Here is a 56987-nt window from a genome sequence, read left to right on the forward strand (position 1 = left end):
TTCATCCATAACTTGGTGTCCACCTCTTTTAAGTGGACACCTCATGCCAAAGCTCACTCAATTGCAGAAGGTGCGGAGAAATTCGCGCTTACGGTGTACTGATCGTTAGCGGCTATTTTCTCCGTGACCTCGCTTCGGACCAAAGTCGATCGGCCTTTCGAGGTATCTAGGTCCTGTTGACGAAGTCACCGACCTAGTTCGAGCTTGACCCTGTGATTATGCTTGCGCTCGCTCTTGCTGGGAAAAGGAAAGCGAAGTCCAAAAAACGGTATGTGGGGTTCCCGCGCTGCGGTCAAAGCGATTGACTGATGCTTGCTGCATCGACAACGTAACGGACCTCTTCTTTGAGAACCTCATCAAGTTGAGCAAACCTTCGGATTTGATTGTGGCAGCGGCGGGATCAGCGCCGTTATCGCCTGCATAGAGCAAGGCATCTTTTAGAGTAGGCCAAACGGAGGTTTTTGAACTTTCCGCATGCCTCAGAGCCTGGCCTCTGGCCCCAACGCAATTTTGACAGTAGTCTCTTTTCCGGCCGGCTTCTGCAAAGGTACTTCGAGAAATTGGTGATCCATTTATGTCCAAGATTGCGGTGCGCGCTGCGGCGTTGAGCATCCAATCGCATGCAATCCTCCTCCAATCGAATTATGATTAAACGTAGCCCTTTAGGAGGCGACTTTGGCGCTGAGCGATTTGGACGACGAAGACTGGCATATCGTCGGGCGGCTCCTGTTGACAGAGCGTAGTCGCAAGTCACAAGCATCACACGACAATCGGCACTTTATTCCGACCTAAGCAAACCGCAGGAACTCTGCCTGCCCGCTGCTTCAAGTTTTATAAAGACCGAAACCGAATCGAGCGAATGTTCAATCAGCTAAAGCAGTTACGCAGGATTGCGACCCGCTATGAAACGACGCGAAAATCAATCTGGGCTTTTCAGTCATTGGCCAGCGCGAGATTTTGGTTGCCGCCCTTTGTCAACAGGGTCTAGCTCGGGCGCTTCCACGTGTAAAAAGGCCAGGAACGGTCGTCCTCGCACTTGGTGCATCCGACCGCATTCCCATTGCGCTTGAGATCAAGCGGTGGCCAACCGCCCTTGTTCCCTATTCATGACGGAAACGACACGCTTGACGAAGGCGTCGCCATCAAATCGCCGAGGGTGCCCCTCTGTCAGATAGTCAGCGCGATCGAATATAAAGGTTTCGATGTTGACAATAGGAGCCTTCAGTCGACTGCGCACCTCGCCGATCATGGCTGTGTGCGTAACTACAAGCTGACAGCCGTTTGGCAAAATCAGCTCCTGAAGTTCGACTGTGGATTTTATCAACACTGTCAATCCGAGTTGCGACAGAGCCGAACCGATTCTCAAAGCGACCTGCACATTGTCCAAACAGATCAGCACATCGGGTTGTGAGGGGGGCGTCGACTCGTCCGTCGGTGTCTGCGGCCTCACGTTCAAGCGCTCGTTCAATTCATTGTTTCCTGCTTGTAGGCATTGGTATAATTTCCTACCAGTCGATGACCGCTTCGAGAATCATTGATGCGCGAAATCTAAGTGAGCGGCCGCCTCGGCCTGTATATTTCACCCGGAGCAATTCCGCCCACTTCCCGAGGCGGCGACCGCGGCCATCGCTCATCAAGTGTACGATGCTGTCCCGGGCACTCCAGAGATTCAATCGATGACGGCATCCTCTTTTCAGCTCAACATCGAAGAGAAAGATCATGACGCGCAAGAATGGTAGACCCTAAGCACCACGTATGATGCGAACATGGTGAACCGAACTTACCGGACGCTTACAGAATACTGGCGAAATGAAGGAAACGGGCGCCTTCTGGCTGTTCTGGTAGTATTCGGCTTTGGTGCAGGGATCGTTAAGTGCAGTGCCGTAGGTGTTGATCCAGTGCGATAACTGGTCTGCACCACGATGCCGTTCAAGCACAATTCCTCCCGCCGCCATCGTATCGGCAAGATGAAGTTCAAGGTCACGAGCTGGGCAGAATACGAGGCAGACCCTCGCCGGCGCGGCAGTCTGACGCTCTGGATAACGCCGGAGGCACTCTCGTCCTGGCAGGCGCCGAAGCGCACGACCCGCGGAGGCCAACCGCGTTACTCCGATCTGGCGATCGAGACTGTCCTGACGCTAGGGCTGGTGTTCGGCCTGCGACTGCGTCAGACGAAGAGCTTCATAACCCCTGTGCTGAAGCTGATTGGACTGAATCTCGAAGTGCTTCCTTTAATGAGCCGTCTTCCGCGTTACCCATTGTCATGTCGAGAACGATCCGCCCATCTATGCGGCCCTCCTTCAGATCGGACAAAGCCCTATTGATGTCCTTCAAAGGAACGCGTTGAATGGCTGCTTTGACTTTGTGATCCGCAGCAAAAGCTATCGCCTCCTCGAGATCACGGCGCGTTCCAACGATTGAGCCACGAACGGTGATGCGCTTCAGCACGACATCGAAGATCGGTGTCGCGAACTGTCCCGGTGGAAGGCCAACCAGGCTGATCGTGCCCCTCTTGCGGACCAGCGACAGGGCCTGTGAAAAAGCCGCGGGCGACACCGCGGTGACAAGAACACCATGGGCGCCGCCCTGAGTTAATTCCCTTACCTCCGAGACCGTGTCCGAAGCTGCGGCGTTGAGGGCGAAATCAGCTCCGGCCATGCGTGCGAGATTGAGTTTTGCCGGTGCGATATCGAGGGCGATCACCTTCAATCCCATTGCCTTGGCATATTGAATGGCGACGTGCCCGAGTCCTCCGATGCCCGAAATCACAACCCATTCGCCGGGACGAGCCTCGGTCTCCTTGAGCCCCTTATACGTTGTCACGCCAGCGCACAGGATAGGTGCAATTTCGGCAAAGCCGATGTGTTCAGGCAGGCGAGCAGCAAAGGAAGCATCGGCGATGACATAGTCGGCGAAGCCTCCATCACAGCTATAGCCGGTATTGTGCTGATGGTCGCACAGGGTTTCCCATCCCGTCTCGCAATATTCGCATTTGAGGCACGCGTCGTGAAGCCAGGCGATACCAACACGATCCCCTTCATTGACATTGGTCACGCCACCGCCGACGGCAGCGACTATGCCCGCGACTTCATGTCCGGGCGTAAACGGAAGCGAGGGGCGGACGGGCCAATCGCCCTCGGCTGCATGCAGATCGGTGTGGCAAACGCCACAAGCCTTCACTCTGACCAGGATTTCGCCTGGCGCAGGGCGCGGGATCGGCCTGTATTCGATCGATAATGGCTTGCCGAATTCCCGGACGACGGCAGCCCGCATCATCTTGTCCATGTGGACCTCCTATTGATATGAACACTCGTGGGGTGCATGAGCTGATCTATGCGCAGGGACGAATGATCAGCCGACGCATCATCGCCACCGCCTCCTTACGCGAGCAGTGACTTCGATAGCAGCAAAAGCCTTGGATCATCGGGATAGGTTTCGACGCTGAAGCCCATGTTCTGTTCGAGCTCGACAGCGTCATAATTGCTTCGGTCTTCGATGGATTCGATCGTTTCCAGACCACGGTTCTTGGCTTCTTGCACCATCAGGCTCAGAAGTCCCCAGCCGAGCCCGTGACCCTTGAAGTCACTCCGCACGGAAATGGCGACTTCGGCGCGCCTCTTGTCCCGATCGCAGGCGAGCACTGCGGTCGCAATCGGGGTTGCGGTATCCCCTGCGAAGGCAATGTAGCTCTCGACGGCGCTGTGATCGACGCCGATCAGATCCGCGATCTGTTTGCGTGAGACATGCTTGATCGCCGAGAAGAAGCGAAAACGAAGATCTTCCGGGCTGACGTGATCGAAAAGTTCGACCAAGAGCCCCTCGTCATCTTTGCCGGCCGGTCGGATCGAGACCTGCAAACCATCGCGCGTCGCTATATTCCATTGCTGTTCCGGCATGACCGCCTCCTCTGTTCGAGCGAGATTCCGTTTACTTGGATTGGTTGGTAGCTAACCTTAGTCTTGGGCCCCGCGGAACAAACACGCATTGATTGGGATCAAATCGAAGGACCTGTGTGAGGGGGTCAGAAGGGCACACCGTCAGGCGCTGCCATGCCGGGACCGCCGTTTCAGGGACCGCAAACATAGATTGCATTGAGATCGCGTTGAGGATCATCCGGTTGAGGTGGGTCTATGTGAAGTTGAGTCCAGGGGTTGTGCCCGAGTGGCCAAGCAGGCAAGCCGTGATATCCTCAACGTCCGGCGGTTCGCGCAGCGGTGGATTGTCGAGCGGTTAGATCTGGCCGACCGAGAGGCGATTTGCTGCGCGCCAATAATGGTTGATGAGACCAGATCCGGCGGCTTCGAGCGGGTGTGTGAAAACTGCGCTTGGCTCCTTTTCCATGCGGTTGCTGCAATTCGACATCGTCTTCCGCCGGTTTTGCGGACAACGCGGCGGATTGTTGAGCTGGATCATCTGCCGGCCAGCACCGACAGGGCTTCATTGGCGATGATCTGCTCCTCGTCGGTTGCAATGACGAAAGCTGTGATAGAGCTTGCAGATGTGCTGATGATGGCAGCATTGGCCAGGTTTGCCTTGTTGTCGAGAGCAAGGCCCAGCCAGCGCAGGCGGGCGCCGATCGCGGCACGGATCTCCGGCTGATGCTCGCCGACCCCGGCGGTGAAAACGATGCCGTCCAGGCCACCAAGCGTTGCCGCCATGCGGCCAACTTCCCCCGCAATGCGCAAGGTCAAAAGATCGATCGCTTCGCGCGCCTCAATGCGCTCGTCCTTCAGCAGGTCGCGCGTGTCGCCGCTAATACCCGAAACGCCGAGCAGGCCGGAGCGATGATAGAGCATCTCCTCAAGGTTGCGCAGCGTCCGGCCTTTCGGCCCGAGAAGATGCAATAGCACGCCGGGATCGAGAGCGCCGCAGCGCGTTGCCATCGGAATGCCGTCGAGCGTTGAAAACCCCATGCTGCAGTCACGGCTTTCGCCGCCATCGAGGGCGCACAGGCTGGAGCCACTGCCGAGATGCGCGACAATCACTTTACCTGCGGCAAGATGTGGTGAGCGCGCCCGCAGCTCCGCGGCTATGAAAGCATAGGAGAGACCATGAAAGCCGTAGCGCTTGATCCCCTGATCGTGCAGGGCGCGGGGCAGGGCAAACCGGCGGACGAGACCGGTTTGGGTCGCATGGAAGGCTGTATCGAAGGAGGCCGTCTGCGCGAGCGTCGGTCGTAGATGTTTGACTGCACGGATCAGGCGGAGCGCCTGAGGCTGATGCAATGGCGCGAGCGCGGTCAGCTGGTCTATATCGCTGATGCTGGCCTCGTCGAGGCGAATGGGATCGACGAACCGATCCCCACCATGTACGACACGATGTCCGACGGCTTGCACGGCATCCATGTCGAAATGCCTGCCGAGTGCTTCGAATGTTTCGGCGATGACATTGCGCAGATCCTCTCCACCCTCGGCGTGTAGGGAGGCGTCGAAGGCTGCAGGTCCTTCTGTCAGATGAAGCGACAACGGGCGCCTGCTGAAGTCGACCAAACCCTTGCCGATGCGACGCGCACCGTTCACATCACACTGGAATAAACCGATCTTGAGCGTTGACGAGCCCGCATTGAATGTGAGCAGCAACTTGGCATCCGTCATGATGGTTCCTTCGGTTTGGAAATCAGCTTCCCAACGATAAGCCGAGACACTCGGCTGCGTTGAAACGTTGCGCCTGGTTTCCACCCACCCCACATAGCTGCAACAGTGCCATCGTTTCTAAGGCTGGCCTGCGCCTTTTGCATTGACCCATATCAAGCTGCGTAACACTTGCGATCGATCTTCGATCCGTCGTCTTGACTAAGATCAAGGCGCAGTGCCCCCTGATGCCTAAACTCAGCTCCATCGAACAACGAGTTCAAACAGGAGGTGTGACCATGCAAGCAAAAACTGTCTTGAGTATCATCGGCGTCAATCAAAACGATGACGATCTGCACTCTGCAATCGAATTGTGTCGGGCGCCGAAGGCCCACCTGTCGGTGCTGGTGACGGCACTTGCTGCTCCACCGATCGGTGGATATGGCGAAGTGACCTCCACCGTGTGGCTCGATGAGCGCGAGCGCCAGACCGAAGCCCTAAGCCGAAAAGTCGCGGCCACCAAGACCATACTGCAGGCGGACGATATTTCATTCGAGGTGGGCAGCCTCTTCACCGAATACGGATGGGCTGAGAACGAAATCGGACAACGGGCACGCTATGTCGACTTGACGCTGATCGGCGGCGGCTTTCTGACCCAGGACGACATGCGGCAGGAAATATTGAACGGGGCACTGTTTCAGTCGCCGGCACCGATCCTGCTCGTGCCCAAAGGGTATCCGGCCTCTCTCAGCCCAAAAACAGTGCTGATCGCCTGGGACTCCCGCAACGAAGCAAGTTTGGCCGTTCGTGCTGCGATGGAGCAATTGACCGCGGCCGACAACGTGTGCGTTGCCATGGTCGATCCATCCGCCACGATCGGCAGCAACGGTGAAGAACCCGGAGCCGATGTTGCAGGCTTCCTCGCTCGACATGGGATCCGCGTCTCGGTGGATGTCCTGCCCAGCGGCGGCCGCGCTGTCGCAGACGTACTGCGTCAGCATGCGATCGATATCGGTGCCGAACTGATTGTCATGGGTGCTTACGGGCACTCGCGGGTGCGTGAGTGGATCTTCGGAGGGACGACGCGCTCGATGCTCGAGCAGACGCCTGTTCCCCTGATGATGACACGCTGACACCAATTGGCGCTTGGCTGCGCCGACCGGCGTGGCCGATTGCGTTTATCCTGGAGAGGAAGAAGCATGGCTGGCACTTACGTTATTGCCGCATTGCGGCCGGATCAGATCGTGCAAGCCTATCCTCTCGTCCAGGCAGCGGTTCCAAACCTTGATATGGTAGCATGGCGCCGGATGGCATCCGACGCCAACCGCCACGACGAAATTCTCGCCGCGGTCAACCCTCGCGGTTACATTCAGGGTTTAAGCATCTACAGGCTCTGCAATCATCCCGCCGTCGGGCGTTTGCTTGACGTCACCTTTCTGATTGTCGCAAGTGCGGCTGATGAACGTGGCATTGCGCAGACCCTGTTTGCGAGCATTCGATCGCGGGCGAGGGAGCTCAAGTGCAACCAAATCAGGTTCTGGAACCAAAATCCCGGCAATTGGGAGCAGATGCACAACGATGCGCGAGTCTATCGATCTGATCACGGGCTTATGATGTTCTGCGACGAAAGCGACCCTTGAGGACTCGTTCGCAGCAAAGCCGCCTTTATCTTGCTGCGGTGAAGACGTAGCCTACACCGCGTACGGATTTGATCAGCCGTGGATGCGCTGGGTCAGCCTCGATCTTTTTGCGTAATCGTGCAATCTGAGCATCAATCGTTCGATCGTAGACCTCCAGATTCCTGCCGCGCGTCGACTCCATCAGGAACTCGCGGCTGAGGACCCGTCCTGCGTGGCGTGAAAACACAACCAGCATGTCAAATTCGCCCGCGGTCAATTCGACTTCGTTGTTGTCGGCTGACAAAAGCTGTCGTTTGCCGATGTCGAGCTGCCAGCCCTCGAAACGAATGACATCACTAGGCTCGTTTTCGCGACCTCTCGGCGCCTGCTGGCGGCGGCGAAGGATCGACTTCAGTCGCGCATGCACTTCGCGCAGATGAAAGGGCTTGGCGATATAGTCGTCGGCGCCGACCTCAATCCCGACGATTCTGTCGACCACATCATCGCGTCCAGTCAGCATTATGATCGGAATGTCCGACTGTGCCCGGATTTCGCGGGCAAGATCCAATCCGTCCTCCCCGCCGGGCAGAACCCAGTCCAAAAGAATGATATCAATGTTCTCCTGCCGCAAGGACGCCCGCATCTCGGGGCCGTTCGATGCCGCACGGACAACATATCCTTCGTCCTCGAAGTAGCGTGTCAACATTTGACGGATTCTGGGATCGTCGTCCACGACCAGAAGATGCTCACGCCGTTGCTGATCCGAGGCCATTGCAAATGGTTCCAGTAGGGATGGGCTTCGACCCTGTGACAATTCGTTACAAAATTGCACGATCTCTAACACGGGTGGCATCCGGCTGTCACTGGAAGCCATCAATCTAACCGGCATCGAAACACAATTTGAGAGGGATTGTCATGTTGTCGGCGAATAGCTTTGAGCAGGCTCAGACCTATAATGACGTTGTTATGGCCTTCGAAGCCGAGCCGACCTGTCTTCAGTCACTATTCTCGAAGCAACCATTGGAACATTTGGACGCCGGCAGAACGTTGTTCTTCGAAGGTGACCACGCAAAGCATCTCTTTGAGCTAATGGAAGGGGTCTTGCGCATTTTCAAGATCATGGCGGACGGTCGACGTGTCATCACAGGCTTTCTTTATCCGGGCGATCTTGTCGGTGTATCCCTCAGAAGTCATTATCTCTATAGCGCCGAAGCCGTAACCCCTGTAAGGTTGCGCCGTTTCTCCCGGAGAGCCTTCGAGGATATGGTTGACAGTTCGCCGGAACTTCGGCCGCAGCTTCTTGCCCGCCTCTGCGACGAAATGGCGGCTGCTCAGGATCAAATGGTGTTGCTGTCCTGCAAAAGCGCGGAGGAGCGGCTTTGCAGCTTCTTGCTTCATCAGCTCCAACGGAAACGAGACCAGGAGCGGTCGTGCAGCCTTGTCGATCTTCCGATGACCCGCCTCGATATCGCCGACTATCTGGGCCTCACGATCGAAACGGTGTCCCGAACCATGACGAGGCTGACAAACAAGGGTATCGTCAGCCCCGCGGGTCGCCATTCCATCCGCATTTTGAAAGCCAGGACGCTTGCACATCTGGCGGGAGAGAGCGATGAGTGCGACGATAGCTGTTCGCGTGTCATTTCCTTGAACGATGCCCGGCGGCGTCACTAACCGAATGCAAATGGAAGCTCCATGAACGATCAGTCGCAAGATCAGCAAACCGCAGAAACCCGGTTGGACGAACTCGCCCAGATCCTCGATAGCGCGAATATTGTCGTCCATAACTTCGACGGAATCATCAGGAGATGGACGAAGGGATGCGAGCGGCTGTATGGCTGGAGCGAGCAGGAAGCTGTCGGGCGCGTGGTTCACGAGCTGCTTTCGACCATTTTTCCGGAGCCTCTCGAAGAGATCCGCAACAAGGTCGCTCGGCAGATTGCCTGGCAGGGGGAGCTTGTTCATCGACACAAGGATGGCAAGCGCATCATCGTGGCGAGCCGTTGGGTCGCGGCATTTTCGGTCGATCCGGACAAGCAGGTTATCGTTCAAACCAATAATGACATCAGTCACTTAAAGCAGATGCAGGCCGATCTGGCCGCGCGTGAGGCACATCTGCGATCAATCCTCGCGACTGTTCCGGAGGCGATGATTGTCATCGACGAATCTGGGGTGATCGCATCGTTCAGTACTGCTGCGGAAAAAATGTTTGGATACCCGGCCGAGGATGTGCAAGGAAGAAACGTTTCGATGCTGATGCCTTCGCCGGATCGCGAAGCACACGACGGATATCTCTCGCATTATCTAACGACTGGTGAGCGTCGCATCATCGGTTATGGTCGTGTCGTTAGCGGACAGCGTAAAGACGGCACGGTCTTCCCGATGGAATTGTCGGTCGGAGAGGCAATCGCCAACGGCAAACGGATATTTACCGGCTTCGTGCGTGACCTCACGAGCCGCCACAAGATCGAAGAGGAACTTAGGCAGTCACAAAAGATGGAAGCGATAGGTCAACTGACCGGGGGACTGGCCCATGACTTCAACAATCTGCTCACAGTCATCAGCGGTAACCTGGAAATGATCGAAGCTCGGCTGCAGGATGCCAAGCTGCTCTCGCTGACGTCGGAAGCGCAGGCGGCAGCTGAGGACGGAGCCAAGCTGACTGCGCAACTGCTTGCCTTTGGCCGGCGCCAGCCTCTCAATCCCAAGCTTATGGACATCGGGAGGTTCGTCTCCGGTTTTTCAGATCTTTTGCGTCGCACATTGGGCGAGGCGATCGAATTGCGAACCATTATTTCCGGCGCCGCTAATGAAGCGCTTGTCGACGGCTCACAGTTGCAGAACGCTCTCCTCAATCTCGCGATCAACGCACGCGATGCTATGCCTCGCGGCGGGCGTTTGTCGATCGAGATTTCGCGTCTGCGGCTCGATGCCGACTACGCACGCATGTATCCGGAGATCCGCACCGGCGAATACGTGCTGATCGCGGTGACCGACACCGGTGTCGGCATGTCGAGCGAGACAAAGGAGCGGGCCTTCGAGCCGTTCTTCACAACCAAAGGCATGGGCGCCGGTACTGGCCTTGGTCTCAGCATGGTCTATGGCTTTGCCAAACAATCCGGCGGTCTTGTCCAACTCTACAGCGAGATCGGTCAGGGGACGAGCATTCGAATCTTCCTGCCAGCCCAAAAGACGCGTTCGGCAATCGACCCAGAGCCTGCAGACGAGGGCAGGAAGCCTGACGTTCCAAGAGGGTTCGAACGTATCCTTGTCGTCGAAGACGACGCGCGCGTTCGTCGCGTCACCGTCTCACGGCTTCTCGATGCGGGATACAGCGTCCTAGAGGCAAGCAATGGCATGGAGGCCCTGGCCCTCTGTGATGAGAACCATGACATCGCATTGCTGTTTACCGATGTCGTGATGCCGGGCGGGATGGCAGGGGATGAACTCGCACATAAAATCCGGGCCATGCGTCCCGAAATCAAGGTTCTATTCACATCCGGCTATGCCGAGCCGACGATCGCCGGTCGCGAATTGGCAGAGGCCGGCAGTTGGCTGAAGAAACCCTATACCGCCCGGCAGCTCGCCGTCCGTCTGCGCGAACTCCTTGATTGATTGTCCGCCTCAAACGGCAGCGCTTTGTCGCATATCAGGTCGCGATCGAAGTGGAAGGTGATTGCGCGAGCAAAACTCCTTCCTTGCAGCTTCACCGAATGGCAATCAAAGGAAACCTTAGCGCTTTACGACGCAGCAATTCCCGGCGCCTCGACGGACAGCGGGTCGACGTTGGCTCCGAATGCTTGATTCAGATTGGAAATGGAGAAGTTGCATGCGATACTCTCAATCAACTTATCATTGATGCCGCTTTCTACCAGGAGGGCTACATTCCACCGGGTGAGATTGCAAAGCGGCCAGCGATCATTTGGCGCGCATTGTTCTCGGCAGCCGGTCGTTATGGGGAAGACTGTTGGATTGAGCTGTCGGCGACGTCGGTCTCCGCCTCGCGTCTGACTTCCGATCCCGTATCGAAGAATGCGGCGGTCATAGTGCCTTCCTCTTGTCGCCAGGGTTGGGCGCTCATGCGCTTGCGGTCGAGCAGACAGCGCGCGCTTTCACTGCCCTGACGGACGACAAGCCAGTGAGATTGATGGAGGACTGGACGAGAAGCACAGGACCCGCCGTGACCTCCGTCGCCTCAGTATCTTTAGAAAAATCTCATTGCACCCCACTCGGTGCAAGATTCTTGGATTGGTCCGGACTGTTTGCACTGCGAACTCGACATTTCGTAATCTGCCGGAGACTCTTCAACTTTGTCCCAGGTCAACGTCGAGAAACGATGACAGATAGGTTCTGCTTGGCACGGTGGTCGCCGTGCGGAAGAACGCGGTCGTCACCGACAGCTCGTTTTCGGCTGCCAGAGGAATCCTGACGGCGGCTAAAACGGGGTGTCGAGTCACTTCGCCGCCGCCAATATCGTCTTTTCTTGCGCCTAAAGGCATTGCGTCGTTCAGACCGTATCACTCGACGTCGGCATGACAATACCGAGATAGGGATCGATCCATGTGATCTGATCGGTAACGGACTTGACGCCTGGCACGTTCTCCGCTGCCACCTTGGCAGCCAGTCGCTCTCTTTCATCGAAGATGGTCCCGGACAATTCGACCACTCCGTTCTGAACGCTGACTTTTATGAAGCCATTGTGGCTCCAGCTCTGATGGGACAACTCGGCAATGACCGCCTCGGTGATTTGATTGTCGGTGGCTTGCACCTTCTCCTTGGGCAACATGTTCGCCAGCGCCCGCAACAGGTCTGATCGACAGACTATGCCGATCACTTCGCCCTCTACGACGACGGGCAGGCGCTTAATCCCATACTTCTCCATCAGGTCGACGGCGACTGTGAGCGTGGCATTGGGAGCAATAGTGACAACCTTCGACGTCATCACTTCTTCAACGCTGCGTCCATGCGAAAGAACATATTCATCAGCAAGCTTGCCGGGGCTGGTCAAAAACTCGAGCAGCCAGGATCGCTTGCGCTCCGTCTGCAATTCCCCGCGGCGAAGGAAATCGCCTTCGCTGACAATTCCGACAATGTCTCCGCCGCCATCAACGACTGGAAGACCGCTGACGTGGCGGTCGAGCATAATCCGCGCCGCGTCGACAACAGATGTTTCGGGACTTACGGTGATGGCTGGTGCGTTCATGATTTCTCGAATGAGCATGGTCGTCTCCCGGCGTTGAATTTCGTTTATGATTACCGATTGCGGATATGTTGCATGCCGAGAAACTTACACCGCGCGCGATAGTTATGCTTTGATCGACATCAAATGACGGTGGTAAGCTGTGGCGCGCTTCTGGGACGAGGGTGGTGCCATCGAGGGAGCGGCGTAAATACAAGGCTCGTCAGGCTACATGCCGCTTCAGCATCTCTCCCGATCAAAGGCAGCACAACTGTCGGACGGCTTCCTGTGCGACGCAGATTGAGACCGAACGGCATCATCGACGATGCCGCCCAAGGTCAAGCCGACGCAGCTGGCCTAACCGCAAGATCTTCCGTTCGGCGATGGCGCAGGTCTTTGACGAGAAACATCGATTGGTCAAACTGGAAGGTCTCCGCCGCTAGGTCATTATGGAACGAACATCATCACGGCTGCGACCGCCATCAACGCGACCGTGGCCCAGCCGACGCATGCTGCCAATGTCCCAATCGTGTATGGACCCATGATCTTGCGGCTCGCTGCCAACACCAGGATGACGGCAATCAGGGGGACCGCGAGTATCCCATTGATAACGGCGCTCCAGAACAGTGCGTTCATCGGCGTGATCGGCGAATACTGAATGATCAGCGCCAGCAGCACACTTATGGCGATCACACCGTAAAAGCCCCGGGCGTCATTCGGACTGCGTTCCAGACCGAATTTCCATCCCATGGCCTCGGCAAGCGCATAGCCGGCGGAGCCCGCGAGAACGGGCACGCCGATGAGACCGACGCCTAAAATTCCGAGCGCGAAGATAAGTGCGGCAAAGGGGCCGGCCAGCGGCCGCAGCGCGCTTGCGGCTTGCGCGGCCGTATCGATCTGCGTGATGCCCGCGACATTCAGCGTCACGGCGGTCGCCAATATGATGAAGAAGGCCGTGAGATTGGAGTAGAGCATGCCACTCCATGTATCCCAGCCAATGCGACGAAGCTCCTTGGGAGCTGTTGCATTGTCTCTGGACAGGGGCATCGAATCGGGAGCGGCATTCATATCCTCAACCTCTTCCGATGCTTGCCAGAAGAAGAGGTAAGGACTGATCGTCGTACCGAAGACGCCGACCACGACAGCAGCATAGGTCGACGTCGGCGTGATCCTCGGCCAGATCGTCCTCAAGGCGACTTGCTGCCAGTCGATATGGACGGTGAAGAGGACCGCGGCATAAGCCAAGAGCGAAATTGTCAGCCACTTCAGGAACGCGACATAGCGGTGATATGGGATGAAGACCTGAAGCCCGAGCGTCCCGAAAACGAAGAACATGGTCATCAGGTGCCGGTTGAAGCCAGTCACCATCTCCGCGACCTCGCCCATGGCGGCAACATCGGCGGCGATATTCAGAATATTGGCGATCAGGAGCGAGAAGACGACGGCATAGAGGACCACCGGTGGAAATGCGGCCTTAATATTCGCCGCCAAGCCCTGACCGGTCACACGTCCGATCCGTGCGCACGTCGCCTGGACGACCGCCATCATTGGAAAAGATACCGGCATGGTCCAAAGCATGTTCAGGCCGAATTGCGCTCCCGCCTGGGAGTAAGTGGCGATGCCGCTCGGATCATCGTCAGCGACGCCGGTGATAAGCCCCGGACCCACGCTGGCGAGTGGATGCTCTCGCAGGCGAGCAAGACGACCCGACAATCGCGATCGCCACGAGGTTTGTCCAACGGTGACGAGGTCCTGTGTCATTGACCACCGCCTGCGGTTATTGAGGCACTGACGACCCGCGAAGGCAGGAGCGTTGTCCGGTCGAGATATCCGCTGATTCCTCGAATTCCCTTCACAAGCGTTCGGATCGCCTTTTGTTGGATATTGGACTCCAGGATTCCCTGTACTTGTAACCGGCTGTCTTTGACGACGAGATCGACCTTGTCGCTGCCAATCCCAAAATCTGCGGTCAGCCGGATCCTGGTGGTGCGCCGCGCGGCATCACTACCTTTAGCAGCGTGTCGACCAAGCGCGGCGATGACCAGATTGATCAAGTCGCATGGACTGACAATACCGACTGGATGACGGTTGCTAATGACTGGAGCTCGCTTGGTTTTGTGGGCCGGCATTGGGTTACCGATCCGCCCGACATCCGTTTCGGGGGGTACGCTGATAACCTCATGGCCCACCGCCTCGCCGACGGACCACCCGCGGATTTGAATGTAAGTGTTCAAACCGTGCCGATCATGTTGCTCGATCATGTCTTTGGCTTGCACGGCGGCTCTCCATCTTCACTTGTTTTAAGCATTTCAGTCATAGCGGCGCCCACGCAACCGCGGGGCACACTCAACGCTGCTCGACGCGATCCTCAGACATGGTTTCGGATTACTCCCTGAACAATCGCCTGTTCCTGGGCTGAAGCCAGCAATTCTTCCGCATATTTCTCCGCGGACTGCGTGTCGGTTCCACACAGTCTGGCGTCATGGCATTTGCGATTGATGGCATGCCGCATTGCTTTGACGAGATCCGCTCTCTCGCCGACGTCGTGAAGACGCATCAGTCGGGTGAGCGCCGCCAGCGCAATGAGTTCCAGGATCATCATGCGCCCCTCGACTTCACCGAGGGAAGGAATGGCTTTGGAGGCTGCACCGCCGAGGCTGTCGCGTTTGGCTCTGAGCATTGGCTTGTTCCTTGATGGATTATCCGCACGAAGCAGTCTGCCGACAATCGATGCAGCGACATTGATCCGTATCAATGGAGGTAGAAAACTCTCCAGCCTCGCGCTATGCGCAGGCCCGGTTCGGCGATCCGCGTCAGGAGAACCGACAATTGGAGGCAGGTCCTGCCGCAGCATTGGCGTGGTGTTCCACCGAACTATCCTGCAATTCGGACGGCAATCCCAAGACGCGTAACGCATTTAAGATGACTGCGACGTCGATGACTTCCTGGAGCAAAGCCCCGTGCAGCGGTGGCAGATACCCAAACGCTGCGGCAATCATGCCGACGACGGAGAGGCCAAGCCCCGCGATGACGCTTTCGCGCGCGATTGCAACGGTCCGGCGTGCAACGACCAGCGCGTTCACCAGAGGGTCGAGCCGATCAACCAGCAGGACGACGGATGCCGCCTCCGATGAGGCTGCGGCTCCACGTGCGCCCAGAGCAACACCCACATCCGCCGCCGCCAATGCCGGCGCATCATTGATGCCATCGCCCATCATCATGACCGGGCCGAAGCTTCTCGCGGCAATGACAGCCTCAACCTTTGAAGCCGGTGTCTGTTCGCCGAGTACTTGTTCGATGCCGAGCATGCTGCCGACTTGCGTGGCAACATCCATACGGTCACCGGAGGCAAGGACGATTTTTTTGATTCCCGCGCTGCGTAATCGCTGCAAAACGCCGATTGCTTCCGCACGCACCCGATCGGCGAGGACGATCGTGCCCGCGACAGCGCCGTCGATCGCAACCGATACTGCAGTTTCGCCGGTTCGGTGCTGAATGGCTTGGGGCATAGTCCCCGAGCTCCGACCTTTCACGAAGCGATCGCCACCGATTATGACACGGTGCCCATCGACGGTTCCTTCAAGTCCAGTTCCAGCTACCTCCGCAACGTCAGTTGGCGGCGAAAGCGCCAGATTTCGCTCCTGCGCTCCTTCGATCAGAGCGGCCGCCATGACGTGGCTAGAGGCTTGATCCAACGAGGCGGCAAGACGCAGCAATTCGTTTTCATCGATGCCATTGTTACAGTGAATCGCCACGATTTGCGCCTTGCCGTGCGTTAGGGTGCCGGTCTTGTCGAGCACGGCAACCCGCACTCTGCTGAGAGACTCAAGAGCACCACCGTCTTTCACCAGGCAGCCTATCGAGGCGCAGCGCGAGATGCCCGACATGAGCGCGACCGGGACTGCCAGGATAAGCGGACATGGCGTCGCGATGACCAGGACCGCCAGGGCGCGCCGCGGATCGTCGGAAAGCAGCCATGCCGAGGTCGCTATCGTCACCGTCATGAGCAGAAATACTAGGCCATAGCGGTCGGCGAGGCGTGTCATGGGCGCTTTGCTGTTCCGCGCCGTTTCGACGAGGCGAACGACCGCGGCGTAGGTACTCTCAGACGCGGGGCGCAATGCCTTGATTGTAACGACGGGGCCCATCGATGCACTGCCGCTTAGCACCTCTTCGCCTACCTCACGGTCCACAAGCTGTGCCTCGCCCGTCAATGCTGACTCATCGAGAACAGCTCGGGGAGACAGAAGAATGCCATCAACTGGCAGCACCTCGCCTTGGCGGACCATAATGTGATCGCCTGCGGCAATGGTCTCGATCGGGATTAGTTCCAACCGATCGCCAGAATAACGAAATGCGGTGCGTGCAACTCGCCCCATCAGGGCTTCCATCTCACGCGCGGCGCGCCCCGACGCGTATCCTTCCAACATCTGTCCACCCGAATACATCAGGGCAATGACGTTGGCGGCCAGATACTCACCAAATAAGAGCGCGAACGCCATTGAAAGAGCGGCCAGGATATCCAATCCAAAATCACCGCGACGCAAGGAGCGACAGGCCTGCAGCAGCAATTCGGCCAGGACCGGCAAGGTAGCGAAAGTCCAGATCAGAGAGGCCGGACCGGCGGCACCGACCGACAGGAAGGCAAGTCCTGCGAGAAGCCCGGATGATGCGACCAGCAGCAATAATCCCCCTTCGGCCTTCAGCGAGGATAGGAGAATGCTGATCACTCCGTTCGACGACATTTGAGGGCTCCGGTTGTTGCGCCATGACGATGTGCGGCTCATCTGCTATCGGGTCATTAGATCGAACTTCGGGGATCGGACATTGATCCGTCTCAATGTGCTCCATTCCCGCGACATCACAATTCGAGCCAAGGCAGCGGTGGTTCGCTTGCCGCCGGCCTGGTGCCGATCATCGAAATTGTGGCTTGATGGCCTTCACCTGCCGCAGATCATTGACCTTGATCAATGATCTGCGGCTTGCACGGCCCTACCGTTCCTCAGTCAATGGAGTTTTAAGGAGACGGTCATGGACGACATTACTCTCAGACAGAATATTCTGGATGAACTGGAATTTGAGCCGAAAGTGGATGCGGCCGAGATTGGTGTCACCGTGCGCGACGGCATCGTCACTCTGACCGGACATGTTGGCACATATGCGGAGAAGGACGCGGCAGAGAAAGCCGCGAGACGCGTCAAAGGCGTCCGCGCCATAGCCCAGGAAATGGACGTCCGCATCCTGGGTCCGCGGCGGACGGACGACGACGACATTGCCCGACGGGCAGTCAAGATAGTGGACTGGAATGTCTCCATTCCAAAGCAAACGGTGCAGATCCGCGTGTGCAGGGGCGTCGTTACGCTTACCGGCAAGGTCGAATGGCAATACCAAAAGAACGCTGCCGCTTCCGCCGTCAGGGATCTCGCCGGTGTCGTCGGCGTCTCCAATCTCATAGAGGTCGTTCCTGGCATCAGCGCCGACGATGTTAAAAAGCGCATCGAAAATGCACTGGAACGCCATGCGGAATTGGAGGCGCAAGCGATTGAGGTCGACGTTTCCGGCGGCAAGGTCACCTTGAGAGGCAAGGTCAGAACATGGTCCGAGCGGCGTGCGGCGGAAACTGCCGCGTGGTCGGCACCCGGCGTCTACGCGCTCGACGATCAACTGACCGTAACCTGATCTGCCATCTCTGCAAGCGACATAGGAGAGGATGTAAAACCATGACTATGAATTGCACACGAACAGGGGAAGCGCTGCTTGCGGGCGCCGGATACCCCCTCCCGGAGCGCGAGGACAGCGATTTTCGCCTCGACCGAACAGACAGCGACGAATGGGAAATTACAGTTGTGTCATCCCGCGCTCGGGCGTGGGTTCATGAAGAATTGTGCAATCCTCTCTGCCAATGTCTGCCCGATAGCTTCAAGGTTGACGTTTTGGGTGCGGATCGATTTCTGAAGCAGGTACATGCCCTTGGGTTTCGAACCGAATTCGTCGGCACCGGTGGGAAGGATCTGTTCTGAGGTGGGGCTATGTATAAGTCGATTGTCTGTGCGGTTGGCCTCGGATCGAAGGAGAAGGCCGAGCATCTGGTACACACGGCCCGCATGCTCCTTGACACAGATGGAACCCTTCATCTCGCCCACACGGTCGAGCGCTTTCCATCTCTTGTCAGGCAAGGGCCGGATGAGTGGGCGATCTCCGTGATCGGCGAGGCGGAAGAAAAGCTGTCGTTGCTTTGCAGACAGCTTTCAGTGCCCGCGCTTGTTCATGTGCGCACCGGTCGTGCCGCCGACACCGTGCTCGCCATTGCCATCGAAACCAAGGCCGATCTGATCGTAGTTGCGGCTCACACAATTGATGTTTTCGATAAGGTCTTCGGATCCACGGTCGATCACATAGTCCATCATGCAAAGTGTTCCGTTCACATCGATCGGATTTCGTCGGCGTCGAAGCGGTAAATCCAACCGATCCAACTCTGAACCGAGCCCGGTCGCATGTGCCGCCCCATTGTGCAAGCATGGATCTGAGAGTGCGTATAGCGGCAACTCACAGCGCCCGATGTCAAGCCGTACAGTTTGACGTCAGGTCTTCCAATCATTGAAGCTGCGATCGGCGAACCTGTCAAAAGCCTGTCATGAGACGAGGAAAGAGGCCTGCAATACGGGCGCAATCGTGGATTTCGCCGCAATTGCTCCCATAGATATCAGGCTCTTGACCGCTGCAGTATGGTCGTTGCCGTCAGTCACCCCGTTGCAGCCAAGAGTGGTCCCTTTTGTAAATCAACGAAAAACGAGCGCCATGACAGAACCGCGAAAATCATCCTCCAAGCTTAATCGCTACATCGGAGCCGGTCTTGTTCTCGCCGCGCTGGCGGGGCCGGCCGTCGCTGCCTCGCTCAAGAGTGTCATGGGCAGCATGGGTGATAATACGACCTCGGCCAAAGCCGTGCTCGCCAACTTCGACGGCAAAGCCGCCGAGCAGGTCTTGCGGCGCTACGCGGCGGATGCAGAGGCCGCTGACGCGATGTTTGCCGGCCAAGGCAGCGCCAAGGAGAGGGATCTCCACGCCCGCTTCAGCAGGATGGCCGTGATTGCCGGCACCGCGAGCCAGCAGACGCAAGACAAAGCCTCGTTTCGCAAGGCATTCGTGGCCGTGGCAGCCGAGTGCAAGTCCTGCCACACGGCCTACAAGTAGTCGCCGCGAAACTCCCCGAACAGGAAACTTCACATGAGCGAACAACGATCCGCCTATGACCCCTATTGCGAACTGCCCACCGGAAAAGAAAGCAAGATTTCACCTGCCAAGAGCGATGTCGTGCGTGCCTGGGACCTTCCCACGCGTCTATTCAAATGGTCGCTCGTCGCATTGATCCTGACGGCCTGGGTCTCGAGTGGTTTCAACGATCCGGATATGACGGTTCACAAAGCCGCCGGTTACGGCGTTCTCATCCTGGTGGTGTATCGCATCCTGTGGGGTGTTTTCGGGAGCTCAACGGCGCGGTTTTCCGGTTTCGTGCGTCCGCCTGCCGCTGCATGGGCCTATCTTAAGGCATTATGGCGCAAGAGGGCGGAGCATTATCTCGGCCACAATCCCGCCGGCGGCCTGATGGTCATCGGTCTCCTCGTCGCCTGCTGTGTGCAGGTTTTACTCGGATTCTTCTCGAGCGACGGAGTGACCGCCGCGGGGCCTTTTGCTGGACTGGTAGGGGATACCGGTTCGAGGTGGGCCGCCTCCATACATGCCGCGTGGTTCTACTTCGCCATCCTCGTCCTCGCAGGGCTGCATATCGTTGCGAACCTCTACTACCAGTTCGTCAAGCGCGAAGATCTGATCGGCGCCATGGTCACTGGCCGCAAAAGGCGCGAAGCCTATGTTGACCACGATGAGGCGACGGGTGGGTCGCTGCCTCTCGCCGCTGTCTGTCTTCTGGCAGCCTTTGGCCTCGTTTATGGCACTGTCACGCTGCTTGGCGGCAGCTTCTTCGGCTCAATCTAGGATTTTTGCGGATCAAACAGGAGCGCAATGGCTGTGCGACGGCCAGGATCCGCCGCGATCTCCATCCGCCCGCCATGCAGAGCCATGATCCGGCGTACGATCTCAAGGCCGACCCCCATACGGTCGGCCTTGAGATCACCAAACGAGCGCTCCGCTCGTGCGTCGAAGACGCCGGCATCATCTATGACCGTCAGACGCGAGCCGGGACCTGCAATGACTTCGATGGCGGTGCCATCAGGGGTATGTTTGACGGCGTTTTCGATAAGATTGCGCAGCGCGTCGGCGAGCAGCGGCGCATGACCTTCGATTGAGCCCGCGCCTAAATTGCGATAGGCGATGGCGTGATCGCGGTCGTAGACCAGGGGCGCGATATCGGTGACCACCCAATCGGCTAGCCTTGCCAGGTCGACCTGCTGGAACACCGCACGGTCGGCACTTTCGAGCCGTCCTAACGCCGTGATCTGACCGACAAAATCCGCCAGCGCGTCCAGATCGACCTCGATTTTTCGCGCCCGCGGATGTTCGATATTGCCAAGTTCCAGCTTCATCATCGCCAACGGCGTACGGACTTCATGCGCAACAGCCGTGGCGAACAGACGCTGCGACTTCATGAGTGTACCGATACGCGCCAGGCTCCGGTTCACTGCGGCGGCAAGATCTGCGATCTCGCGTGGCATACCGGTCTGGTTGATCAGATGGCTGGGGTCGAGTGGATCCAGATGACCGGCCTCTTGCGCTGCTTTTGCAACGGGGCGCAAGGCCTGACGGATCGACAATAACGTGCCACCGAGGACGAAAAGCAGCATGATCGCCATCGGGGTGGCAAGATGATCCGTAAACTCGCGCCCGATCACTGCCCACATGATGCCGTCGCTGTCCTCTAGGATCGCGATTTCGATAAAAATCCTGTCCCCATGGATTTCATAGGTCTTGCCGCCGGCGACGGCGAGCGGTTTACCGTCGCTCAGCATGCGAGACCAGAGGTCGGGAGGGCTGACCTCCTGCGGCAGAAGATGATTGTCGCATCGCGCGTCGCAGTTTGTATAAAGAAGCTGGCCGGAGGGTGTGCGAATGCGGGTGACATAAAAGCCATGCTGGACGCCGTAACGGTGGAGGTCGTGCGGCAACCTGTAGGGCGCCTCGTCATGGCGGCGTTCGAAACCCTTCGACAGCTCTGCAGTTTCACGCTCGATCATCAACGTCGCCAACTGCTCGTTGTCAAAATAATAATCGGCAAAGACGAGTGCGGCCTGTACCGCCATGGCCAGCGCCGCAAAGAGCGCGATGCGCAGCGTGATGATGCGGATCAGCGTCGGCGGCCGGGCAGGTCGATCAACCATCACGCCGTTTTTCCCGCAGCAAATAGCCGATGCCGCGTATGGTTTCGATGCGGATGGGCAAATCGAATGGGGCAAGGCGGCGGCGCAGGCGCGAAATCGCCAATTCCACGGCGTTGGTCGAGATATCGTCACCAAATTCGGAAAGCTTGCTTTCGATCAATTGCTTTGGAGTGACCCGGCCCGCGTTGCGAATGAGCAGTTCCAGGACGGAGCGCTCGCGCGGTGCGACCGCGAGCGGTTCACCGCCTGCGGCCACGACACCGTTTGTGGGATCGAAAGACAGGCCGCCAACGACAATGGCTTCAATGTAGTCCGGCGCTCTGCGGCGCAGAAGGGCGCGGCAGCGAGCGAGCAATTCGATGTGGTTGAACGGCTTGACGAGATAGTCATCGGCACCGCCATCGAGGGCCGCCACGCGATCTTCGATCGAGCTCCTCGCAGTGACGACGAGGATGGGCGGGATAAAGCCGCCGCGCCTCAGTTCTCGAATGAGATCCAAACCGTCGCCATCGGGTAAGCCTAGGTCCACCAGGATCAGGTCATAGCTGACAGCATGTATTGCCTGCAGCGCGGCGCCTGCCGTCGCCGCATTATCAAGGCGCCAACCCGCCCGATGGATACTTTCGGCCAGCAACTCGCGTAGACGCGCGCTATCCTCAACCAGCAACAAGCGCATGTGCACCTCGATCTGCCATCATGGTGGTCAAGCATCCCAACAATGTATTACCAACAATCCTTCCTTCATGCCGGCGCTCAGTCTAGGTGAATGAACGACGCGATTCGAACGGAATTTCGCAGGAACATCGAAATCGGGATCTCATTGCACCGCGGAATGTCTAGATCAGGGGCCCCGAAACGTCCGCGCACCAACTGTGGACACTGCTTAACGGATAGCGAACGCGTTTATTGGCTTTGCCAACGTGAAATCGACTGCGGAGCGGTTAGCGGCCCATCGTTCCCGATACAGGTGCCTAGTCCATTGGAGTCATCACGGAAGAGGGTTCATGGAACGCCTCTCAAGCAGGACCCATGCCGCCAGGACAATGAGCAGCAGGCCGCAGATAAGGGCATTCCACGTAAAGAGCGGGCTTTCCCTATATTTCAGCGCCCAGGGAGAGGCGACAAGCCAGCCGCCAAGGAAAATATCGGCGCGATCCTCCCATAAATGGTAAAATGCGTAGGCGGCGCCTCCAAGAACGGCAACGATAAGCCCGCAAAAGAAGAAATTCCAGGCGGGTGCGCCCGCAGGCAGAGAATCGGAGCCATAGCTACCAAGCGCCCAAGGGGTGGCGATCAGCCACATGCCGATAATGAATACAATATGGTCTTGCCAGCGACGGCGTTTCATAGCTCTCTCCTTCATGTAACAAGGAAAAGATAACCCCTTCCAGCGGCCCAATCATTGCGTTTGATCAAAGCAGATTGGTGGTCAGCGACGCTCAAGACGGGTTCACTCGTATCTGAGCGCATCAATGGGGTCGAGGCTGGCTGCTTTGTGGGCCGGGTAGTAGCCAAAGAAAACCCCGACCATCGCCGCGAAGAGGAATCCGCCTGCCATCGCCGCCACTGATAGTGGAGCCGGCCAGTTGAAAACATGCGATATGATCAGTGAAACGCCGATCCCCATCACAATTCCTGCGATGCCACCACTGACGCTAAGAAAGATCGCCTCGGCCAGGAATTGCAGGAGAACATGCAGGCGGCGGGCACCAATGGCCATCCGCAAACCGATCTCCCGGGTGCGCTCCGTGACCGAGACCAGCAAAATGTTCATGATGCCTATTCCTCCCACGAGAAGGGAGATTGATGCGACAACCGCCAACAGAAGCGCCATGATGCGGCTGCTGCTCCGGGCGGTCTCGGCAAACTGGCTAAGATTTCGAACATCGAAATCCCTGTTTTCGAGCGATTTGATATTGTGTCGCCGTGTCAAAATCTCGTTGATATCCTTGATCGCTTTGGGGACCTCATCGGCGCTTTTTGCCTGAACGAACAGCATGTTGGCAAATCCCGTCAGGCGAGGCTGGAGATTATATGGATTGGGTGCCGGCAAATAGGTCCAGTTGTTCGGCGTCTGTGCCTGGCTGGGTGCGGCAACGCCAAGGACGCGCCGCTCAGCGGTCGTAAACGGGATCAGGACGACGTCGTCCTGATCCTGCCCCATCGCCGACTGACCTTTGGCGCCCAGCACGCCGACGACACGCATCGGCACATCCTTTATTCTGATTGTCGCTCCGATCGGATCTTCGGCCGTGCCAAACAATTGATGCATGACGGTCTGGCCGATAGCGGCAACGAGATCACCTTTGCGTTCGTTCTCTTGGGTTATCGGCTCACCGGACACGACTTTCCAATTGGTGATTGCCGGGTAGAATTGGCTGACCCCTTGAATATTCGTGGTCCAGTTATTGCTTCCATACTCAGCCTGGCCTTGCTGGCGGATGAGGTAGCCAATGTTCGCCACGGCGGCATCCTCTCCGATCGCTCCGGCATCCGCGACGGTGAGTGTGCTTGCGCTGCCAAATCCGCCTCGTGCGCCACCGCTGGTGAGAGCACCCGGCAGGACAACCACCACATTCGTTCCGAGGCTTTCAATCTGCTTCGCGACCGCGATATTTGCGCCCTGCCCGACTGCCACCATCACGATGAGCGCGGCGACGCCGATGAACACGCCTAGCATCGTCAGTGCCGACCGCATCATATTGCGACGAATAGCCTGTGCGGCCGCTCCCAGCGCCATCAGGCCAAAGGCAAAGCTGCTGCGTGACCTCAATCGCGTTCCGGCGAGGTTGGCAGCTGTTGATGGCGTCGAAGCCATGTCTGCGTCTTTGGGGCGCGTTTTTCGTTCGTCCTTGACGATCTGGCCATCGCGCATCGTCACGATACGATCTGCGTAGGCCGCGATATCTGCCTCATGGGTCACGAGAACGATGGTGACGCCTTCATGGCGATTGAGTGCCACCAGGACGTCCATGATTTCATGCGACGTCTTCGTGTCCAGATTTCCCGTCGGTTCGTCCGCCAACAGCAGGCGAGGGGAGTTGATCAGGGCTCGCGCTATGGCTACGCGCTGTTGCTGGCCGCCGGAGAGCTGGCCAGGTGTATTGCGCGCGCGGTCTCCAAGTCCCAGGCGTATAAGCGAAGCGCGTGCACGCTCGGTTGTATCCGCGCGGCTGATTGCGCCATCTTCGGCGTAGTAGAGCGGCAAGCGTACGTTTTCGAGCGCGCTTGTTCGCGGCAGAAGGTTGAAACTCTGAAAGACGAAACCAAGCCTTTCGCTTCGAATGGCCGCGAGATCCGGCTCGGCGAGCTTTGCGACATCAATACCTTCAAAAAAATAGCCGCCGCTGCTTGGACTGTCGAGACATCCAAGGATCGACATCAGCGTTGATTTTCCGGAACCGGACGACCCAATGATCGCAACGAACTCACCAGAGCGGATTTTGAGATCAACTCCGCACACCGCAGTCACGTCGGTATCACCGACCATAAATGTCTTCGTGGCGGCTTTCAATTCGATCAGGGGCCGAGTTTCCTGAAACGTCATGGCTGCATCACCGTCACAATGTCGGGGCGCGGAATGACGCTTCCGCATTTGACGACGCATTTTCTCCAACGACGACCTCGTCGCCGGCCTTCAGGTCTCCGGTTTCTATGGCGGTATAGGATTGGTCGCTAATACCGACCCTTACCGGCTTCAGGACCAACGCACCGTTCCGCAGCAGCCAGACGTGCGTCGCTTTCGCGTCCTTCGGGCGCTCTACGGCGGTCGTGGCTGCGCTGCCTCTTGGTTCAAAACGCAGCGCCTGATTAGGTACCCGAATTACATCCGTCTCGCGCGCTGTGACAATGTTCAGCGAGGCCGTCATTCCTGGTTTCAGGTCGAGATCCTTGTTGTCGACACCGACAACGGCATCGTAGGTCACGACATTCTGGATGGTCTGCGGCGATTGCCGTACTTGCGTGATTTTACCTTCAAATGTGCGGTCGGGAAAGGCATCGACACTGAAGGCCGCCGACTGGCCCGTGCTGATCGCTCCAATATCGCTTTCGCTGACATTGGTGTCCACCTGCATCCTGGTAAGATCGCTTGCAATCAGGAACAGGGTGGGGGTCTGAAAGCTTGCTGCCACAGTCTGGCCCTGGGTGACGTTGCGGGAAACGACGACACCGTCGACGGGCGAGCGAATGCTCGTGTAGTCGAGATTGATCTGTGCGGCCGACAGTTCGGCTTCGCGCTGGTCGATCGTCGCTTGGTCAAGGGCAACCTGCGCGGCAGCCTGATCGGCAAGATTTTTAGCGATCTCGACCGAATCTTGGGACACCGCCTGCGTCCCGATCAGCCGCTGGTTTCTTTGGTAGTTCAACTGGGCATAATTCAGATTGGCCCCATCTTTCGTAAGTTGGGCTTCGGCGACGGAAAGATTGGCAGAATCCTGATTGACGACGGTCTGATAGGGGCGCGGATCAATCGTGGCGCAGACCTCGCCGGCTTTGACGACCGTATTGTAGTCGCACCGGATATCGGTGATCGGACCGGAAACATAGCTGCCGACGATGATCGTCAGTTCCGGATTGACAGTGCCGGTCGCTGTCACCTGACGCATCACGTCACCCCTCGAAACGGCCACGGTTTCAAAGGATGGCGACGACGGCCTGTCGATACGCTGCCAGACAATTGCAACTGCTGATGTCGACAGGATTGCTGCAGTTGTCAACAGCCAAGGCCAACGCCGCAGCCGCTTGTTGACACTGGGCGCCGGTGCTGGCGCAGATACCTCCCGCAACAGCGGTGGTTTTTCGATTGGACTGTCCATGGCGCTACTCCTTCGCAGGCTTCAAACTTGGCACCGAGAAAGGCTGCAGGCATTGATCTTTCTCAAAGCGAATGGCTTAGACGAGGCGTCAATCGCGCGAGGAAACAGGACGATCTGAGTGCGGAGGCGCTGCGCGAGGTGACCACGGAGACTTGCGTGATGACACTGAAGGCTTCGCACCGGACACTGACGGCTGCGGCCAAGGCAAACGGGCGGCTGTCGAACCGTCGAGTGATCTCAGCAAAGCAGCAAAAGCAGACCTGCAGGTTGGCGCTTTCATCGTCGGTATCGATCAGAGGGGGACACCGAAACCCAGATGGTTTGGGACCTTGGGCAATTCGGCAAGACAATGCTCTCGCTTGGAATGTTTCATGATGGCCCACACGCTTGAGCGTGCCAAATAGTGTGCGTCGTTGCTTTGGCTTGATCCATGTCGATCACGTCTTCTCATTCGTTCCCCCTTGTCTGCGGATGTCCGGATCACCGTTCTACTCCTAGGCATGGCCACTGGCTGACCAACACTTCTGTCTGCGATGTCATCGCAGGCAGGCAACCTGAAGTGAGGCATGGCAAAGTAGCCATCCGAGTGCCTTGATAAGCCTCGAGTCTGCGGCCAGTTAATGAAATTCCCGGCGCGGGGTTGCTGAGTTTCCCGCGCCCGGGAGATCATCCGCGAGGAAATCGCACAGATCGCATCAGGTCTCCGCCGAGGCTCGTGGTGCGGCGCTCCGGCGGGTAGCATGAGGTCGTCAAAATCGCCCGGAATGCGTCGGGAGCATTGATGCCGGATGAGCCGAGCGGCGATAGCGAAGATTATGGAATGGCGTTCAAGGCATGCCCAGGCGCCTGCATGACGCATCCCCCCGGAAGCGGCGCGAGAGGACCATTTCCGTGCTGCCGCAGAAGTGCCTATCCATTCTATTTCAGTCATTGGATGACGTTGGGTTTGCACGAGGCCGCGCCCGCTTTGCCTGAGCAGCTTGGCCTCTTGATGTAGATCAAGGTCGAAGAGCGCCCGAGACCCTACCAATGGATCATGGATGCACAGCGGGCATTTGTCGTTCTCTGTGACTTCACAACGTCAGATCCGTGACAAGGAGAAGAACATGCGTGCAGCTTTGCTGGTCGCCGCAATAGCCGGCATTATCCTCGGCGCTTATGCCTACCAATCCGGTGGCGCCGACGAATCAAAAGACTCAAGCCAAAAATCGTCAAAGAATACGGGCAGTACTGCCGCCAAACCGAAGCTCGGTTACCCCGACCCCTACATCCCCCCGACAAAGGGTAATGGCTTTTGACGTCGGGTGACATCCGGAGGGTGAAATAGTGTCAAAACGCGAGCCAACTGTCGTGGTCAAACGCCGACGCCCCCGTGCGCCGCGATTGGCCGCGACCCCTTCGAAGACCTCGACAGCACCTCCAACAGATGGCGCCTTTTTGAATTTCAAAAACCCGTCAGGCCGCCGCGTGCTGCATCTGCCGCCAGTTCCATTGCGCGATGCGACGGCTCAATTCTCGCGGCAGAATGGCCGACCTCAGGCTTGCGAAGACGCCTGACCTCCCGTCAATCTTCAGATTGCCCACGTCCGGCTACGCAACCCGCACAACCACAGACCGATCTTCCAAGGCAACGGAGGAAGAATGCCGTCTGTGCTGCCCTCCGACCCCCGGGCACGCCGTCGCTGTTCGCCATTGAGTTTTCTCTCAACAATGATGCGGACGACGCTCACTGTGCAATTATCTCATCTGTCTCAGCGATACCGGTCGGACGGAAGATTCCGGATCAACACCGACGTAAATGCCGTCGGCCGCACGATTGCTGATCGATATCACAAATCGAATCCCAAGTTTGAGCCCTCCGCAATGGTCCGATCCCAGTGGTGGAGGTCGTCAGCGGAGGTCTACGCAACTTCACTTCTCCCTGTTGAGCGTCTCAGGAAGTGTGTTCCGGGCTGGCAATTCCCCCCCTGATGAGGTGCCAATCTGAGCAGAATTATATATGAGGCCATACTTAACCTGGGTTACACGCAGATCGCGGTACCAATTGACGAGATCGCCCCAAGGGTCATTAATTTTTGAAAGACCAGACACGAAAGCGACGACTGTTCCAATTTCGGTCTTACCGGTGACCACGAAATAGCCGCCTAAAGCGAAGATGCCCGCGTAACCCATCTGGGTCATCAGATTCATCATGAAATTCATCGTGAACTTGATCTTGTAGATGCTCATGTTGATCCGGAAGACATCTCCAATACGTGATGCCTGCTGCCCGTCGGTGTCAATTGCTTGCCCCATTTGGACGATCTCCTCGCTGACATTGCGCATGATGCCGATCTTTTTCCCGACACGGCGGTTGATCGCTGCCTGCATGATCGGGACGAAACCACTTTGTGGAAGAAATATCGTGACGACAATGATCGTTATAAGCGGCTGCAGATAGACGAGATAACCGCAGACAGCCGTCAATATGCCGATCTGCAACAATGGCTCCGAGATACTCGAGCCGACAAAGCCGCCGACGGGTTCCGCCTCTGCCAGGATGATCGAGAGTTGGATGCCTTCGCTGGCCATCATCGAGTCCCCGGTCGCCGGTGTCCGCGATGCCTCGAATACCTGCAAACGCAGCCATCGAACGGCCGCTTCTCCGATCCAGCTGCTATAGATATTGAGCACCAGTTTCACGGTTCCCTCGGTCAGAGCCAGGAGAATGTATATCAGCACCAGAATGGCGATCGTTTGATAGGAACCATCCTCTGTTGCTGCATTCACGATCCGTCGCTGTACCTCCAGCGGTATGGTTCCCGCCGTAAAGAGCACAATAGAGAGGATTGCAGTGGCCGCCTGATGCCACCCCGATGCTCGAAAAACGAAACCATATAGTGTTCGAGGAAGAATGATTTCCTTCGGGAGCGGGCGCGACACAGCTGCCTTTGGACCGCGAAATACTTTGAGGATGGTCATTGTGTTGCCGATTTCTCAAGTGGCGTCTGTCGCCCGGTGCCGGCAATCGGCTTTACCCACAAAATACCGATAATCGTCGCGATCATGACGATCAATATGATCAGCAATAACTTTTGCACCGATACTCTCCTGACGTGCCACACAAGTTGCCCTGCCTTTGGACGTTTTCACGTTTTTGCTATGCGCGCGTTGATTCGGGTCAAAGCCGAGCCACCATTTGTGTGGAAGGTGAAGGGTGGTAAATAACACCGCTCGCCGAAGTCATTCCGTTGCCGGAAAAGGCTGCTTGAAACGCAGATGGACGTGCCGTTTCCAGGCTTTTTCCTCAGACATCGAGCTTCGAAACGAGCTCAATCCGGATGGGTTTCGGCCATGAAAGCGATGGTACTTCAACAAATCGGGAAACCGCTCATATTTGTCGAACGTGATGATCCAAAGCCCGGCCCAGGCGAGCTGAGGATTAAGGTAGAGGCTTGCGCCGTCTGTCGAACTGATCTTCACGTTGTGGACGGCGATCTCAACGATCCAAAACTCCCGCTCGTGCCGGGTCATGAGATCGTGGGTATTGTCGATGCCGTGGGCTACGGCGTCGACAGCGCTAGACTTGGTGTCCGTGCTGGGGTTCCGTGGCTTGGTCACACATGCGGAACATGTTCCTTCTGCCAAACGAAGGCTGAAAACCTCTGTGACCGACCGCAATTCACGGGCTACACCCGTGACGGCGGTTTTGCGACACATGTCGTGGCGGACGCCGGCTTTGCATTCGATCTCGACGGCGCCGCCGATCCAGTGTCGCTCGCGCCTCTTCTTTGTGCCGGTTTGATTGGCTGGCGTTCTCTCAGGAAGGCCGGCGACGGCAAGAGTATCGGCCTTTTCGGTTTCGGTGCTGCTGCGCATATCCTGACGCAGATCTGCATCTGGCAGGGCCGCGACGTCTATGCGTTTACGCGCAGCGGCGATCGTGCAGCACAGCAGTTTGCGCTCGACCTTGGCGCGGTATGGGCCGGTTCGTCGGCGGAGAAAGCTCCGGTTCTGCTTGATGCAGCCATCATCTTTGCACCCGTGGGCGATCTGGTGCCAACAGCGCTCAAGGCGGTTCGTAAGGGTGGGGTAGTTGTGTGCGGCGGAATTCACATGAGTGATATACCGGCGATGCCCTATGCCGTTCTTTGGGGGGAACGCGAGCTTGTCTCGGTCGCCAATTTGACACGTGCTGACGCAGCTGAGTTTTTCCCGATTGCCCAGATGGCCGGCGTGCGAACCCACACCAAAGTCTATCCGCTCGCGAGGGCGAATGAGGCGCTCGCCGACCTCCGCGCCGGGCGTCTCGTCGGTGCAGCGGTCTTGGTGCCCGAGGCAAGCTAAACCGATATAAAAGCAGCCCTCGCCAATATTGCCGGCACCGTCATCGCGGTCGAAAATAGAAGCGTTTCACCAGCTCGAGCGTCGCCATGTAAAGTGCCGAGATTGCGATCAGACCTCCCATCAACGGCGCAGGGAGCGGCGCAAAATCGAACGTGCTCGCAGCCATCGGGATGTAAGGCAGGACGAGGGCGACGAGGGCAATGACTACCGTCGACCATAGGAGCAGAGGACCCGGTCTGTCTTTCCATGCCGTCATGGTCGTACGAACGATCAGCATGGTTGCAAGCTGTGTAATGAGCGACTCCACAAACCAGGCCGTGCGGAACTGGCTCGTTGATGCATGCACGACGACAAGCAGAAATCCGAACGTCGCGAAATCGAACAGCGAACTGACCGGACCAAAGAAGATCATGAAGCGTTGGATACTGCCGATGTCCCAACGCCTTGGGCGCTGCACCTGCCGTCGGTCGACCCGATCCGTGGCAATGGCCATGGCTGGAATGTCGGAAAGGAGGTTGTTAAGCAGGATCTGTTTGGCGAGCAGCGGCAGAAAGGGGAGGAATAGGGAGGCGATCGCCATGCTGATCATGTTGCCGAAGTTCGCGCTCGTTGCGATCGATATGTATTTCATGGTGTTGGCGAAGGTTCGCCGACCGTCGTCTACACCGCGAATCAGCACGTTGAGGTCCTGTTTCAACAGGACGAGATCCGCAGCCTCCCGTGCGACATCGACCGCGCCGTCGACAGAAATGCCGACATCGGCCTCATGAAGGGCTGGCGCATCATTGATGCCATCGCCCATATATCCGACGACATGGCCGGAACGCCGCAGCGCTTTGATAATGCGCTCTTTCTGGTTGGGATCGATCTCGACAAACAGATCTGTTTTTGGGGCACGGGCAAACAACGCATCACTGCTCATCGACACCAGCTCTGCGCCGGTCAAAACCTGTTTCGTTTTCAGCCCGATCGTGTCGGCCAGGTGTTTGACGATGTAGCGGTTGTCGCCGGATATGATCTTGATGCCGATGCCGCGATGTCTCAACCCCGCCAATGCGTTCTTGATACCGGCCTTCGGCGGATCAAGAAACAATAGAAAGCCCTCAAGGCAGAGCCCGCACTCGTCGTCCGCGTCATAAGATCCCTGGTCTTGGGCGAAGCGCCTGGTGGCGATTGCGATTACCCGAATGCCGTCCTCGCCCCATTTGCGATAACGCGCGTCGATGTCCGCACGCCACCGGTCATCAAGGGGCTCGACAGCTTTGCCTGTCCTGACAGAGGTACAGACGGATAGGATGCTGGCGACTGCGCCCTTGCAGACCATCATCGTACCCTGACCGATCTCACCAACGATGACCGACAACCGCTTGCGCATGAAATCGTATGGAATCTCGTCTTTCTTCACGAAGGCTTTTAGATCTGCGTTAGTGTCGTTGGCCAGTATGGCATCGTCGAGCGGGTTTTTGAGGCCGGCCTGCAACGATGCGTTCAAAACGGCGAGCAATCGGACCTGCTGGGAGTGCATGCCGCCTGGATCGACGCAATCGTCGAGTTTTATAATGCCTTCCGTCAGCGTGCCGGTCTTGTCGGTGCATAGAAGATTCATGCTGCCGAGATTTTCAATCGCGTCCAGCCGGCGAATGATAACGCCGCCGGCGGCCATGGCGTGCGCGCCGCGGGCGAGCGTCATGCTGATAATCGCCGGCAAAAGCTCTGGCGTGAGCCCGACGGCCAGCGCCAGAGAAAATAGCAACGAGTCGATCAACGGTCGATGCAGGAGCAGGTTGGCAACAAAGACAGTAATGACGATCATCAACATGATCCGTGTCATCAAGTAACCGAAGCGCCTTATGCCTCGCGAAAAATCCGTTTCGGGTACCTGTCTCGCGATTGCGCCGGCGATGCCCGCATATTCGGTGCGCGCGCCCGTATCGACAGCTATAACAGTTGCTGTGCCGCTGCGAACCGATGTGCCGGTAAAGACGCAATTGGTCCTGGCGCCGATCGGGGCGTCGGGAGGACAGACGCCCGCCATCTTGCCAACCGGGAAGGTCTCGCCCGTCAGAGCTGCCTCACTGACGTTCAAGTCACGTGATGAAAGGATCATGCCATCGGCCGGCACAAGACTGCCGGCAGCAAGCTTGACGATATCACCTGGGACGACGGTGCTTGCCGGGACAAGGGATTCTATGCCGCCCCTCACAACCGTCGCAGACAATGAAATACTTTTCTTCAGGGCCTCTAGCGCCTTGGTCGCTCCATATTCCTGAGAAAAGCCCAGTAGGCAACTCGCAAGGACGATGAGGCTTATGATGATCGCATCATGCATCTCCCCGACCAGCGAAGATACCGTCGCGGCAAAGATGAGAATGAGAACGAGAGGATTGAGAAATTGCCGCACCAGAATATGAAGCCCATTCGTGTGCGTTATCGCGACGACTGTGTTCGGACCGTAGCTTTTTAACCGCGAAATTGCCTCTTGAGGTGAAAGGCCTTTTGTCTGCGAGCCAAGATCGTGCAGCAGAACGTCCTCGCTCTTCGACCAATAGGGCGTGGTCGATGTCGAATTTTGGTTTGCGGAATCCCGACTTCTGAGAGGAGCGTTCATGTCAATTGATCCCTTGAGTATAGCTGATACTAGCCAGCTGACCTCAGTGCTTCATTGACACCAGTCAAAACTCGCGGCTCCGCGCGCTCGACATCTTCCTGTCGCGTTGTGTGCCGTTGTGAGTGGAACGCCGATTGGGTTGAAGCGGACGTCAATCCAACGACTTGCGAAACCGCATCACGCTCAGGGTCAGCATTCCAGCGCCAAGGACTGCCATTGCCGTGAAATCGAGCCATAGAACATCGAGGCCGGCTCCTTTGAGGAATACAGCGCGGATGACGACCAGGAAGTAGCGCAACGGGTTGATAATCGTCAGCCATTGCAAGACTTTCGGCATGGCCGAGATCGGAAATGCAAATCCCGAGAGAATGAACAGCGGATTGAGCAGGAAGAAATTCAACGCGAAGGCCTGCTGCTGCGTCCGGGAAAAAGCCGACAATAGGAGACCGAGGCCAAGCGCCGCTAACAGGAATAGACAGGCGCCCAGAAGCATGATCCAGGGACTTCCGACAAATGGCACGCGAAACCAGAGCACGCCGATTGTAGCCACGAGAAGGATGTCGCCAAGGCCAATGAGGAAAAATGGCAGGGTTTTGCCGAGGATGAATTCGAAGGGGCGAATGGGGCTGACCATGACCTGCTCGAGCGTTCCGACTTCGCGCTCACGCACGATCGCAAATGCTGTGAGGCTCATCACCTGCATCAATGTCAAGGTGCCGATGACGCCAGGAATGAAGAACCAGCGATCGTCCAGTCCCTCGTTGAACCAGGGGCGCTGCTGTAGCGCAATCGTCACGGTGCTGGGGGCTACGCCCGCATCGAGGCGCGTTGTCTCCCTGGCATTTTCGGCGTCGAATTGGGCAACGATCTGACTGACGTAGCCGGCCGCGATCAGCGCCGTGTTGGAGTTGGTGCCGTCAACCACGACTTCTAGGGCTGCGGAGCGACCATTGCTCAGGTCCTGTTCGAATCCGGCATGGATCAAAATCGCAACGGTTGCCTGATCAGTGTCGATATCGTGGGTGATCGTGCGTTCGTCGCCCGTGCGGTCGACGATATCAAAACGGCCCGCAGCCGCGAAATGGGAAATCAGGTTGCGGCTCGCCTGGCTTCGATCGAGATCGAGTACGGCGGTTGCCACATGATTGACGGTAAATGTCGCTGCATATCCATAGATGATCACCTGAAGGACCAGCGGGACGACCAGCCGGAAGATTGCCCAGCGATCGCGCTTGAGTTCGATGAACTCCTTCATCAGCATGACGTATAGGCGCTCGAACATGGCTAATCCAACCGTTTGCGGAAGGCTACCGCGGCCAGATAGCCAATCAATACCGCAAAGATGACCAGCCCGAGAAGCGGAGCCGCCAGATCCGTCACGGAGCTGCCCTTGAGAAATATGGAACGAAGGATGCTGACATAATATCGAGCATAAACGAGGAACGTCACGGCGCGGACGGGCGCGGGCATCTGGTCGATCGGGAAAGTGTAACCGGACAACATGGTGGTCGGCAGCATCGTAAGGATCAATGCAATCTGGCTGGCGCCCAGCTGGCTGCGAATGCGAACCGACAGCAGGTAGCCGATCCCAAGCACCACGACGGCAAACAGCGCGGTCGTCATCACCAAAGTCATGACGCTGCCCCTGAACGGCACCTGAAACCAGAAAATGGTGACGACAAGACAGAAGGCGGCGTCGATTAGCGCAATCAGAAAATAGGGAACGAGTTTACCGAGCATGACTTCGAACGCAGTGACAGGGGTAGAGATAAGTTGTTCCATCGTACCCCTTTCCCACTCGCGTGATATGGTGAGCGAGGTCAGCTGAGCGCCGACGGAGGCGAGGATGACGGCGACCACTCCGGGAATGATAAAATCACGACTTTCCAGACCCGCATTGAACCAGACACGCATTTGCAGATCGATCTGCCCAATAGCGTCGGGCTGCAGACCATGAGCTTGCGCCCATCGGCTTTCAAAATCGGCCAGGGCTTCGGCAATCACCCCTTTTGCATAGCCGGTCGCTATGTTGGTGGTATTGGAATCGGTGCCGTCGAATATCGTCTGGACGTCAGCCCGTCCGGTGGAGCTCATAGTCTTGGAAAATGTTACGGGAATAACCAGTGCGCTGATGCAGCCGCCGCGCCCGATGGCCTGTCGAATAGAGCGGTCGCTGTCGAGCGCGTGGACCGCTTCGAACCATCCGGATGCTACGAAACGACTGGTGAGATCGCGGCTCGTCTGGCTGTTTTCCTGATCGTAGACGCAAAGTGATACGTTCTTGATATCCAGGCTGACGCCGTAGCCGAGCAGTGCCATCTGCAACAGCGGCATCAACAACGCTATCGCAAGACTGCGTGGATCCCGGCAGACTTGCAGCGTCTCCTTGTAGGCTATGGCGAACAATCGGCGGCTGTTCATGGATGTGCGCCTTCGGAATGACCGCGAGAGACGAGCTGGACGAAAACGTCCTCCAGGCTCGGCGTGATGCGGCAGGGGGTGCCGGCGATGAAGCCGTCTTCTCCAAGCCATGAGGGAAGGTCTGCTGCGGCGGAACTATCGCTGAGCAAGACATGCAACTTGTCGCCAAAAATGGCTGCATCGATTACGCCTGGAGCCTGCCGCAGCTTGGTCAGGCCGGCTCCCAACATGTTGCAGGAGATCTCGAACAGCTCTCCGCCAAGTTCGTGCCGCCGCAATTGTCCTGGGCTTCCAACCGCAACCAGCTTCCCCGCGTTGATCAGCGCGATCCGGTTGCAATACTCGGCCTCGTCCATATAGTGGGTTGACACGAGGATGGTTACGCCGCTTCCGGCCAGATTGTGGATCATGTCCCAGAAATGACGCCGTGCTTCAGGCTCGACGCCTGACGTTGGCTCGTCGAGAAACAGGACTGGCGGGCGATGTAGAATGGCACAGCCGAGTGCCAAGCGCTGCTTCCAGCCGCCAGCCAATGTTTCGACGAGAGCGTCCTCACGCCCTTCCAGGCCAGCGGTCGCTATCGCCTGCGCCATTCGCGAGTTCATTTCCCGGCGGGGAACGTGATACATCCCCGCGAAGAAACGCAGATTTTCTCTGACAGTGAGATCAGAATAGAGAGAGAATTTCTGCGACATGTAACCTATATGCGCGCGCACCTCTTCAGGACAGCGTGCAACGTCATAACCCGCGACGAACGCAGATCCGCCGCTCGGCCGCAGCAAGCCGCAAAGCATGCGCAGCGTCGTCGATTTACCCGCGCCGTTCGGACCGATGAACCCGACGATTTCACCTTTGGTGATGGTAAGGCTAAGGTTGTCGACCGCCAGGAATGTACCGAACCGTTTGCTAAGTCCCTGCATCTGGACGGTTGCTGCCTTTGGTGCCGGACCAGGGTTATCCATCGTGCTGCTCCTTGCCCAGAAGTGCGACGAAGACATCCTCGATTGCTGGCTCGACTGGCGTGATGGCACTCACCGAGATAGCATGCGTAGCGAGCCGCTTGCGCAGTTCGGGCTCTCGCGTGCCTGCGTCGTCAACCCGGACATTGATCCTGTCTCCCATTAGGAGCAGCCCAAGAACGCCAGGGGCATCCATCAAGGCATTGCGGGCAGCGCGAGGATTGTCTGCCACTACGGCGAGCAGCGCGCCCGGCATCGCCTCCTTCAACTTTGTCGGCGTGTCGCAGTGATGGATTTCGCCGGCGTTGACAAGCGCCAAGCGGGAACAGCGCTCGGCCTCGTCCATGTATGCCGTGGAAAGGATGATGGTGACACCTTCTTCCCGCAAGCCGTAGAGAATCGCCCAGAAGTCCCGACGCGAGACTGGATCGACCCCAGTTGTGGGCTCGTCGAGAAGCAGCACCTTCGGTGTGTGTATGAGCGCGCATATGAGCCCGAGCTTCTGTTTCATGCCGCCGGAGAGCTGACCGGCAAGACGGCGTTCGAAGCCGCGAAGACCGGCCGCCTCCAGAAGTGCCCCCGTGCGCTCGCGGCGGATCGCTCGCGGGACGGCAAACAGCTCCCCGTAGAAGAAGATGTTTTCGGCAACTGTCAGATCCTCGTAGAGCCCGAAACGCTGGGGCATATAGCTGATCAGCGATTTCGCCAATTCCGGCGATGCAACAACGTCGACACCCTCGACAGTGACCGTGCCTGCATCCGGGCGCAGCACTCCAGCAAGCACGCGCATAATGGTGGTCTTGCCGGCACCGTCCGGCCCGACCAACCCGAATATCTCGCCACGAGCGATGTCGAGGTTGATGTCACGCGCGGCCGACAGCGAGCCAAAACGGCGAACGAGGCCCTGCACGTGGACAGCGGTATCGGTTGCCGCGGCGATCATTGGCCAGACGCCAGGAGAGGAATGGTCGCGTCGGCCGGCATGCCTGGCAGCAATTCATGTGTCGGGTTATCGATCTCGATGCGGATCCTGTAGACGAGCGTGATGCGCTCGGCGTGGGTTTCGACGGTTTTCGGCGTGAACTCGGCCTGCGGGGAGATGAAGCTAATTCGGCCCTTATAGATTTTGTCGGGATAGGTATCAGTGACGACATCTACCGCTTCGCCCAGCCGCACCTTGCCAATATCAGGACCGTTCACATAGGCGCGAAGCCAGATGTGGTCGAGGTCATCAAGCGTGAGGATGGCGACTCCCGGAGCGGCCAGTTGACCGAGTTCGGCTTCGCGGATGGCGACAACCCCGCTGAAGGGTGCGCGCAGCGTCGCATAGGCAAGCGTTGTTTCATCCAATTTGATCTTGGCTTCCGCGGTTGCGACGTTTTCTGTCGCGAGGCGAACATTGGCTTCAGCCACGCCGACCAGAGCTTGATCGTGCGCGAGAAGCGCCGACGATTGCTGCTGCGCGGTCAATGCGAGATCTCGTGTCTGCTGCGAGACGGCGTCGCTCTTTGCCAGCGTTTCCGCGCGAGCATAGTCGCGCTGTTTCTCGGCAAGATCGAAAGCGTCGCTGGCAACGCTGTGCTGAGCGGCCGAGAGATTGCTTTGACTGACACTGACCTGGGCAATCGCAACGTTGAGGTTGGTGCGGTCTATTGCCAGTTGTTGCTGATAAAGACGGTCGTCCACTCGCGCGAGCACCGTTCCGGTCTCGATATGCGCACCTTCATCGAAAGGAAGTTCGATGATCGGAGCCTGTACCTGGGTGAAGCTCAGGACGCTTTGATGTGCTTCGATGTTGCCGGAGATGGTAATGTGGTCAATCGCGAGGGAAGGGCCGAATAGGGCTTGCCGGAGCGGCTGCCAATACCAATAGGCAAAACCGGCCGCGGCAGCGACGATCGCGACGCCCACGGCCAACCGGCGGTTTCGACGATCCTTCGCGTTCGGCTCAACAGTTCGTCCCGAGACCACCTCGTTCTGCAAGGCGTCGGGAACCGGTGCGAACTTCATCGTTGGGATATTGCCCTGTCGCGTGAGCCTTTCCGCCTCGCTGGCGGCGGTCTCGACGGGTTTCTCTGCGGTGCTCTTGGTGGTTTCGTCAGTTTCGATAGGCATCAGCGTTCACCTCTGAGGCTTTGCTAAAGGTTCGATGGCCTGAGCACCTTGATCTTTGTCAACACGCGGACATCTGAACACGTTGGCGATCGGGAATAGGTTAAGTCTCAAACGTTCGGCTGGCCGCCCCGGCCGGAAGGTGCAAACGTTGGTATCGACCTTCCATCTTCTTGTTAGTGGGCAACAAGAACCGGCATCTCGAGATCGGACAGCAGCGATCGAGTGACGCCGCCAAGCGCAAATTCGCGAATTCGGGAATGCCCATAAGCACCGGCTACAAGCAGATCCGCATGAAGCGCTCTGGCTGCCGATTGGATAGCAACAGCCACCTCCCGGCCATTTGCACGGGCCACGACAACTTCGACATCCAGGCCGCTGTTGCGTAGAACCTCCGCATATCGGGCCCGGGCCTTCTCATTCATCGAGCCATCATCGGTGATCGATATCAAAATGACCTTCGATGCGCCTGCCAGGAATAACCTGGCACCAGTCAAAGCTGTCGACAGGGGCGCGCTTCCATCCCATGCGATTGCCACCGTGTCGACCCGGCCGCAGACATGTTTTGCGGGGAACAGGACGAGAGGGCGGCCGCTTTCGAACAGAAGCTTCTCAAGCAATGGCATCATGGTCTCGGACGCCTCGATAATTGACAGGTCATAAGCACGCGAGATTTCCGCCAGAGTCTCAAGAATTAGCGGCTCCGGCGCTTCGAATGTCTGAACGATGGTGCGAATGTCTGCCTTGCGGGCGTAGTCGCACACTGCTTCGCTCAATGCGACAGCGCTATCGCTGCTGAAGCGCTTCGCCTCCGAGTTCACTCGCTCGACGTCGTCAACCCACGGAGACGATTGAGCGGCAGGCGGCATCTCGATTTGAAGGAGGTTTGCGCTGAGATCAGCCTTTTGGTGGCGCGTAAAGTCAACTGCGTTTTGAACGACAGAGAACGAACTGGCATTGGGATAGGTGATCAACGGCAGATGGAATTGCGGTTTCATGTCAGTCTTTCTCCAGCAAACTGACCTAATGATCACGTGAGCGCCCTTCCGCCGCTTTGATGAAAGTCAAGATTGCTCGACCGGATAGGACCCTTCTATGCGCTCATGACCGATAAATGAGGGCTTCGATCGCCTAACGGCGACTGATATCGCGCCATTTTGATGCTGATCAATGAAAGGTCCGGCAACCGCGTCTTTGATGATTCCGCGTCTCACGAAGACGGTTTGGAAAAGGGCCTGGACGAAGTCGTCCTTCAAGGTCCTCGCAACGAAGAGGAGAAATGATATGGCCGATACCGCAAGAAAGCTTCCTGTGAACACGGAGAGGAAGACGGCGCCCGCCATGGAGCGCTGGGCGCCATTCGAGAGCCTGCGGTCGGAAATGGATCGCGTCTTCAATGATTTCACCTCAGGCTTCTTCGACCACACATTCGCGCGTTTCCCGAATACCTTCACGCGTGGCATCCCGGCTGCCGACTTCGTCGAGTCCGACAAGAGCTATGAGCTCACAGTTGAGCTTCCTGGGATCGATGCGAAGGAGCTGAATCTCACGCTCGCCAACGGCATCATGACGCTCAGAGGCGAAAAGCACGAACGCCAGGAAGAAAAGGAGAAAGAATACTATCTCAGCGAACGGCGCTATGGGTCGTTCCAGCGCAGTCTCCAACTTCCGAATGGTGTCGATGCAGACAATATCAACGCATCCTTCGAAAACGGCGTGTTGAAGGTCATTTTGCCGAAAACGGCCAATACTCACAAGAATGACCGGAAAATTGCAATCAAGGCGGCCTAGCCCAAAAGCGCTCAACACTTGTCGTCGCGGCTCGGCTCCAGGTTGCCAAGGGGACGGCGGCAGAAGAAGGGAGGGGCTTACCCCTCCCTTTGGCGTTAACCGACATGAAGATGATTTTCGACAATGGCGGCGCCAGGGACAGACCATGCCGCTTGCTCCGCTGCATGACGCTCGCTCCAGGCATGAACGTCGCCGTCAAGGACGACTTTGCCGTCGGCGACGCGAACTCTGATTCCATCCGCCTCGATCTCAGCGTTTCGCCGTAGCGCCCGCTCGATGCGTTCCTTTATATCTGATGTGCCGACACGCTGTCGGATGGTCAGGATATTCGTCACACCAACAACGCCGCCGAGCTTTTTGACGGCATCTTCGGCCGCCATGCGCTGGAAGTGCCAGCGCACTTCGCCGGAGAGTGTTACCCATCCGCGTTGGACCTTGACGTCAATGGCGCCGTCGGGCAACGCGGTGTCCCAGGAAATGATATCAAGTGCGCGAGCTGCGATCTCATCGTCGGCATGCCTTTTCTGCTCGGGCCAACGCACATTGATTTCCTCGGCAATCGCCCGGACGCCTTTCACCCGCCGGGTAGCAGCCTCCGCCGCCATTTTCTCGGCACAACTCTTCACATGGCCAGATAGCGTTACGATGCCATTCTCCACCGAAACGCCGATCCCGGCAGCGTCAATGCAGGGATCAAATTCCAGTTCGTCGAGGATATCCCGACGTATCATCAGATCACTCATGATTTCCTCCTTGAAGACAATTGATTGAGGGTGAGGCCTCGAACCAATCTTCAGCCTGCCTGCCCATGACGTCATTGCGCTGGGTCAAACACGAGATGGATCTCCTGGGCAGATCCTCAGAGGAGTAAGTGCATCGCTGGTCCTGCTCGAGTGGGCATCAAAGCAAGGAACCTCGCCATTGCCTTTTCTCGCAAATGGATCGGTGCCAGATCCTGTCACAGGTCTCAGCCGATTCTCCAAAGGCCGTGCCGAGGCATGACGAGCAAAGCAGTACCGAGCCAAAGTCGAAAACGAGCGCCGGGCGGCCGTCCGGGCTCGTCAGTGAGCGAGAAACAAGGGTAAATCCAGGTCATTCAGCATCGATTGCGTCACGCCGCCGAACAGGCGTTGTCTAAGCCGCGGATGGCTATAAGCTCCCATGACGATCATCTCGGCGCCAATCTCAACCGCATGTTTTCGAAGCGTTTTCTCCACGGAATGCCCATTATCAGAAATGCAATCGAGGCTAACCCTAATACCGTGCCGCTCAAGGAACTTGGATATGTTCGCTCCCTGCTCCTCGCAGCCTGCAGCGTGCAAGGAAGGCGCCTCGACGAGCGTCACATGCACCGTTCCGGCGGCTTGCAAGAAGTCTATCGATTGCCGAGTTGCCCGGGCGGCAGCCTCGCTCGAATCCCAGGCCAACAGGACTACCTTTGGCGCTTCTCCAAGATGCTTGTTGGTTGGATTGATCAGCACAGGTGTGGGCGATTGAAGCAATGCTCCATCGACCACTCTTTGTCGAAGCAAATCATTGTGGGCGGCTTGCGCACCGACAAGAACCAGATCGACATAATGTGCCCGCTCGGCGATATCCTCGTCGGCCCAAGCATATTCTGTATAGATTTCCTGCACCTCGTATGACCCTATGCTTCCCTTGACAAGCGTTCTAACATCGCATGCTTTCTCCGTCAGGTTTTCTGTGTCGCGCACGCGCCTGTCGAGCCTATCGGCGAGAGATTCGTATGAGCTGAAGTGGGGAGTTGCGCACATCGCTATCAACAATGCCGTGAGGTGTGCGTCGTGTGAGTGGCAAAAGTCCACGGCGCACTTCAGATCATCATTGAACTGGTTGACGTCGAGGATGCTCAAGACCGTTTTGATGGACATGATGAGATCGCCTTCCCATTTGGAGGAAAGGACAGAGAATCTCACTTTTTATCCTGTTTCCTTGATCTTGAGCAAAGAAAACCTGATCCGCCGCACATAAGGTTAGGTGCATGCGAGGGAGCCAGATGACAGATTCAGTTTTACATTTCTACGGTGCGGCCGGGTCGGTGACCGGCTCGTGCTTTGTCCTTGAGTATCGCGGTACACGCACAATGGTCGATTGCGGCATGTTCCAGGGCTCCAAGACCGAGAAGGAACTGAATTACAGGCCGTTCCCGTTCGATGCGTCTCTGGTTGACGCCGTCATTTTGACCCACGCGCATATCGATCATTCCGGACTTATCCCGAAGCTGGTGAAAGCCGGTTTCAACGGGCCGATCTATTGTACGCCCGCGACCTTGGATCTCTGTTCAATCATGCTGCAAGACTCCGGACATATTCAGGAAGCAGAGGTCGAGCAGCTGAATCGCCGCAACCGGCACAGATCGCGCGACACGTTGCAACCCATTTATACCGCAGAAGACGCGCGTGCCGCGATGACACAGTTTCGAGCAGTTGCCTATAAAGAATGGCAGAGATTGGAGGGCGGGCTTGGGTTTCGGCTTTGGGACGCCGGACATCTGCTCGGTTCGGCTTCGGTCGAAATCGAGCTTGCAACCGAAAACGGCCCGATCCGCATGCTGTTTTCCGGTGATGTCGGTCCGCAGCACAAACTTTTAGAGGCCCGACCAGACGCTCCCAAGGATTTTGACTACGTCATCTGCGAAAGCACCTATGGGGATCGCGAACGAGATGAAGTTTCCGACGTTGCTCGTCGTGGGCAGCTTCGCGAGATCCTTCTCAAGGCCTGTCATCCCAACGGCGCCCTGCTGATCCCATCATTTGCGGTCGAGCGCACACAGGAATTGCTTGCTGATATCAATGTGCTGATGGACGCCGGTGAGATATCCCGCTGTCCCGTCATCATCGATTCCCCATTGGCTTCGCGCGCAACTGCAATCTTCAAGCAGCATGCACGTTCCATCCCCAACGGCGACCTGCTAATCAAAGCGCTGAATGCCAAAAATGTGCGCTTTACGGAAACGGCCGAGCAATCAAAAGCAATCGACCTCATTCGCGGCTTCCATATCATCATCGCTGCCAGCGGCATGTGTGAGGCCGGCCGCATTCGCCACCGCCTCAAGAACTGGCTTTGGCGCGATGAAGGCACAGTGCTGCTTGTCGGATTCCAGGCAGCCGGTACGCTTGGGAGAATTCTTGAAGACGGCGCGCGCACCGTAAAAATCCAGGGTGAAGAAATCATCGTCCGCGCGACTGTGCGATCATTGGATGCCTATAGCGGTCACGCCGATGCTACCGAGCTGACGCAGTGGATAGGGGCCAGGGAACCGATCCGTTCGGGGCTGTTTCTGGTTCACGGCGAACCAGGCGCGCGTGACAGCCTGAAATCTCGTCTCTTGGTGGAGAAGCCGGACGCCGCCATCATGATACCATCGCTCGATGACAGCTACAGTCTGACGAAAACAGCCGCCGCACCGCTTGCGCATGTCACGCCGCCTCCGCGCCTTGTACCCCAGGATGTCGGCCATTCGGATTGGCACAACGACTACCAATCGATCGTCCTCGATCTGGAGGAGCGGTTGCGTCAAACCGCCGACCGAAAAGCGCGCGCCGTTATTCTTCGGCGCGTCAAAAGAGCTATTGAGGAAGACGGGCGTTCAAGCTAGCCACAAAAGAGTAAGACTATGCTGAAGACCGATCGCGATTGCAGAAGGGGAGGGCAGCGACTCGCCATTCAGACACTCGCAGTGCTCGAGGGCAAGTTCATCGCGTCAGAGATTGTCGCAACAAGTTGCCTGCATGAGCTTTCGGCCCATTCCGGACGCAAGGGAATGCTCTCGATCAAGAATAGGATCAGACAAGCCCTTGATGGGTGCCGCACAAACGCAAGCCTTTGTCACGAGGCCACCGATGCGACGATAGTATATGCCTTGGAGCGACTTGATGCAGCAGCCGAAGCCGCAGGCAACCAGGCTGGTACCACCGCAAAGTCCGGTGGTTGCGAGACGGTCAGCCGATTGCGCACATAGCGAGCATGAAATGACAGCGCACGGCAGCAATCGGTCGGAATAAAGGCAGCGCGGCAAGCGTATGTGTTTCTCAAACCGAAGTTTGCGGGTGTTCGCCTTGTTAAGCTACGCGCCGCTATCTGACTGCTGTGGGCGCTCGGGCCAGAGCGACCCAAGGGACGGATTCATCGCGAGCTTGACTTTCTTGATCACAGCTGGGCTCAAGCGATGATCGAGCAACTTGAAGACATTCTGCGCTGCCTGCTCGACGCCCAGGTCGTTCAGCCTCACTGATCGCGTGCCTATACTCGCAAGGAAAGCCATTTTATCTGAGCACCGTTGGGCGTGTTCAGGCTGCCAGTCTTCGTAGAATAGCCCCCGGATCAATGGCGGCAGATGCGCTGAGAAGTCAGCCATTGCCTTCTGGCCCATTGAATCCCGCAGCGCGTGTAGGACAAAGCGTAGGCAATCATAGGCATCATTCCGTTCACAATGGAGATATTCGGACAATTCTACGACCCATGTTTCGGCTTGGCGCGCAGAATCCGAGAAGGTCTGGGAAGGGATAAAGTTCATGGTAAGCCTCCTTAATCAAGACTATCGTCACCTAAATCCCGATGATGCGCGTTGTCCTGGATCAACATCACGGTTCTATTTGCGTTGGATGTTGCGGCGACGTCTTGCCGGCTCTGACGATCAATTGCGAAACTATTTCCCCCGAGTTGAACGGTCTCCGCGGATCACTTATGAAGAGCGACCTTCGGCGCCATGGAGCCGCGGGAAACTTCGCGCCGCAGATCAGCGGGATCTTCGTGGATGACGGCTTCAATCCCGGTAAGTCCACCGTCCGTCTGTTCGATCACAGGGATTCCCTCCGCCGCCCCTGCAGATGACGGTCACGTCGTGATCGACCAGTAGAGACGAAACGAGACCTGTCTATCGGGCCGAAAGAATGGCAGAGGGATGTGAGATCTCTTGGCCTTTTGCTGCTTCTTGCCAGCCGAAATCTCTTCTCAAAGGACGGAAAATCTTTCTTCACGGATCGGATAGAACAAAGAGTAACGGCGACGCCTGCACTCGGCAGATGATCTACATCAATGATGGGGAGTCTCACCCGTCAACAATGAACGCAGCGCCTGTGTGGTTCGCCACGCCGGCAGTACCCATTCAATTCGTTCTTCGGGAGCCGTTTCTTGCACAAATCCCATGTCCCTTTTCTTTTTGCCGTTGTTGCGATCCTGAGCCTGATTCAGGAAGCCACGACGCCGTGGCGCGTGATGCAGCAACGTTGAACGACCGCGTGCAAGAGCTCTGGAACAAGCTGCGCGGCACAGACCAGTTGCGCGGCATCGCGACGCCCAACGGCCGCATCGAGGCACAACAGGTTCTGGTTTCCGCAAAATTAGCTGGCCGTGTCGCCGACGTCCTTGTCGAGGAGGGACAGATAGTCGATGCCGGCGCTGTCATTGCGCAGATGGACACGTCCGAGCTAGGCGCGCAGCTTTTGGGCGCGGAGGCGGACGTTCGGCGATCCGAAACCGGCGTGGCAACTGCCGAGGCGACCATCGCGCAGCGTGGGAACGAACTCACACTTGCGCGCCTGGGACTTGAACGAGCCTCCGATCTCAGTGTCACCGGCAGCGGTACGCGGCAACAACTCGACCTGCGTCGCAGCCAGCTCGCCGTTGCCGAGGCGGTCTCTCGTTCCGCGCTCGCAAGCCGCGATGAGACTCAGGCTGGGCTGGACGCCGCCCGCGCCGAGGCTGCGCGCCTTCGCTCGCAACTCGACGATGCGATCCTAAAGGCGCCCAGACGAGGACGTGTGGAATTCAAGTTGGTGCAGTCGGGCGAAGTGGTGGCAGCCGGCGCGCCGATCGCGACACTCCCGGATCTGACTGACGTCTATGTGACCGTTTTTCTGCCGGCGAGGGCCGCTGGGCGTCTCTCTGGAGAGCTTCCAGGGTTCGCGCTACTTTGATGAGCAACAGGCGGTGTCCTCCATCGATGACCTGGAGACCCGTGTCAAAAGCGGCGAGCTGAAGCTGGCGATCGAGATTCCGACCGATTTCGGCAGAGATCTCCTGCGTCAGACCCGTCCGGAAGTCTCGGTCTGGCTCGATGGCGCCATGCGTTTCCGGGCGGAGACGGCGCGCGGCTATGTCTCAGGGCTTGCCACGAGCTACATGACGGATAATGCCGCCCGTCAAAGCGGTCGCGCCACATCCCCCTATCCCATTGAAATTGAAAGTCGGTTTCCTTGCAATCAGGCTTTCAAAAGCGCACAATGCCATTGTGTCAGGTGTCATCGTACTGATGCTGGTGCTCATTCCCGCCATCATGACCGCGCTTGGCGTCGTCAAGGAGAAATAAACCGGATCCATCGCCAACTTCCAGTCGACGCCCGTCAAGAAGATCGAATTCCTTCTTGGCAAGCAGTTGGCTAATGTCGCTATCGCCTTCCTGAGTTTCATTCTTCTTGTGCTGATGACCCGTTTTGTCTTTGCAGTGCCGGTCAAAGGTTCCCTCATGACCAGAATGTGATGCAGCTTCCGCCATCGACACATTTCGTCACCTTATCGCAGGCCGTGCTTCATCGGGGAGCCGGATTTGCGATCGTATGGCCGCAAATGCTGGCGCTCTTCGGCATCGGAGCGGCATTCTTTGCCATGGCTACGCTGCGTTTTCGCAAGTCGCTTCTCAGCGGTCAGTGAGGTGCCCGACAGTGGAATTTAGTAGTCCAGATTGCTTGCGCATTCACTCGTCACTATTGTCAAGAAATGGATATCATCGAAGCGTTTCAGCGTCTCAGCCTCGCTCTTGCCATCGGCATTCTGGTCGGGGTTGAGCGCGGCTGGCAGGAGCGCAAGATGGAGTCCGGTAAAAGAACGGCTGGTATTCGCACCTTCGGCCTGTCCGGCTTTCTCGGCGGCATGGCAGGTTTCCTGCAAGTCAAGCTTGGACCGATCCTGCCGGTCGCCGTTTTCGTTGTTTTCGGCATCGCATTCGTCGTCTTCAGCAGATACGAGGCCGAGCAGGAGAAAGACTATAGCGTCACCAGCGTCATAGCGGCTCTCGCCGTCTTCGTCCTTGGGGTCATTGCCACCGTTTCCGACATGACCGTCGCTGCGGCCGGAGGCGTCACGGTGACCGCCTTGCTGGCTGCTCGCCATAGTCTGCATGGATTCCTGCGAAATCTGACATGGCTGGAACTTAGAGCTGCACTCGTGCTGCTTGCCATGACACTCGTTGCGCTGCCTCTCCTTCCCAACAGAACAATCGATCCCTGGAATGCGATCAACCCATTCCAGCTATGGCTGCTGACAATCCTGATTGCCGCCATCTCCTATATCGGCTATCTGGCGATCCGCATTGCCGGACCAAAGCATGGAATCCTTTTTAGTGGCGCTGCAGGCGGGTTCATATCGTCTACCGCCGTCACCTTGTCCTTTGCGCGTCTATCGTCCGGCAGCACCCAGGCGACCCACAGCCTCGTTGCCGGCGCGTCGATCGCCGGAGCAATGTCCATCGGACGCGCACTGGTCATCAGTGGCATATTGGCGCCTGTGCTCGTTCTCAAGCTGGCTGTCGCGTTCGTTCCCGTCATTCTTGTCTTTCTTTCGGCGACCTTCCTGATGCTCAGGGGAGCGAAGGCCGACGATAAGGCAACCGACATCAATCCAGATAATCCGTTCGAATTGCTCACGGTTCTCCGCTTCGGAGCATTTCTCGGCGTCATAAGCTTCCTATCGAAATTCGTGATCGACCAGATCGGGCCATCGATGATCTTTGTCGTCGCGCCGCTTTCGGGACTTGCCGATCTTGATGCCATCACCCTGTCGACGGCACGCATGGCGGGGTCGGTGCTGACGACTGAGGTTGCGACGATCGCGATCTCTGTGGCCGCGGCGGCCAATCTTATAGTGAAGATGGTGCTGGCCATCATGTTCGGAAGTCGCGCCTACGCCACAGCATTGAGTGTGACAACGTTGATGGCGCTCGTCGTCGCCGTTGCTGCCTATATCGCGCTCAGCACTTTGGCGTGACCGCCGGCCGGGGGCCAGGACATCGCGATCCCCCATGAAATCATGGCGGGCACCGAGCTCCATTGACAGAAATCAATGCAGCATTGCGTCCTCGGCTTAGAAAATATCCCGACTTCTCGTCGCATTTACCCCGAAAGACCGAGATGCAGCGCATGTCGCAAACTCGGCTCTTGTTCCTGATATCCATGATCTGAGAAAGGATCGCCATGTTTCGCGAGCGCATTAGAAACAGGGAACTGCTCGAACGCATTGTCAGCGCCGACGATGCCGCCCGGCTGATCAAGGACGGAATGACCATCGGTATGAGCGGCTTTACGCGCGCAGGCGAGGCAAAGGCCGTGCCAATGGCACTTGCCAAGCGCGCCAAGGACGATCCGCTGAAGATCACGCTGATGACCGGCGCGTCGCTGGGGAACAATCTCGACAAGGCCCTGGTCGAGGCGCATGTGCTCGCCCGCCGTATGCCTTTTCAGTCCGATCCGGTTCTGCGAAACGCGATCAATGCCGGCGAAGTCATGTTCATCGATCAGCATCTGTCCGAGACGGTGGAACTTCTACGCAGCCGTCAGATCTCACCGGTCGATATTGCCGTGATCGAGGCGACGGCCATCACCGAAGACGGCGGGATCATTCCGACGACATCGGTCGGCAATTCGGCAAGCTTCGCGATCCTGGCCGATAAGGTCATCGTCGAAATCAACCAGTCGCAGCCACAGGAATTGGAAGGGCTGCACGATATCTATATCCCGACGCGCCGGCCAAGCCGCGAGGCAATTCCGGTCATGACGCCAGACAGCCGGATTGGAGTGCCTTTTATTCCGGTTCTCCCGGAGAAGATCGCCGCTGTTGTCGTCACGCACAACAGCGACAGTTCTTCGACCGTTCAGCCGCCGGATGCCGAAACGCGGGCGATTGCGGGGCATTTAGCTGAATTCCTGATGCATGAGGTCAAACTCGGACGCTTGAGCCAAAGCCTGCTGCCGCTTCAGGCAGGCATCGGTACGATCGCGAATGCCGTACTCCACGGTTTCATCGATACGCCGTTTCACGATCTGACCATGTATTCCGAGGTCCTTCAGGATTCGACCTTCGATCTGATCGATGCCGGAAAGCTCACATTTGCATCCGGTTCCTCAATGACCTTGTCCGCCGACATGTATCGCAAGGTCATTCCAAATATCGCGGCATATAAATCGCGGCTGATCCTGCGCCCGCAGGAAATCAGCAATCATCCGGAGGTCATTCGTCGCCTTGGGATCATCGGAATCAACACCGCCTTGGAGTTCGACGTCTACGGCAATGTCAATTCGACCCATGTCGGTGGAACACACATGATGAATGGTATTGGAGGCTCGGGCGATTTTGCTCGTAACGCCCATATGTCCATCTTCGTTACGAAATCGACGGCAAAGAACGGTGCGATCTCAAGGGTCGTGCCCATGGTCAGCCATGTGGACCATACCGAACACGACGTGGATATATTGGTGACCGAAACCGGGCTGGCTGACCTTCGCGGTCTCGCACCGCGGGAACGCGCAACGACCATTATCGCCAATTGTGTGCATCCGGCCTACCGCGAGGCCTTGTCCGACTACCACAAAAGAGCCCTTGCGCGGGGCGGACAAACGCCACACGTCATCGAAGAGGCACTCAAGTGGCACAGCTCACTGCGCGAAATCGGTCGGATGCTGGCTTAGCTTGGATATGGAGGATCATTTATTCACGATCGGCTTCTGCTGGACGCCCCCGACGGCATCTGTGTGCCGGAATGGAGACGTTGATCACTATCTGGAGGAGGCGCCCACACATCCCTGCGTAAACAGGGGGTTTTTGAAATCGGAGCCTCGACGCACGCGATATTGATCGTTGGCACGCAGGAGTTCGAATCTCGCATGCGGAATGAATCGGCCTATGCCTGCTGCCTATTGCAACCTTTTGCCGACAGACGTGGGTCGAGCAAGGTTCCTTTCTCGCCGCGGACGATGGCGCCGGCGTCCTCCAGCCTGCCAATGCCAGCCGGCCTATCCATTTCGTTCGCGAACTGAATTGCTGCAGCTACCTTCGGCGCCATCGAGCCTGGCGGGAACCTCACCTCAGATAACATCTCCGGAGGAATGCGACCCAATCTTTGAGCCTTTGGGGTCCCGTAGTCCAGATAGACCGCATCGACATCTGTCAGAAGCAGCAACATGTCGGCGTTGAGCTGTCTTGCCAGCAGCGCACTGGCAGCATCCTTATCGATGACGGCCTCGATCCCGGTAAGTCTGCCGTCCTCCTGCTTAATCACAGGGATGCCTCCGCCTCCGGTGCAAATGACGGTCACGCCGTGATTGACCAGCAAGGCGATGGTTTTTGCCTCGACGATTGCCAAGGGTTTTGGCGAGGAGACGACGCGCCGCCAGCTTTCACCATCGGGCGCAATTCTCCAACCGCGCGCTCTGGCGAGCCGGCGGGCGGTCGCCGCATCGTAAACCGGCCCGATGAACTTGGTCGGATGTGAAAAGGCGGGATCGGCCGCCTCCACCCGTGCCATGGTCAACAAGGTTGCAACTAGATTATTCTCCAGGAGATTTTGGAGCTCCTGTTCGAGCATGTAGCCGATCATCCCCTCTGTTTCGGCGCCCAGGACATCCAATGGAAAACCATTGCTGTTGGAGGCTTCCGCCTGCAGAGCGAGGAGCCCGACCTGGGGGCCGTTGCCATGGGTGATGACCAAAGAGTGACCGGCATGAATGACATCAGCCAAGGCGGCAACAGCGACCCGGATATTGGCGCGCTGATGTTCAGCGGTCATCGGCTCGCCGCGGCGCAGAAGTGCGTTCCCGCCGAGCGCAGCAACGATCAGCATGTCAGCCCCCAATCGTCGCGACGAGTAAGGCCTTGATCGTATGCATGCGATTTTCGGCCTGGTCGAAAACAATGGAGGCATGAGACTCGAAAACCTCGTCCGTCACCTCCATGCAATCAATGCCATATTCCTTGGAGATGCGGGCGCCAACTTCTGTCTCGGTGTTGTGAAACGCTGGAAGGCAATGCATGAACTTCGCATAGGGGTTTTCGGTCGCCTCGATCACTTTGGCGGTAACCCGGAAGGGGGAGAGAAGCCCGATGCGCTCCTCCCAGGCCGATTCACTCTCGCCCATTGAAAGCCAGACATCCGTATAGACAAAATCGGCCCCCAAAACCCCTGAACCGACATGTTCCATCAAAGCGAATTTGCCGCCGCTCTTCCATGCCTCCGATTTCACATGATCGACAAAAGCCTGGTCCGGCCAAAGAGCCGTCGGCGAGACGAGGCGAAAATCGATCCCAACCTTGGCAGCGCCGAGCGCCAGCGACATCGCCACATTGTCGCGCCCGTCGCCAAGGAAGGCCACGACCATGTCAGACAGATGCTTGTGGGTGAATTCGCGCATAGTCATAAGATCGGCGAGAATTTGCGTTGGATGAGATACGTCAGTCAGCCCATTATAGACAGGCACGCCAGAATAGGCTTTCAGCGTCTCGACCGCACTCTGCGCGAACCCGCGATATTCGATGGCGTCATAAATGCGGCCGAGAACGCGCGCAGTATCCTTCATCGATTCCTTGTGGCCAATATGGCTGCCGGAGGGACCCATGTAGGTGACGTGGGCGCCCTGGTCATAAGCTGCCACCTCGAACCCGGTTCGGGTGCGTGTCGAGTCCTTTTCGAAGATAAGGGCGATATTCTTTCGCATCAGGCGCGGCACTTCATAACCGCCCAGTTTTGCGGCCTTGAGATCGGCCGCAAGGCGCAGCAGATAACGAATATCCTCGGCATCCAGATCATCGAGGGAGAGAACGCTGCGACCATGAAGATTGATGGGCATGACAAGTTCCTTTCTAACTATCGGGGGGCGCGAGAAAGCGGGCATGTCATGCAATGTCCGCCACCACGGCCGCGGCTGAGTTCTGCACCTTCGATGGTGACCACCTCGACACCTGCGCGACGCAACAGTGTATTGGTGTAGACGTTGCGGTCGTAGGCGATGACAACGCCGGGCTCGATGGCGATGACATTGTTGCCATCATCCCACTGCTCGCGCTCGGCTTCGTAATGGTCGCCGCCGGTCGCAACGACACGCAAGCTCTTCAATCCAAGCGCTTGCGCCACCACGTCGGTAAACGGAGATGTCTCCTCGCGGGTCTCCACCGAACCTTCGGCATCGCCCGGCCGCAGCGAGAAACTCCGCAAGCGATCGACGACGGGAGGATACATGGTCACCAGATCCCGGTCGCAGAAGGTGAAGACGGTATCGAGATGCATGAAGCTGCGGTCGCGCGGCATGAGGGCCGCGATGACGCGTTTTGCGATACCACTTGCAAAGAGGCTTCGAGCAAGCGCGCCGACCGCCTGCGGAGTGGTGCGCTCACCCATGCCAACCAGGACGACACCATCTCCAATCGGCATCACGTCGCCACCTTCAAGACTGGTTCCGGTGACCGGGCTCTCGGGCGAGACGAATATGAAGTCGGCTGCGTTGAACCGAGGATGAAAGCGATAGATCGCCTCGACATTTGCAGCCTCTGGCCGTCGCGCCTGCCAATACATCACATTGACCGAGACGCCACCGTAGATCCAGCAGGAACTGTCGCGGGTAAAGAGCTGGTTCGGTAGCGGCGGTAGCACGAAATCCTGCGGCGCCAGCGTCCGTCCCGTGAGCCCAAGCGGTTCAAATGGCAACTCGGCGCGTGCGATGCCGCCGACGAGGTAGCTTGCCAGCTGATCCGCTGGCATCTCGGTCAGCCAGCCACGCAGTTCATCGACCATGTCACGTCCGACAACCGTGGATTCGACCCGTCGGTCGAGCAGCCAGCGGCGCGCCTTGGGCAAAGCCATCGTTTCCGTGAGCAATTCGCCCAAAGACTGCACAATCACACCGCGCTCGCGCAAAGCATCGACGAAGACGTCATGCTCCTGGCGTGCACGCTTGACCCAAAGCACGTCGTCGAAAAGCAAAGCCTTGCAATTGTCTGGTGTCAGGCGCCGCAGGCTCAGATCGGGTCGATGAACCATGACTTCGCGGAGACGACCGACTTCCGAATGAACCCCTAGAACATTCATCACGCTGCTCCTTGTCAAAACGGGCTGATGAGGCCGGCCCACATTTCGTAGGCGGCAAGAAGGGCCACCGCAGTAAGCACGACGGCAAGCACGGCTTCGAAGCGACGGAAGGGCCTTTGACCCGACTCTCGACAGGCAAGAACGTAAAAGAGAATGCCCGGCGCATAGAGGATCGCACACATGAACAGGTAGGCCGGCCCGGCCGCATAAACGAGCCACAGCCCGTAAAGCGTTGCCAAAAGCCCGATGAGCATCGGCGCGGTTCGCCGCTCACCCGGTGCATAGCTTTCGCCTGAGATGGCCAGCTTTGCGGCATAGGCGCCTGAGAAGATGTAGGGCACGAGGATCGCGGTTGATGCGATGGAAAATAGCGCTTGATACGTGCTGTGGGCATAGAGTGTGACCACAAGGAACGCCTGGACGAGAAGATTGGTGATCAGCAGCGAGGCCCATGGGACGCCCCGTTCGCTTTCCGAGGCGAGGAATTTCGGCATGGTCCCGTCCTTGGCCGCCGCGAAGGGAATCTCGGCTGCGAGAAGCGTCCAGCTTAGAAAGGCGCCGATCACCGAGATGACGAGCGCGATATTGATAAGAGCCGCCCCCCAGGGGCCGACCACCGCCTCAAGCACCCCGGCCATGGACGGATTTTTCAGCGCAGCAAGCGCAGGTTGGTTGAGGATGCCGAGCGAAAGAAGGGAGACGAGCGCGTAGAATGCGAGGCAAGTGAGAAAACCGAGCACCGTTGCCGTGGCGATATCGCGTCGGCGCTCCGCCCGGGCGGAGAACACGCTGGCACCTTCTATGCCGATGAACACCCAAAGGGTGACCAGCATGGTGCTCTTGACCTGTGTGGTGATCGAGCCGAGGCTCGCATTGCCCAGACCGGTAAAATCGAGCGAGAAGACATTCAGCTTGAAGGCGACGACGCCGACGCCGATGAATAATACAATCGGGGCGATCTTTGCGATGGTGACGACAAGGTTCGCGACTGCCGCTTCGCGAATACCTGCAAGCACAAGCGCATGAATCAGCCACAGCAGGGCGGACGCACCGAGCACCGCCTGCCATGTGTTTCCGTCGCCGAAGGATGGAAAGAAATAGGATAGGGCGCTGAAAACAATAACCGCATAGGAGACATTACCGATCCATGCGCTGAGCCAATAACCCCACGCACTGTTGAAGCCAATAAATGGACCGAATCCGGCCTTTGCGTAGGCATAGGGACCAGCGTTCAGGTTTGGTTTGCGGGTGGCCAGGGATTGATACACAAAGACCAGCGCCAGCATGCCGATCGCCGTGATCCCCCAGCCGATCGCGATGGCCAACGGGCCGGCACCTGCCGCCATATTCTGCGGCAGGCTGAAGACGCCGGAGCCGATCATTGAACCGATGACCAACGCCGTTAACGAACCCAGTCGCAATTTCCCACTAACCGCGACCGGCTCGGTCGAGGCGACAAGTTTTATGCCGATCGAAGTCATGGTTTTCTCCCAGGGATCAAGGACATCTTTGGGAGGCAGTGGACACTGGGTGGCGGTAACAAACCTTGATCCTGGTCAAGTCGAGTGTCTTTTTTGTAAACTTGGACACCGCACTCAGAATGTTGGCCGACGATGCTGGAGTTCGCCGCAGCTACAATGCCGCATCACCCGCTATCCGTCTGATTGGCGGCATATTGCGAGCCTGAAAACAGCAGTCTCTCTAGATTTTCCAAGAAGGGGCGTTGACCGGCGACGATCTTTTGGCGGGCCTCGGAGTGAAAGCTCATAACTGATGCTCGGAAAGCAACGGGGTCGGAGGTTCGAGTTGGCTCAAGAGCAAGGGGATCGCAATCCTGTCCGAAGCATCAGGCCTAAAGCGTCAGCGTTAGTGAGGGGCACTGACCGGTATATGCAGAGAAGCTTTTGCCTTTTTCGCAGCTGCCTGCAGGCGCTTGTCCCTGGTCCACAAGGAGGCTCTTGGGTCAAGAAGAACCGACACCAGCAAGTGAGCATCCGTGTAGCCAATACCCATACTGAAAAGACCATGTCGATCGATCATTATCATGACTTCGTCATGTGTCCCGACGACAGCGGCTCGCTGGGCGGCCAGGAAGGCTATCACGTTACCGCGATCCCGAAGGCTGCCAAGAGCCAGCTCGCCGATAACGCTTGGATGGCAAAGAAGTCGATCATCCTCGATAATCCTGCGCAGTTCCGCGTCGGCAGATCGGAAGTGATCAATCCAGATCGAAGTGTCTGCCAATATCACTCAACTGCCTCGCTCCGGCGGCGCGGAGGTGCCTCGGCGTCCTGCATGGTTCCGCCAAGCGCGATAAGGCGTTTCCCGGACTCTACACGGACGAGCGTCTCCAATGCCTGGCGAACGAGCGCCGCGGTTTCCTTGGTCCCGGTCAATGATTTCGCCCTATCCATGAGTGCATCGTCGAGATTGATAGTCGATCGCATGAGCCGAATCCCTTTGCTGAGGCATATAAAATAGCACCAGTTGGTGATGAATTCCACGCCTCTTTTCTGTTCCCATGCGCAGGGCATTGTCTTCAGTCCACGCAAGCCGGGCTCCATTGTTCGAACTGGTTCAAGGGCAAAACATGCATCTGCGGTTTCTTGACATCCCCTGTCTTTGTCCACCTATTGATAGATTGACGCGGCTCAGCTCTCGCTGGATAGAGCGCTCCGAAGATCCGTTTCTGCAAAATCACGTCCTTTGAAGAGGATCGGCATCTTTAGAGCGTCCGCGCAGGCATAGGACAGGCAGTCGGCGAAGTTGAGTTGGGCGGGATGGCCCTTTCCTTTGCCGTAAACGGCGAAGGCCTCCACCGCGCGCCGGGCGATCGCATCGGTGATCGGAACCAGGGTAATTTTGGCCACTTGCAGAAAAGCGTCGAACATCTCCTGGGCATCAAGGACCTCTAGCCCAAGAATACGCGCCAGGTTGATGGTCGCCTCAAGCCGGACATGCGCGCCGGTTTGCCGCCGTGTGGCGCCATCGATCGCACTCAAGTAGGTATCGGCTTCCGGCTCTCCTGCAAGGATGGCGACGAATGCTGAGGTTTCGATGAACATCATTGGCCCCAGAGTGCGTCACGTTCCTCTTTCGTTAAGGATGGGGCAGGCGGTAAGTTTGCCTTGGCAAGTGCTCGAGCACGGATATCTGCGAC

The 56987-nt window shown here is 57.5% G+C and carries 53 protein-coding genes and 2 pseudogenes (1 of these 55 running past the window's edge); 16 read left to right on the top strand and 39 right to left on the bottom strand.

Annotated elements, in window-relative coordinates; all coding sequences use genetic code 11:
* Positions 1-1072: 1072 nt before the first annotated feature.
* A complete protein-coding gene (locus ACIQJ2_RS33320; RefSeq protein WP_400676304.1) occupies positions 1073-1468 on the bottom strand; it encodes a hypothetical protein in 396 nt (131 codons plus the stop codon).
* A gap of 454 nt (positions 1469-1922) precedes the next feature.
* On the opposite strand from ACIQJ2_RS33320, the pseudogene ACIQJ2_RS33325 reads away from it, so the two are divergent.
* Positions 1923-2225: pseudogene (locus ACIQJ2_RS33325) on the top strand (transposase); the annotation flags it as partial.
* Here ACIQJ2_RS33325 and adhP read toward each other — a convergent pair.
* From adhP to ACIQJ2_RS33345, 4 genes and pseudogenes are all read right to left on the bottom strand, one after another.
* Positions 2182-3273 carry an alcohol dehydrogenase AdhP gene (gene adhP / locus ACIQJ2_RS33330; protein WP_400676316.1) on the bottom strand — a complete coding sequence of 364 codons (1092 nt, stop codon included), beginning with the start codon at positions 3271-3273 and terminating at the stop codon, positions 2182-2184. The pseudogene ACIQJ2_RS33325 and the gene adhP overlap by 44 nt on opposite strands.
* Positions 3274-3380: 107 nt before the next feature.
* Positions 3381-3896: a GNAT family N-acetyltransferase gene (locus tag ACIQJ2_RS33335; protein ID WP_400676302.1), complete on the bottom strand. Its 516-nt coding sequence runs from the start codon at positions 3894-3896 to the stop codon at positions 3381-3383.
* A 173-nt stretch (positions 3897-4069) separates the two neighbouring features.
* Positions 4070-4341: pseudogene (locus ACIQJ2_RS33340) on the bottom strand (phosphoketolase); the annotation flags it as partial.
* Positions 4342-4409: 68 nt separating this feature from the next.
* Positions 4410-5594, bottom strand: coding sequence for an acetate/propionate family kinase (locus tag ACIQJ2_RS33345; RefSeq protein ID WP_400676300.1), 1185 nt, complete (start codon positions 5592-5594; stop codon positions 4410-4412).
* 194 nt (positions 5595-5788) lie between these two features.
* Here ACIQJ2_RS33345 and ACIQJ2_RS33350 point away from each other — a divergent pair, with 194 nt between their 5' ends.
* Both ACIQJ2_RS33350 and ACIQJ2_RS33355 read left to right on the top strand, forming a co-directional pair.
* Positions 5789-6703 carry a universal stress protein gene (locus tag ACIQJ2_RS33350; protein ID WP_400676298.1) on the top strand — a complete coding sequence of 305 codons (915 nt, stop codon included), beginning with the start codon at positions 5789-5791 and terminating at the stop codon, positions 6701-6703.
* Between the two features lie 174 nt (positions 6704-6877).
* A complete protein-coding gene (locus ACIQJ2_RS33355) occupies positions 6878-7210 on the top strand; it encodes a hypothetical protein (RefSeq protein ID WP_400676296.1) in 333 nt (110 codons plus the stop codon).
* 25 nt (positions 7211-7235) lie between these two features.
* Here the strand turns inward: ACIQJ2_RS33355 and ACIQJ2_RS33360 are convergent, their stop codons facing one another.
* Positions 7236-7961, bottom strand: coding sequence for a response regulator (locus tag ACIQJ2_RS33360; RefSeq protein ID WP_400676314.1), 726 nt, complete (start codon positions 7959-7961; stop codon positions 7236-7238).
* Positions 7962-8104: 143 nt separating this feature from the next.
* On the opposite strand from ACIQJ2_RS33360, the gene ACIQJ2_RS33365 reads away from it, so the two are divergent.
* Positions 8105-8863, top strand: coding sequence for a Crp/Fnr family transcriptional regulator (locus tag ACIQJ2_RS33365; protein WP_400676294.1), 759 nt, complete (start codon positions 8105-8107; stop codon positions 8861-8863).
* Positions 8864-8884: 21 nt separating this feature from the next.
* Positions 8885-10804 carry a PAS domain S-box protein gene (locus ACIQJ2_RS33370; protein WP_400676292.1) on the top strand — a complete coding sequence of 640 codons (1920 nt, stop codon included), beginning with the start codon at positions 8885-8887 and terminating at the stop codon, positions 10802-10804.
* A gap of 892 nt (positions 10805-11696) precedes the next feature.
* On the opposite strand, the gene ACIQJ2_RS33375 is transcribed toward ACIQJ2_RS33370, so the two are convergent.
* The 5 genes from ACIQJ2_RS33375 to ACIQJ2_RS33395 form a co-directional block, all read right to left on the bottom strand.
* A complete protein-coding gene (locus ACIQJ2_RS33375; RefSeq protein ID WP_400676290.1) occupies positions 11697-12410 on the bottom strand; it encodes a CBS domain-containing protein in 714 nt (237 codons plus the stop codon).
* 405 nt (positions 12411-12815) lie between these two features.
* Entirely contained in the window at positions 12816-14129 is a 1314-nt protein-coding gene (locus ACIQJ2_RS33380; protein ID WP_400676288.1) for an NRAMP family divalent metal transporter, read from the bottom strand.
* Entirely contained in the window at positions 14126-14644 is a 519-nt protein-coding gene (locus tag ACIQJ2_RS33385; protein ID WP_400676286.1) for a hypothetical protein, read from the bottom strand. The genes ACIQJ2_RS33380 and ACIQJ2_RS33385 overlap by 4 nt, the downstream gene beginning before the upstream one ends.
* A 92-nt stretch (positions 14645-14736) precedes the next feature.
* Complete coding sequence (locus ACIQJ2_RS33390) at positions 14737-15048, bottom strand: hypothetical protein (RefSeq protein WP_400676284.1); 312 nt, start codon at positions 15046-15048, stop codon at positions 14737-14739.
* A 133-nt stretch (positions 15049-15181) separates the two neighbouring features.
* Positions 15182-17113 carry a heavy metal translocating P-type ATPase gene (locus ACIQJ2_RS33395; protein ID WP_400676282.1) on the bottom strand — a complete coding sequence of 644 codons (1932 nt, stop codon included), beginning with the start codon at positions 17111-17113 and terminating at the stop codon, positions 15182-15184.
* A 286-nt stretch (positions 17114-17399) separates the two neighbouring features.
* On the opposite strand from ACIQJ2_RS33395, the gene ACIQJ2_RS33400 reads away from it, so the two are divergent.
* Positions 17400-18047 carry a BON domain-containing protein gene (locus ACIQJ2_RS33400; RefSeq protein ID WP_199151599.1) on the top strand — a complete coding sequence of 216 codons (648 nt, stop codon included), beginning with the start codon at positions 17400-17402 and terminating at the stop codon, positions 18045-18047.
* 170 nt (positions 18048-18217) lie between these two features.
* Here the strand turns inward: ACIQJ2_RS33400 and ACIQJ2_RS33405 are convergent, their stop codons facing one another.
* Entirely contained in the window at positions 18218-18511 is a 294-nt protein-coding gene (locus tag ACIQJ2_RS33405; protein ID WP_400676318.1) for a hypothetical protein, read from the bottom strand.
* On the opposite strand from ACIQJ2_RS33405, the gene ACIQJ2_RS33410 reads away from it, so the two are divergent.
* The 3 genes from ACIQJ2_RS33410 to ACIQJ2_RS33420 all read left to right on the top strand — a co-directional run bounded on the left by ACIQJ2_RS33410 (position 18398) and on the right by ACIQJ2_RS33420 (position 20363).
* A complete protein-coding gene (locus tag ACIQJ2_RS33410) occupies positions 18398-18826 on the top strand; it encodes a universal stress protein (RefSeq protein WP_400676280.1) in 429 nt (142 codons plus the stop codon). The two genes, ACIQJ2_RS33405 and ACIQJ2_RS33410, sit on opposite strands and share 114 nt — an antisense overlap.
* A 340-nt stretch (positions 18827-19166) precedes the next feature.
* Positions 19167-19562: a hypothetical protein gene (locus tag ACIQJ2_RS33415; protein WP_400676278.1), complete on the top strand. Its 396-nt coding sequence runs from the start codon at positions 19167-19169 to the stop codon at positions 19560-19562.
* A 33-nt stretch (positions 19563-19595) separates the two neighbouring features.
* A complete protein-coding gene (locus ACIQJ2_RS33420) occupies positions 19596-20363 on the top strand; it encodes a cytochrome b/b6 domain-containing protein (protein ID WP_400676276.1) in 768 nt (255 codons plus the stop codon).
* On the opposite strand, the gene ACIQJ2_RS33425 is transcribed toward ACIQJ2_RS33420, so the two are convergent.
* The 5 genes from ACIQJ2_RS33425 to ACIQJ2_RS33445 all read right to left on the bottom strand — a co-directional run bounded on the left by ACIQJ2_RS33425 (position 20360) and on the right by ACIQJ2_RS33445 (position 26520).
* On the bottom strand, positions 20360-21703 hold the full coding sequence (locus ACIQJ2_RS33425) for a sensor histidine kinase (protein WP_400676312.1): 1344 nt from the start codon (positions 21701-21703) through the stop codon (positions 20360-20362). The genes ACIQJ2_RS33420 and ACIQJ2_RS33425 overlap by 4 nt on opposite strands.
* Positions 21696-22379 carry a response regulator gene (locus ACIQJ2_RS33430; RefSeq protein WP_400676274.1) on the bottom strand — a complete coding sequence of 228 codons (684 nt, stop codon included), beginning with the start codon at positions 22377-22379 and terminating at the stop codon, positions 21696-21698. The genes ACIQJ2_RS33425 and ACIQJ2_RS33430 overlap by 8 nt, the downstream gene beginning before the upstream one ends.
* A 312-nt stretch (positions 22380-22691) precedes the next feature.
* Positions 22692-23051: an SPW repeat protein gene (locus ACIQJ2_RS33435; protein ID WP_400676272.1), complete on the bottom strand. Its 360-nt coding sequence runs from the start codon at positions 23049-23051 to the stop codon at positions 22692-22694.
* A 102-nt stretch (positions 23052-23153) separates the two neighbouring features.
* On the bottom strand, positions 23154-25193 hold the full coding sequence (locus tag ACIQJ2_RS33440) for an ABC transporter permease (RefSeq protein ID WP_400676270.1): 2040 nt from the start codon (positions 25191-25193) through the stop codon (positions 23154-23156).
* Between the two features lie 70 nt (positions 25194-25263).
* The gene (locus ACIQJ2_RS33445; protein ID WP_400676268.1) at positions 25264-26520 is read right to left on the bottom strand and encodes an efflux RND transporter periplasmic adaptor subunit; all 1257 of its coding nucleotides are present in this window, start codon (positions 26518-26520) and stop codon (positions 25264-25266) included.
* A 1106-nt stretch (positions 26521-27626) separates the two neighbouring features.
* On the opposite strand from ACIQJ2_RS33445, the gene ACIQJ2_RS33450 reads away from it, so the two are divergent.
* Positions 27627-27818, top strand: a complete 192-nt coding sequence (locus ACIQJ2_RS33450; RefSeq protein WP_400676266.1) for a hypothetical protein — start codon at positions 27627-27629, stop codon at positions 27816-27818.
* Positions 27819-28431: 613 nt separating this feature from the next.
* Here ACIQJ2_RS33450 and ACIQJ2_RS33455 read toward each other — a convergent pair.
* Complete coding sequence (locus tag ACIQJ2_RS33455) at positions 28432-29481, bottom strand: ABC transporter transmembrane domain-containing protein (protein WP_400676264.1); 1050 nt, start codon at positions 29479-29481, stop codon at positions 28432-28434.
* A complete protein-coding gene (locus ACIQJ2_RS33460; protein ID WP_281436291.1) occupies positions 29478-29600 on the bottom strand; it encodes a hypothetical protein in 123 nt (40 codons plus the stop codon). The genes ACIQJ2_RS33455 and ACIQJ2_RS33460 overlap by 4 nt, the downstream gene beginning before the upstream one ends.
* Positions 29601-29853: 253 nt before the next feature.
* Between ACIQJ2_RS33460 and ACIQJ2_RS33465 the strand changes: the two genes are divergently transcribed.
* Positions 29854-30846 (top strand): zinc-dependent alcohol dehydrogenase family protein, encoded by a 993-nt coding sequence (locus ACIQJ2_RS33465; RefSeq protein WP_400676262.1) that lies wholly within the window; start codon positions 29854-29856, stop codon positions 30844-30846.
* A 40-nt stretch (positions 30847-30886) separates the two neighbouring features.
* Here ACIQJ2_RS33465 and mgtA read toward each other — a convergent pair whose 3' ends face one another.
* The 7 genes from mgtA to ACIQJ2_RS33500 form a co-directional block, all read right to left on the bottom strand.
* Positions 30887-33454, bottom strand: coding sequence for a magnesium-translocating P-type ATPase (gene mgtA / locus ACIQJ2_RS33470; protein WP_400676260.1), 2568 nt, complete (start codon positions 33452-33454; stop codon positions 30887-30889).
* A 151-nt stretch (positions 33455-33605) separates the two neighbouring features.
* Positions 33606-34736 carry an ABC transporter permease gene (locus ACIQJ2_RS33475; protein WP_400676258.1) on the bottom strand — a complete coding sequence of 377 codons (1131 nt, stop codon included), beginning with the start codon at positions 34734-34736 and terminating at the stop codon, positions 33606-33608.
* Positions 34737-34738: 2 nt separating this feature from the next.
* Positions 34739-35875 carry an ABC transporter permease gene (locus tag ACIQJ2_RS33480; RefSeq protein WP_400676256.1) on the bottom strand — a complete coding sequence of 379 codons (1137 nt, stop codon included), beginning with the start codon at positions 35873-35875 and terminating at the stop codon, positions 34739-34741.
* The gene (locus tag ACIQJ2_RS33485) at positions 35872-36837 is read right to left on the bottom strand and encodes an ATP-binding cassette domain-containing protein (RefSeq protein ID WP_400676254.1); all 966 of its coding nucleotides are present in this window, start codon (positions 36835-36837) and stop codon (positions 35872-35874) included. Before ACIQJ2_RS33485 ends, ACIQJ2_RS33480 begins: the two co-directional genes overlap by 4 nt.
* The gene (locus tag ACIQJ2_RS33490; RefSeq protein ID WP_400676252.1) at positions 36830-37777 is read right to left on the bottom strand and encodes an ABC transporter ATP-binding protein; all 948 of its coding nucleotides are present in this window, start codon (positions 37775-37777) and stop codon (positions 36830-36832) included. Before ACIQJ2_RS33490 ends, ACIQJ2_RS33485 begins: the two co-directional genes overlap by 8 nt.
* Complete coding sequence (locus ACIQJ2_RS33495) at positions 37774-38949, bottom strand: HlyD family secretion protein (protein ID WP_400676250.1); 1176 nt, start codon at positions 38947-38949, stop codon at positions 37774-37776. The genes ACIQJ2_RS33490 and ACIQJ2_RS33495 overlap by 4 nt, the downstream gene beginning before the upstream one ends.
* 173 nt (positions 38950-39122) lie before the next feature.
* On the bottom strand, positions 39123-39944 hold the full coding sequence (locus ACIQJ2_RS33500) for a universal stress protein (RefSeq protein ID WP_400676248.1): 822 nt from the start codon (positions 39942-39944) through the stop codon (positions 39123-39125).
* A 286-nt stretch (positions 39945-40230) separates the two neighbouring features.
* Between ACIQJ2_RS33500 and ACIQJ2_RS33505 the strand changes: the two genes are divergently transcribed.
* Positions 40231-40737 carry an Hsp20/alpha crystallin family protein gene (locus ACIQJ2_RS33505; RefSeq protein WP_400676246.1) on the top strand — a complete coding sequence of 169 codons (507 nt, stop codon included), beginning with the start codon at positions 40231-40233 and terminating at the stop codon, positions 40735-40737.
* A gap of 95 nt (positions 40738-40832) precedes the next feature.
* Here ACIQJ2_RS33505 and ACIQJ2_RS33510 read toward each other — a convergent pair whose 3' ends face one another.
* Both ACIQJ2_RS33510 and ACIQJ2_RS33515 read right to left on the bottom strand, forming a co-directional pair.
* Complete coding sequence (locus tag ACIQJ2_RS33510) at positions 40833-41480, bottom strand: BON domain-containing protein (RefSeq protein ID WP_400676244.1); 648 nt, start codon at positions 41478-41480, stop codon at positions 40833-40835.
* A 318-nt stretch (positions 41481-41798) separates the two neighbouring features.
* On the bottom strand, positions 41799-42629 hold the full coding sequence (locus ACIQJ2_RS33515; RefSeq protein WP_400676242.1) for a universal stress protein: 831 nt from the start codon (positions 42627-42629) through the stop codon (positions 41799-41801).
* A gap of 125 nt (positions 42630-42754) precedes the next feature.
* Here ACIQJ2_RS33515 and ACIQJ2_RS33520 point away from each other — a divergent pair, with 125 nt between their 5' ends.
* Positions 42755-44356, top strand: a complete 1602-nt coding sequence (locus ACIQJ2_RS33520; protein WP_400676240.1) for an MBL fold metallo-hydrolase — start codon at positions 42755-42757, stop codon at positions 44354-44356.
* 468 nt (positions 44357-44824) lie between these two features.
* Here ACIQJ2_RS33520 and ACIQJ2_RS33525 read toward each other — a convergent pair whose 3' ends face one another.
* A complete protein-coding gene (locus ACIQJ2_RS33525; RefSeq protein ID WP_400676238.1) occupies positions 44825-45274 on the bottom strand; it encodes a DUF2267 domain-containing protein in 450 nt (149 codons plus the stop codon).
* A 164-nt stretch (positions 45275-45438) separates the two neighbouring features.
* Complete coding sequence (locus ACIQJ2_RS33530) at positions 45439-45561, bottom strand: hypothetical protein (protein WP_400676236.1); 123 nt, start codon at positions 45559-45561, stop codon at positions 45439-45441.
* Between the two features lie 404 nt (positions 45562-45965).
* On the opposite strand from ACIQJ2_RS33530, the gene ACIQJ2_RS33535 reads away from it, so the two are divergent.
* Positions 45966-46676 carry an HlyD family secretion protein gene (locus ACIQJ2_RS33535; protein WP_400676234.1) on the top strand — a complete coding sequence of 237 codons (711 nt, stop codon included), beginning with the start codon at positions 45966-45968 and terminating at the stop codon, positions 46674-46676.
* A gap of 317 nt (positions 46677-46993) precedes the next feature.
* Here the strand turns inward: ACIQJ2_RS33535 and ACIQJ2_RS33540 are convergent, their stop codons facing one another.
* On the bottom strand, positions 46994-47254 hold the full coding sequence (locus tag ACIQJ2_RS33540; protein WP_400676232.1) for a hypothetical protein: 261 nt from the start codon (positions 47252-47254) through the stop codon (positions 46994-46996).
* Between the two features lie 221 nt (positions 47255-47475).
* Here ACIQJ2_RS33540 and ACIQJ2_RS33545 point away from each other — a divergent pair, with 221 nt between their 5' ends.
* Both ACIQJ2_RS33545 and ACIQJ2_RS33550 read left to right on the top strand, forming a co-directional pair.
* A complete protein-coding gene (locus ACIQJ2_RS33545; RefSeq protein WP_400676230.1) occupies positions 47476-48741 on the top strand; it encodes an MgtC/SapB family protein in 1266 nt (421 codons plus the stop codon).
* Positions 48742-48947: 206 nt separating this feature from the next.
* Positions 48948-50438, top strand: a complete 1491-nt coding sequence (locus tag ACIQJ2_RS33550; RefSeq protein ID WP_400676228.1) for an acetyl-CoA hydrolase/transferase family protein — start codon at positions 48948-48950, stop codon at positions 50436-50438.
* Between the two features lie 212 nt (positions 50439-50650).
* On the opposite strand, the gene arcC is transcribed toward ACIQJ2_RS33550, so the two are convergent.
* The 8 genes from arcC to ACIQJ2_RS33590 form a co-directional block, all read right to left on the bottom strand.
* A complete protein-coding gene (arcC, locus tag ACIQJ2_RS33555; protein WP_400676226.1) occupies positions 50651-51589 on the bottom strand; it encodes a carbamate kinase in 939 nt (312 codons plus the stop codon).
* Between the two features lies 1 nt (position 51590).
* The gene (gene argF, locus ACIQJ2_RS33560) at positions 51591-52592 is read right to left on the bottom strand and encodes an ornithine carbamoyltransferase (RefSeq protein ID WP_400676224.1); all 1002 of its coding nucleotides are present in this window, start codon (positions 52590-52592) and stop codon (positions 51591-51593) included.
* A gap of 17 nt (positions 52593-52609) precedes the next feature.
* On the bottom strand, positions 52610-53827 hold the full coding sequence (gene arcA / locus ACIQJ2_RS33565; protein WP_400676222.1) for an arginine deiminase: 1218 nt from the start codon (positions 53825-53827) through the stop codon (positions 52610-52612).
* Between the two features lie 14 nt (positions 53828-53841).
* Positions 53842-55308 carry an arginine-ornithine antiporter gene (arcD, locus tag ACIQJ2_RS33570; RefSeq protein WP_400676220.1) on the bottom strand — a complete coding sequence of 489 codons (1467 nt, stop codon included), beginning with the start codon at positions 55306-55308 and terminating at the stop codon, positions 53842-53844.
* A 385-nt stretch (positions 55309-55693) separates the two neighbouring features.
* Positions 55694-56077, bottom strand: a complete 384-nt coding sequence (locus tag ACIQJ2_RS33575) for a PIN domain-containing protein (RefSeq protein WP_400676218.1) — start codon at positions 56075-56077, stop codon at positions 55694-55696.
* Complete coding sequence (locus ACIQJ2_RS33580; protein ID WP_400676216.1) at positions 56074-56274, bottom strand: type II toxin-antitoxin system VapB family antitoxin; 201 nt, start codon at positions 56272-56274, stop codon at positions 56074-56076. The genes ACIQJ2_RS33575 and ACIQJ2_RS33580 overlap by 4 nt, the downstream gene beginning before the upstream one ends.
* A 204-nt stretch (positions 56275-56478) precedes the next feature.
* Positions 56479-56892 carry a type II toxin-antitoxin system VapC family toxin gene (locus tag ACIQJ2_RS33585; protein ID WP_400676214.1) on the bottom strand — a complete coding sequence of 138 codons (414 nt, stop codon included), beginning with the start codon at positions 56890-56892 and terminating at the stop codon, positions 56479-56481.
* Positions 56892-56987: the final stretch of a type II toxin-antitoxin system VapB family antitoxin gene (locus ACIQJ2_RS33590; RefSeq protein ID WP_400746710.1), read on the bottom strand. The gene runs 147 nt beyond the window's last position; the window shows 96 of its 243 coding nt (coding positions 148-243); its start codon lies off the right edge, out of view; its stop codon occupies positions 56892-56894. The genes ACIQJ2_RS33585 and ACIQJ2_RS33590 overlap by 1 nt, the downstream gene beginning before the upstream one ends.

The sequence above is a fragment of the Rhizobium sp. NPDC092011 genome (assembly GCF_044756305.1).
Classification (GTDB): Bacteria; Pseudomonadota; Alphaproteobacteria; order Rhizobiales; family Rhizobiaceae; genus Rhizobium.

Excerpts from the sequence above, each read along its gene's own strand:
- ACIQJ2_RS33500 (WP_400676248.1), bottom strand. The coding sequence starts at position 39,944 with ATGAAACCGCAATTCCATCTGCCGTTGATCACCTATCCCAATGCCAGT.
- adhP (WP_400676316.1), bottom strand. The coding sequence starts at position 3,273 with ATGCGGGCTGCCGTCGTCCGGGAATTCGGCAAGCCATTATCGATCGAA.
- ACIQJ2_RS33485 (WP_400676254.1), bottom strand. The coding sequence starts at position 36,837 with ATGGATAACCCTGGTCCGGCACCAAAGGCAGCAACCGTCCAGATGCAG.
- ACIQJ2_RS33550 (WP_400676228.1), top strand. The coding sequence starts at position 48,948 with ATGTTTCGCGAGCGCATTAGAAACAGGGAACTGCTCGAACGCATTGTC.
- ACIQJ2_RS33445 (WP_400676268.1), bottom strand. The coding sequence starts at position 26,520 with ATGGACAGTCCAATCGAAAAACCACCGCTGTTGCGGGAGGTATCTGCG.
- ACIQJ2_RS33425 (WP_400676312.1), bottom strand. The coding sequence starts at position 21,703 with ATGGTTGATCGACCTGCCCGGCCGCCGACGCTGATCCGCATCATCACG.
- ACIQJ2_RS33505 (WP_400676246.1), top strand. The coding sequence starts at position 40,231 with ATGGCCGATACCGCAAGAAAGCTTCCTGTGAACACGGAGAGGAAGACG.
- ACIQJ2_RS33355 (WP_400676296.1), top strand. The coding sequence starts at position 6,878 with ATGGCATCCGACGCCAACCGCCACGACGAAATTCTCGCCGCGGTCAAC.
- ACIQJ2_RS33525 (WP_400676238.1), bottom strand. The coding sequence starts at position 45,274 with ATGAACTTTATCCCTTCCCAGACCTTCTCGGATTCTGCGCGCCAAGCC.
- ACIQJ2_RS33465 (WP_400676262.1), top strand. The coding sequence starts at position 29,854 with ATGAAAGCGATGGTACTTCAACAAATCGGGAAACCGCTCATATTTGTC.
- ACIQJ2_RS33420 (WP_400676276.1), top strand. The coding sequence starts at position 19,596 with ATGAGCGAACAACGATCCGCCTATGACCCCTATTGCGAACTGCCCACC.
- ACIQJ2_RS33335 (WP_400676302.1), bottom strand. The coding sequence starts at position 3,896 with ATGCCGGAACAGCAATGGAATATAGCGACGCGCGATGGTTTGCAGGTC.
- ACIQJ2_RS33495 (WP_400676250.1), bottom strand. The coding sequence starts at position 38,949 with ATGCCTATCGAAACTGACGAAACCACCAAGAGCACCGCAGAGAAACCC.
- ACIQJ2_RS33380 (WP_400676288.1), bottom strand. The coding sequence starts at position 14,129 with ATGACACAGGACCTCGTCACCGTTGGACAAACCTCGTGGCGATCGCGA.
- ACIQJ2_RS33540 (WP_400676232.1), bottom strand. The coding sequence starts at position 47,254 with ATGGCGGAAGCTGCATCACATTCTGGTCATGAGGGAACCTTTGACCGG.
- mgtA (WP_400676260.1), bottom strand. The coding sequence starts at position 33,454 with ATGAACGCTCCTCTCAGAAGTCGGGATTCCGCAAACCAAAATTCGACA.
- arcA (WP_400676222.1), bottom strand. The coding sequence starts at position 53,827 with ATGAATGTTCTAGGGGTTCATTCGGAAGTCGGTCGTCTCCGCGAAGTC.
- ACIQJ2_RS33415 (WP_400676278.1), top strand. The coding sequence starts at position 19,167 with ATGACAGAACCGCGAAAATCATCCTCCAAGCTTAATCGCTACATCGGA.
- ACIQJ2_RS33410 (WP_400676280.1), top strand. The coding sequence starts at position 18,398 with ATGTATAAGTCGATTGTCTGTGCGGTTGGCCTCGGATCGAAGGAGAAG.
- ACIQJ2_RS33480 (WP_400676256.1), bottom strand. The coding sequence starts at position 35,875 with ATGAACAGCCGCCGATTGTTCGCCATAGCCTACAAGGAGACGCTGCAA.
- argF (WP_400676224.1), bottom strand. The coding sequence starts at position 52,592 with ATGCCCATCAATCTTCATGGTCGCAGCGTTCTCTCCCTCGATGATCTG.
- ACIQJ2_RS33455 (WP_400676264.1), bottom strand. The coding sequence starts at position 29,481 with ATGACCATCCTCAAAGTATTTCGCGGTCCAAAGGCAGCTGTGTCGCGC.
- arcC (WP_400676226.1), bottom strand. The coding sequence starts at position 51,589 with ATGCTGATCGTTGCTGCGCTCGGCGGGAACGCACTTCTGCGCCGCGGC.
- ACIQJ2_RS33390 (WP_400676284.1), bottom strand. The coding sequence starts at position 15,048 with ATGCTCAGAGCCAAACGCGACAGCCTCGGCGGTGCAGCCTCCAAAGCC.
- ACIQJ2_RS33450 (WP_400676266.1), top strand. The coding sequence starts at position 27,627 with ATGCGTGCAGCTTTGCTGGTCGCCGCAATAGCCGGCATTATCCTCGGC.
- ACIQJ2_RS33585 (WP_400676214.1), bottom strand. The coding sequence starts at position 56,892 with ATGTTCATCGAAACCTCAGCATTCGTCGCCATCCTTGCAGGAGAGCCG.
- ACIQJ2_RS33440 (WP_400676270.1), bottom strand. The coding sequence starts at position 25,193 with ATGGTCGGTGATACCGACGTGACTGCGGTGTGCGGAGTTGATCTCAAA.
- ACIQJ2_RS33515 (WP_400676242.1), bottom strand. The coding sequence starts at position 42,629 with ATGTCCATCAAAACGGTCTTGAGCATCCTCGACGTCAACCAGTTCAAT.
- ACIQJ2_RS33365 (WP_400676294.1), top strand. The coding sequence starts at position 8,105 with ATGTTGTCGGCGAATAGCTTTGAGCAGGCTCAGACCTATAATGACGTT.
- ACIQJ2_RS33360 (WP_400676314.1), bottom strand. The coding sequence starts at position 7,961 with ATGGCCTCGGATCAGCAACGGCGTGAGCATCTTCTGGTCGTGGACGAC.
- ACIQJ2_RS33375 (WP_400676290.1), bottom strand. The coding sequence starts at position 12,410 with ATGCTCATTCGAGAAATCATGAACGCACCAGCCATCACCGTAAGTCCC.
- ACIQJ2_RS33370 (WP_400676292.1), top strand. The coding sequence starts at position 8,885 with ATGAACGATCAGTCGCAAGATCAGCAAACCGCAGAAACCCGGTTGGAC.
- ACIQJ2_RS33430 (WP_400676274.1), bottom strand. The coding sequence starts at position 22,379 with ATGCGCTTGTTGCTGGTTGAGGATAGCGCGCGTCTACGCGAGTTGCTG.
- ACIQJ2_RS33400 (WP_199151599.1), top strand. The coding sequence starts at position 17,400 with ATGGACGACATTACTCTCAGACAGAATATTCTGGATGAACTGGAATTT.
- ACIQJ2_RS33580 (WP_400676216.1), bottom strand. The coding sequence starts at position 56,274 with ATGCGATCGACTATCAATCTCGACGATGCACTCATGGATAGGGCGAAA.
- ACIQJ2_RS33545 (WP_400676230.1), top strand. The coding sequence starts at position 47,476 with ATGGATATCATCGAAGCGTTTCAGCGTCTCAGCCTCGCTCTTGCCATC.
- ACIQJ2_RS33510 (WP_400676244.1), bottom strand. The coding sequence starts at position 41,480 with ATGAGTGATCTGATGATACGTCGGGATATCCTCGACGAACTGGAATTT.
- ACIQJ2_RS33435 (WP_400676272.1), bottom strand. The coding sequence starts at position 23,051 with ATGAAACGCCGTCGCTGGCAAGACCATATTGTATTCATTATCGGCATG.
- ACIQJ2_RS33345 (WP_400676300.1), bottom strand. The coding sequence starts at position 5,594 with ATGACGGATGCCAAGTTGCTGCTCACATTCAATGCGGGCTCGTCAACG.
- ACIQJ2_RS33395 (WP_400676282.1), bottom strand. The coding sequence starts at position 17,113 with ATGTCGTCGAACGGAGTGATCAGCATTCTCCTATCCTCGCTGAAGGCC.
- ACIQJ2_RS33490 (WP_400676252.1), bottom strand. The coding sequence starts at position 37,777 with ATGATCGCCGCGGCAACCGATACCGCTGTCCACGTGCAGGGCCTCGTT.
- arcD (WP_400676220.1), bottom strand. The coding sequence starts at position 55,308 with ATGACTTCGATCGGCATAAAACTTGTCGCCTCGACCGAGCCGGTCGCG.
- ACIQJ2_RS33475 (WP_400676258.1), bottom strand. The coding sequence starts at position 34,736 with ATGTTCGAGCGCCTATACGTCATGCTGATGAAGGAGTTCATCGAACTC.
- ACIQJ2_RS33520 (WP_400676240.1), top strand. The coding sequence starts at position 42,755 with ATGACAGATTCAGTTTTACATTTCTACGGTGCGGCCGGGTCGGTGACC.